This is a genomic window from Amycolatopsis sp. 505 (genome assembly GCF_031625235.1).
Classification (GTDB): Bacteria; Actinomycetota; Actinomycetes; order Mycobacteriales; family Pseudonocardiaceae; genus Amycolatopsis.
The window spans coordinates 560,097-617,649 of the sequence record NZ_JACKQP010000001.1 but is presented as its reverse complement, the minus strand read 5'-3'; the positions used below and the strand labels follow the sequence as shown (position 1 = coordinate 617,649).

General features: G+C 70.2%; 53 protein-coding genes (1 of these 53 running past the window's edge). 35 read left to right on the top strand and 18 right to left on the bottom strand.

The window, feature by feature from the left end; translation table 11 throughout:
• Positions 1-48 precede the first annotated feature (48 nt).
• Both H5965_RS03070 and H5965_RS03065 read right to left on the bottom strand, forming a co-directional pair.
• Positions 49-1,239 (bottom strand): cytochrome P450, encoded by a 1,191-nt coding sequence (locus H5965_RS03070; RefSeq protein ID WP_310967761.1) that lies wholly within the window; start codon positions 1,237-1,239, stop codon positions 49-51.
• Between the two features lie 274 nt (positions 1,240-1,513).
• Positions 1,514-2,965 carry an MDR family MFS transporter gene (locus tag H5965_RS03065; protein ID WP_310967759.1) on the bottom strand — a complete coding sequence of 484 codons (1,452 nt, stop codon included), beginning with the start codon at positions 2,963-2,965 and terminating at the stop codon, positions 1,514-1,516.
• Positions 2,966-3,055: 90 nt separating this feature from the next.
• On the opposite strand from H5965_RS03065, the gene H5965_RS03060 reads away from it, so the two are divergent.
• From H5965_RS03060 to H5965_RS03040, 5 genes are all read left to right on the top strand, one after another.
• A complete protein-coding gene (locus H5965_RS03060) occupies positions 3,056-3,634 on the top strand; it encodes a TetR/AcrR family transcriptional regulator (RefSeq protein ID WP_310967758.1) in 579 nt (192 codons plus the stop codon).
• A 116-nt stretch (positions 3,635-3,750) separates the two neighbouring features.
• Positions 3,751-4,932, top strand: a complete 1,182-nt coding sequence (locus H5965_RS03055) for a cytochrome P450 (protein ID WP_310967754.1) — start codon at positions 3,751-3,753, stop codon at positions 4,930-4,932.
• A gap of 38 nt (positions 4,933-4,970) precedes the next feature.
• Positions 4,971-5,783: a methyltransferase domain-containing protein gene (locus H5965_RS03050; RefSeq protein WP_310967752.1), complete on the top strand. Its 813-nt coding sequence runs from the start codon at positions 4,971-4,973 to the stop codon at positions 5,781-5,783.
• 118 nt (positions 5,784-5,901) lie between these two features.
• Positions 5,902-6,396, top strand: coding sequence for a nuclear transport factor 2 family protein (locus H5965_RS03045; RefSeq protein WP_310967751.1), 495 nt, complete (start codon positions 5,902-5,904; stop codon positions 6,394-6,396).
• A gap of 277 nt (positions 6,397-6,673) precedes the next feature.
• Positions 6,674-7,996 carry a cytochrome P450 gene (locus H5965_RS03040; protein WP_310967749.1) on the top strand — a complete coding sequence of 441 codons (1,323 nt, stop codon included), beginning with the start codon at positions 6,674-6,676 and terminating at the stop codon, positions 7,994-7,996.
• Between the two features lie 286 nt (positions 7,997-8,282).
• On the opposite strand, the gene H5965_RS03035 is transcribed toward H5965_RS03040, so the two are convergent.
• From H5965_RS03035 to rfbH, 3 genes are read right to left on the bottom strand one after another with little or no spacing between them, the layout of a single operon-like run.
• Positions 8,283-8,612, bottom strand: coding sequence for a non-heme iron oxygenase ferredoxin subunit (locus H5965_RS03035; protein ID WP_310967747.1), 330 nt, complete (start codon positions 8,610-8,612; stop codon positions 8,283-8,285).
• A gap of 12 nt (positions 8,613-8,624) precedes the next feature.
• Positions 8,625-9,890 carry a cytochrome P450 gene (locus H5965_RS03030; protein WP_310967746.1) on the bottom strand — a complete coding sequence of 422 codons (1,266 nt, stop codon included), beginning with the start codon at positions 9,888-9,890 and terminating at the stop codon, positions 8,625-8,627.
• 58 nt (positions 9,891-9,948) lie between these two features.
• Positions 9,949-11,256, bottom strand: a complete 1,308-nt coding sequence (gene rfbH / locus H5965_RS03025) for a lipopolysaccharide biosynthesis protein RfbH (protein WP_310967744.1) — start codon at positions 11,254-11,256, stop codon at positions 9,949-9,951.
• A 140-nt stretch (positions 11,257-11,396) separates the two neighbouring features.
• Between rfbH and H5965_RS03020 the strand changes: the two genes are divergently transcribed.
• Positions 11,397-12,608, top strand: coding sequence for a glycosyltransferase (locus H5965_RS03020; RefSeq protein ID WP_310968484.1), 1,212 nt, complete (start codon positions 11,397-11,399; stop codon positions 12,606-12,608).
• Positions 12,609-12,638: 30 nt separating this feature from the next.
• Positions 12,639-13,262 (top strand): dTDP-4-dehydrorhamnose 3,5-epimerase family protein, encoded by a 624-nt coding sequence (locus tag H5965_RS03015; protein ID WP_310967743.1) that lies wholly within the window; start codon positions 12,639-12,641, stop codon positions 13,260-13,262.
• 55 nt (positions 13,263-13,317) lie between these two features.
• Here H5965_RS03015 and H5965_RS03010 read toward each other — a convergent pair whose 3' ends face one another.
• Entirely contained in the window at positions 13,318-14,616 is a 1,299-nt protein-coding gene (locus H5965_RS03010) for an aspartate aminotransferase family protein (protein WP_310967741.1), read from the bottom strand.
• Between the two features lie 2 nt (positions 14,617-14,618).
• Positions 14,619-15,620 carry a Gfo/Idh/MocA family oxidoreductase gene (locus H5965_RS03005; protein WP_310967739.1) on the bottom strand — a complete coding sequence of 334 codons (1,002 nt, stop codon included), beginning with the start codon at positions 15,618-15,620 and terminating at the stop codon, positions 14,619-14,621.
• 169 nt (positions 15,621-15,789) lie between these two features.
• Between H5965_RS03005 and H5965_RS03000 the strand changes: the two genes are divergently transcribed.
• The gene (locus tag H5965_RS03000; protein ID WP_310967737.1) at positions 15,790-17,199 is read left to right on the top strand and encodes an NDP-hexose 2,3-dehydratase family protein; all 1,410 of its coding nucleotides are present in this window, start codon (positions 15,790-15,792) and stop codon (positions 17,197-17,199) included.
• A 12-nt stretch (positions 17,200-17,211) separates the two neighbouring features.
• Here the strand turns inward: H5965_RS03000 and H5965_RS02995 are convergent, their stop codons facing one another.
• Genes H5965_RS02995 through H5965_RS02980 form a run of 4 tightly spaced genes read right to left on the bottom strand, consistent with a single transcriptional unit; the run spans position 17,212 to position 21,997 of the window.
• The gene (locus H5965_RS02995) at positions 17,212-18,717 is read right to left on the bottom strand and encodes a bifunctional 3-(3-hydroxy-phenyl)propionate/3-hydroxycinnamic acid hydroxylase (RefSeq protein ID WP_310967735.1); all 1,506 of its coding nucleotides are present in this window, start codon (positions 18,715-18,717) and stop codon (positions 17,212-17,214) included.
• Between the two features lie 7 nt (positions 18,718-18,724).
• Positions 18,725-19,927: a phthiocerol/phthiodiolone dimycocerosyl transferase family protein gene (locus tag H5965_RS02990; RefSeq protein WP_310967733.1), complete on the bottom strand. Its 1,203-nt coding sequence runs from the start codon at positions 19,925-19,927 to the stop codon at positions 18,725-18,727.
• On the bottom strand, positions 19,924-20,676 hold the full coding sequence (locus H5965_RS02985; RefSeq protein ID WP_310968483.1) for an alpha/beta fold hydrolase: 753 nt from the start codon (positions 20,674-20,676) through the stop codon (positions 19,924-19,926). Before H5965_RS02985 ends, H5965_RS02990 begins: the two co-directional genes overlap by 4 nt.
• A gap of 46 nt (positions 20,677-20,722) precedes the next feature.
• Positions 20,723-21,997, bottom strand: a complete 1,275-nt coding sequence (locus H5965_RS02980; protein WP_310967731.1) for a cytochrome P450 — start codon at positions 21,995-21,997, stop codon at positions 20,723-20,725.
• A gap of 263 nt (positions 21,998-22,260) precedes the next feature.
• Between H5965_RS02980 and H5965_RS02975 the strand changes: the two genes are divergently transcribed.
• From H5965_RS02975 to H5965_RS02965, 3 genes are read left to right on the top strand one after another with little or no spacing between them, the layout of a single operon-like run.
• Positions 22,261-23,079, top strand: a complete 819-nt coding sequence (locus H5965_RS02975; RefSeq protein ID WP_310967729.1) for a methyltransferase domain-containing protein — start codon at positions 22,261-22,263, stop codon at positions 23,077-23,079.
• A gap of 14 nt (positions 23,080-23,093) precedes the next feature.
• Positions 23,094-23,786, top strand: a complete 693-nt coding sequence (locus tag H5965_RS02970) for a thiamine pyrophosphate-dependent enzyme (RefSeq protein WP_310967728.1) — start codon at positions 23,094-23,096, stop codon at positions 23,784-23,786.
• On the top strand, positions 23,783-24,694 hold the full coding sequence (locus tag H5965_RS02965) for a transketolase (RefSeq protein WP_310967726.1): 912 nt from the start codon (positions 23,783-23,785) through the stop codon (positions 24,692-24,694). Before H5965_RS02970 ends, H5965_RS02965 begins: the two co-directional genes overlap by 4 nt.
• 157 nt (positions 24,695-24,851) lie before the next feature.
• Here the strand turns inward: H5965_RS02965 and H5965_RS02960 are convergent, their stop codons facing one another.
• Positions 24,852-26,117 (bottom strand): cytochrome P450, encoded by a 1,266-nt coding sequence (locus H5965_RS02960; protein ID WP_310967724.1) that lies wholly within the window; start codon positions 26,115-26,117, stop codon positions 24,852-24,854.
• 231 nt (positions 26,118-26,348) lie between these two features.
• Here H5965_RS02960 and H5965_RS02955 point away from each other — a divergent pair, with 231 nt between their 5' ends.
• From H5965_RS02955 to H5965_RS02935, 5 genes are all read left to right on the top strand, one after another.
• Entirely contained in the window at positions 26,349-26,786 is a 438-nt protein-coding gene (locus tag H5965_RS02955) for a type II 3-dehydroquinate dehydratase (RefSeq protein WP_310967723.1), read from the top strand.
• 613 nt (positions 26,787-27,399) lie between these two features.
• Positions 27,400-28,653 (top strand): helix-turn-helix transcriptional regulator, encoded by a 1,254-nt coding sequence (locus H5965_RS02950; protein ID WP_310967722.1) that lies wholly within the window; start codon positions 27,400-27,402, stop codon positions 28,651-28,653.
• A gap of 1,691 nt (positions 28,654-30,344) precedes the next feature.
• The gene (locus tag H5965_RS02945) at positions 30,345-33,848 is read left to right on the top strand and encodes a DNA-directed RNA polymerase subunit beta (protein ID WP_310967721.1); all 3,504 of its coding nucleotides are present in this window, start codon (positions 30,345-30,347) and stop codon (positions 33,846-33,848) included.
• A 90-nt stretch (positions 33,849-33,938) separates the two neighbouring features.
• Complete coding sequence (locus tag H5965_RS02940) at positions 33,939-37,850, top strand: DNA-directed RNA polymerase subunit beta' (RefSeq protein WP_310967719.1); 3,912 nt, start codon at positions 33,939-33,941, stop codon at positions 37,848-37,850.
• Positions 37,851-38,013: 163 nt separating this feature from the next.
• On the top strand, positions 38,014-39,738 hold the full coding sequence (locus H5965_RS02935) for an SdrD B-like domain-containing protein (RefSeq protein ID WP_310967718.1): 1,725 nt from the start codon (positions 38,014-38,016) through the stop codon (positions 39,736-39,738).
• 51 nt (positions 39,739-39,789) lie between these two features.
• Here H5965_RS02935 and H5965_RS02930 read toward each other — a convergent pair whose 3' ends face one another.
• A complete protein-coding gene (locus tag H5965_RS02930) occupies positions 39,790-40,575 on the bottom strand; it encodes a M15 family metallopeptidase (protein WP_310967716.1) in 786 nt (261 codons plus the stop codon).
• A gap of 47 nt (positions 40,576-40,622) precedes the next feature.
• On the bottom strand, positions 40,623-41,123 hold the full coding sequence (locus H5965_RS02925) for an Lrp/AsnC family transcriptional regulator (protein ID WP_310967714.1): 501 nt from the start codon (positions 41,121-41,123) through the stop codon (positions 40,623-40,625).
• A 95-nt stretch (positions 41,124-41,218) separates the two neighbouring features.
• Here H5965_RS02925 and H5965_RS02920 point away from each other — a divergent pair, with 95 nt between their 5' ends.
• The 3 genes from H5965_RS02920 (at position 41,219) to H5965_RS02910 (ending at position 43,387) form a co-directional block, all read left to right on the top strand.
• Positions 41,219-42,403, top strand: a complete 1,185-nt coding sequence (locus tag H5965_RS02920) for an MFS transporter (protein ID WP_310967713.1) — start codon at positions 41,219-41,221, stop codon at positions 42,401-42,403.
• A 61-nt stretch (positions 42,404-42,464) separates the two neighbouring features.
• Complete coding sequence (locus H5965_RS02915; protein ID WP_310967712.1) at positions 42,465-43,106, top strand: zinc ribbon domain-containing protein; 642 nt, start codon at positions 42,465-42,467, stop codon at positions 43,104-43,106.
• A gap of 56 nt (positions 43,107-43,162) precedes the next feature.
• Complete coding sequence (locus H5965_RS02910) at positions 43,163-43,387, top strand: hypothetical protein (protein WP_086849311.1); 225 nt, start codon at positions 43,163-43,165, stop codon at positions 43,385-43,387.
• On the opposite strand, the gene H5965_RS02905 is transcribed toward H5965_RS02910, so the two are convergent.
• Genes H5965_RS02905 through H5965_RS02890 form a run of 4 tightly spaced genes read right to left on the bottom strand, consistent with a single transcriptional unit; the run spans position 43,368 to position 46,083 of the window.
• Positions 43,368-43,973, bottom strand: a complete 606-nt coding sequence (locus tag H5965_RS02905; RefSeq protein ID WP_310967710.1) for a hypothetical protein — start codon at positions 43,971-43,973, stop codon at positions 43,368-43,370. The two genes, H5965_RS02910 and H5965_RS02905, sit on opposite strands and share 20 nt — an antisense overlap.
• A 2-nt stretch (positions 43,974-43,975) precedes the next feature.
• Entirely contained in the window at positions 43,976-45,202 is a 1,227-nt protein-coding gene (locus H5965_RS02900; RefSeq protein ID WP_310967709.1) for a hypothetical protein, read from the bottom strand.
• Between the two features lie 9 nt (positions 45,203-45,211).
• Positions 45,212-45,544 carry a hypothetical protein gene (locus H5965_RS02895; RefSeq protein ID WP_310967707.1) on the bottom strand — a complete coding sequence of 111 codons (333 nt, stop codon included), beginning with the start codon at positions 45,542-45,544 and terminating at the stop codon, positions 45,212-45,214.
• Positions 45,544-46,083 carry a YbaB/EbfC family nucleoid-associated protein gene (locus H5965_RS02890; protein WP_310967705.1) on the bottom strand — a complete coding sequence of 180 codons (540 nt, stop codon included), beginning with the start codon at positions 46,081-46,083 and terminating at the stop codon, positions 45,544-45,546. Before H5965_RS02890 ends, H5965_RS02895 begins: the two co-directional genes overlap by 1 nt.
• Before the next feature lie 156 nt (positions 46,084-46,239).
• Between H5965_RS02890 and H5965_RS02885 the strand changes: the two genes are divergently transcribed.
• From H5965_RS02885 to rpsQ, 16 genes are all read left to right on the top strand, one after another.
• On the top strand, positions 46,240-46,395 hold the full coding sequence (locus H5965_RS02885) for a hypothetical protein (protein ID WP_310967704.1): 156 nt from the start codon (positions 46,240-46,242) through the stop codon (positions 46,393-46,395).
• A 1,193-nt stretch (positions 46,396-47,588) separates the two neighbouring features.
• Complete coding sequence (gene rpsL, locus H5965_RS02880) at positions 47,589-47,963, top strand: 30S ribosomal protein S12 (protein WP_003102113.1); 375 nt, start codon at positions 47,589-47,591, stop codon at positions 47,961-47,963.
• Positions 47,963-48,433, top strand: coding sequence for a 30S ribosomal protein S7 (gene rpsG / locus H5965_RS02875; RefSeq protein WP_003102106.1), 471 nt, complete (start codon positions 47,963-47,965; stop codon positions 48,431-48,433). The genes rpsL and rpsG overlap by 1 nt, the downstream gene beginning before the upstream one ends.
• 63 nt (positions 48,434-48,496) lie before the next feature.
• Positions 48,497-50,596, top strand: a complete 2,100-nt coding sequence (gene fusA, locus H5965_RS02870; protein WP_310967703.1) for an elongation factor G — start codon at positions 48,497-48,499, stop codon at positions 50,594-50,596.
• A 129-nt stretch (positions 50,597-50,725) separates the two neighbouring features.
• A complete protein-coding gene (gene tuf, locus H5965_RS02865) occupies positions 50,726-51,919 on the top strand; it encodes an elongation factor Tu (RefSeq protein WP_003102101.1) in 1,194 nt (397 codons plus the stop codon).
• Between the two features lie 395 nt (positions 51,920-52,314).
• Positions 52,315-52,620 (top strand): 30S ribosomal protein S10, encoded by a 306-nt coding sequence (gene rpsJ / locus H5965_RS02860; protein WP_003102098.1) that lies wholly within the window; start codon positions 52,315-52,317, stop codon positions 52,618-52,620.
• Positions 52,621-52,651: 31 nt separating this feature from the next.
• Entirely contained in the window at positions 52,652-53,308 is a 657-nt protein-coding gene (rplC, locus tag H5965_RS02855) for a 50S ribosomal protein L3 (RefSeq protein ID WP_003102093.1), read from the top strand.
• Positions 53,305-53,994, top strand: coding sequence for a 50S ribosomal protein L4 (gene rplD, locus H5965_RS02850; RefSeq protein WP_310967699.1), 690 nt, complete (start codon positions 53,305-53,307; stop codon positions 53,992-53,994). The genes rplC and rplD overlap by 4 nt, the downstream gene beginning before the upstream one ends.
• Positions 53,991-54,302 carry a 50S ribosomal protein L23 gene (gene rplW / locus H5965_RS02845; protein ID WP_003102087.1) on the top strand — a complete coding sequence of 104 codons (312 nt, stop codon included), beginning with the start codon at positions 53,991-53,993 and terminating at the stop codon, positions 54,300-54,302. Before rplD ends, rplW begins: the two co-directional genes overlap by 4 nt.
• Positions 54,303-54,317: 15 nt before the next feature.
• Positions 54,318-55,151, top strand: a complete 834-nt coding sequence (gene rplB / locus H5965_RS02840) for a 50S ribosomal protein L2 (RefSeq protein ID WP_310967696.1) — start codon at positions 54,318-54,320, stop codon at positions 55,149-55,151.
• Between the two features lie 18 nt (positions 55,152-55,169).
• The gene (rpsS, locus tag H5965_RS02835) at positions 55,170-55,451 is read left to right on the top strand and encodes a 30S ribosomal protein S19 (RefSeq protein WP_003102083.1); all 282 of its coding nucleotides are present in this window, start codon (positions 55,170-55,172) and stop codon (positions 55,449-55,451) included.
• A gap of 31 nt (positions 55,452-55,482) precedes the next feature.
• Positions 55,483-55,899 (top strand): 50S ribosomal protein L22, encoded by a 417-nt coding sequence (rplV, locus tag H5965_RS02830; RefSeq protein WP_003102079.1) that lies wholly within the window; start codon positions 55,483-55,485, stop codon positions 55,897-55,899.
• The gene (gene rpsC / locus H5965_RS02825) at positions 55,899-56,726 is read left to right on the top strand and encodes a 30S ribosomal protein S3 (RefSeq protein WP_086842942.1); all 828 of its coding nucleotides are present in this window, start codon (positions 55,899-55,901) and stop codon (positions 56,724-56,726) included. The genes rplV and rpsC overlap by 1 nt, the downstream gene beginning before the upstream one ends.
• A 3-nt stretch (positions 56,727-56,729) precedes the next feature.
• Positions 56,730-57,149: a 50S ribosomal protein L16 gene (gene rplP, locus H5965_RS02820; RefSeq protein WP_004558864.1), complete on the top strand. Its 420-nt coding sequence runs from the start codon at positions 56,730-56,732 to the stop codon at positions 57,147-57,149.
• A complete protein-coding gene (gene rpmC, locus H5965_RS02815; protein ID WP_013222608.1) occupies positions 57,149-57,397 on the top strand; it encodes a 50S ribosomal protein L29 in 249 nt (82 codons plus the stop codon). Before rplP ends, rpmC begins: the two co-directional genes overlap by 1 nt.
• A protein-coding gene (gene rpsQ, locus H5965_RS02810) for a 30S ribosomal protein S17 (protein WP_004558866.1) crosses the window boundary here: on the top strand, positions 57,394-57,553 show its 5' portion. It continues 119 nt past the right edge of the window; the window shows 160 of its 279 coding nt (coding positions 1-160); it begins with the start codon at positions 57,394-57,396; the stop codon falls past the right edge of the window. The genes rpmC and rpsQ overlap by 4 nt, the downstream gene beginning before the upstream one ends.

Below are 57,553 nucleotides of genomic sequence, written 5' to 3'. Positions count from 1 at the left end.
GTGGTGAGGCGGGTTCTAACCCGCCTCACCACTCACGACCGGCCGGGGTCACCAGGCGACCGGGAGCTCCACCAGGCCCGTGAAGGACTCCCCGGGGTTGACCGGGATCTCGTCCGCCGCCACCGCGAGGCGCAGGTTCGGCAGGCGCTTCAGCAGCGTGCCGAAGGCGGTTTCCATGATCGCGCGCGCCAGGTCCAGGCCCACGCACTCGTGGGGGCCCGAGCCGTAGCCGAGGTGGTCGCCGGTGTCGGGGCGGTGCCAGTCCAGGACTTCCGGCTGCCCGTAGTGTTGCTCGTCCCGGTTGATCAGGGAGAGCACGAAGAACACGCCGTCGCCCTGGGCGATGGTGGTCCCGTCGACGTCGATGTCGGCCGCGGCGACCCGCTGGATGCCGTCGGTGACCGCCGCGACCCGGCTCAGCTCGTCGACGGCCGCGGGCAGCAGCGCCGGGTCGGCGCGCAGCTCGGCGAGCCGCTCGGGGTGCTGGAGCAGCGCGCTGGCGCCGATCGCGATCGAGCTCGCCGTCGTGTGGTGGCCGCTCACCAGCATGATCAGCAGCAGCTGAAGCACCTCCGCGGCACCGCCGTCCCCGACGGCGGTGAGGTAGGCGTCGAGCAGGCTGCCAGCGGGATGCTGCCCGGCCAGCTTGGCCACGTACGCCACGAGCTCGTCGTAAGCCGTCACCGCGGCCGGGCCGAACAACTGGCCCGTCTGCTGCTTGAAGTACTCCTGGTCTTCGCGCGGAATGCCCAGCGCCTCGTACAGCGAGAACAGCGCGGCGGGCGACGCGAACGTCGAGACGAGGTCGGCGGGTGCACCATGGGCGACCATCTCGTCCACCTGCCGGTCGGCGACCTCCTGGAGTTTCGGCCGCAGGGCGTCGATCAGCCCGGGCGTGAACCCCGCCTCGGCGACTTCCCGCCGGGCGCGGTGTTCCGGATCGTCGACCCCGACGAGCGCGGTGAGCCGGCCGATGACCTTCTTCTGGTCCGCGCCGAAGTTCCGGGCCGCGGCGGCGGCCGCGTTGGCCACCGGCCACGCGGGATCGCTGTGGTCACTGGAAATCCGCGGATCGGCGAGCAGCCGGCGGGCCAGCGCGTACCCGGTGACGGCCCAGGCCTCGCGGCCGTCGTAGAGGCTGATCCGCGAGAGCGGCCGCCGGTCGGCGAGCAGCCGGTAGCCCGGCGCCGGCCGGTAGGGGCAGGTCCGGTTCTGGGGGAAGGCAACGGGTTCGGTCATCAGGCTCTCCTCGGGGAAGGAGCCGCGTCACCGAAACCGGCTCCGCCGGACAACGGTAGGAACGCCCGCCCGGCCGAGGATCCCCCATCCTGATAGGACTTTCCCGCCTGCCGAAGGTCGCGAATGACTCATCGGGGACCTCCGAGGTCGCGAATGAGTCATTCGCGGCACCACGTGCCGCGCCGCCCGGCCGGAAAGAGGAGGGCCTCTTCAGTCCGGCCGGCCGGACTGAAGAGGCCACTCGACTGAGCCGTCGACGGGGGAGATCGGCGGCTCAGGCTTCGACGGCCACGCCGGGTGCGGGCTCGGACGCCGGCGCGGGCTTGGGGCGGCCCGGCAGGAACAAGCACAGCGGCACCGCCAGCGCGGTGAAGCCGATCGACCACCAGAACGTGATGCCGTAGGCGTGGATGAGCTCGTCCGGCGTCTTCGCGCCGGCCGAGGCGTGCTGGAGGATCATCGCCAGGACCGCGATCCCCAGCGAGCCGCCGATCTGCTGGATGATGAGCACCAGGATCGTGGCGTTCGGGATCTGGGCGTGGTCGAGTCCGATGTAGGCGGAGCTGGCGAGCGGGATCGTCGCGACCCCCATGCCGAGGCCGCGCACCAGCAGCAGCGCCATCAGCAGCACGTCCGGGGTGCCGGCGGTGACGAACGCGAACGGCACGGTGGTCAGGACCACGGCGCCGAACCCGACCAGCGCCACCGTGCGGGGGCCGATCTTGTCGGTGTAGCGGCCGGCGACCCACCGGGACAGCAGCGTGCCGACGCCCTGCGGGATGAGCAGCAGGCCCGCGCCGAGCGCGTCCACGCCCCGGGCCTGCTGCCAGAACAGCGGGAGCAGCAGCATCGCGCCGTACAGCGTCGCGCCGCTCAGGAAGTACAGCACCGACGACGACGCCACCGACCGGTGGCCGAAGAGCCGGACGTTCACCAGCGCCCCGGCGCCCCGCGGGAGGGCCCAGACGACGAACCCGGCGATCAGCGCGAGCCCGATCAGGAGCGGGATCAGCACGTCGGAGCTGCCGAAGCCGGCGCCGGTCCGGGACAGGCCGAAGACGACGGCGACCGCACCCGGCGACAGCAGGAGCAGGCCGACGACGTCGAGGCGGCCGCGGTCCCCGCCGGCGGGCCGGTCGGCGGGCAGGTTCCGGTACGCGAGCCAGAGGCCGGCGACGCAGAACGGGATGTTGACCAGGAACAGCAACCGCCAGTCGCCGGTGGCCAGCAGGAGCCCGCCCAGCACCGGCCCGAGGATCGGGCCGAGCGCGATGGGCAGCGAGATGGTCGCCATCACGCGACCGGTGTTGCGGCCCTGGGCGGCCTGCATGATCAGGGTCATCATCAGCGGCATCATCAGGCCGCCGCTGATGCCCTGGACGGCCCGGAACACGATGAGGCTGGTGGCGTCCCACGCCACCGCGCACAGCACCGAACCGGTCAGGAAGAGCGCGAGCGAGCCGAGCCACAGCCGCTTCCCGCCGAGCGCCGACTGGGCCCAGCGGACGATCGGGATGGTGGCGAACATGGCCAGCAGATAGCCGGTGCTCACCCACTGGATCGTGGCGATCGGCGCGTGCAGCTCGCCGGCCAGGTCGTTGATGGCGACGCTGACGATCGTGGTGTCGAACATCGCCGCCAGCGCCCCGACGATGATCGTGAACGCCAGCCGCCACACCGCGGGATCGACGCGGTCGGCCGGCGCGGACTCGCTGGAGGAAGACACGGACACTCCTAAGATACGTCTGTGTTTCTTATTTGGTCATCGTAAGCTGGCGTGAATAAGATGCGCAAGTGTTTCTTGAGGGAGGCCGGCATGGGTGAGCGGCGACGGGGCGCGGTCCTGGAGCAGGCGCTGCTGGACGCGTCCTGGCAGGAGCTGGAAGAGGGCGGCTACGCGCGCTTCACCATGGACGCCGTCGCCGCGCGCGCCGGGACCAGCCGTCCGGTGCTGTACCGCCGCTGGAGCGACCGGTCCGAGCTGCTGCGCGCGACGATCGTCCATGCCCTGCAGCGCAACCGCGTCCGCGCGCCGGAGGACACCGGCTCCCTGCGCGGCGACCTGCTGGCCCTGATGTCGGAGATCAGCCGGACCCGGGCCGAGTTCGTCACCATGATGAGCGTCCACCTGGCCGGGTACTTCGAGGAGACCGGCACCGACCCCACGGCCCTGCGCGAGGTCATCGGGCACGACCAGCCGCACGCGCTGGACGTCGTGTACGAGCGCGCCGCGGCCCGGGGCGAACTCGACCTCTCCCGGCTCTCCGCCCGGGTCAAGGCGCTGCCGTTCACCCTGCTGCAACTGGAACTGCTCACCACGCTCAAGACCGTGCCCGTCGCGGCCCTCGAAGAAATCCTCGACACGATCGTCCTGCCGCTGCTGGGGACGGACTGACGGCCGTGCGCACCGATTCCACCAGGACTGAGGATGTCCCGGCCCCGGGCGGGCGGGCAGGCTGGGGTGCCGTCACCGGCCGGCCGCGTCCCGCGGCCACCACCGAAGGGAACGTCATGGTCGCAGTTGCCGACACCTGGGGAGCCCCGCAGTCGCTGTTCTGGCTGCACGGGCGAACGCCGGCCGAACCGGTCACCTTCGACCCGGCCACCAAGGTGTGGAACGTCTACGGCCACGCCGACGCGCTGCGGATCCTCAACGAGCCGGCGATCTTCTCCTCCGCGGTCCAGCGCAAGATCCCGATCGACGACCGGGTCAACGAGGGCAACCTGCTGCGCATGGACGGCGTGCCGCACGCCAAGCTCCGCAAGATCGTGAGCCGCGTCTTCACCCCGAAGGTGGTGGCGGGGCTCGAACCGAGGATCACCGAGCTGACGCGGGAACTGCTCGCCGAGGTCGGCGAGCGCGACCGGTTCGAGCTGGTCGAGCAGCTGGCCTACCCGCTGCCGGTGATCGTCATCGCCGAGCTGCTCGGCGTGCCCGCCGAGGACCACCCGCTGTTCAAGCAGTGGGTGGACATGATGTTCCGCGGCCGTGAAGAGATCTTCATCGAGGCGGACGGCGACGAGAAGGTCGTCATGGACGGCGCCGAGGAAGTCCTCCGCTACATCGCCGAGCACGTCGCGCAGCGTCGCTCGAACCCCGGCGCCGACCTGCTCTCCAAGCTCGTCGAAGCCGAAGTCGACGGGGAACGCCTCAGCGACGCCGAAGTCGTGAACTTCGGCTTCGTGCTGCTGCTCACCGGGCACATCACCACGACCATGCTGCTGGGCAACGCGGTGCTCTGCCTGGACACCTACCCGGAGTGGCAGGACCGGGTGCGCGCCGACCGGTCGCTGGTGCCGCCGGTGATCGAGGAGTCCCTGCGGCTGCTCCCGCCGTTCGCCGCCGTTTCCCGGCTCACCAACGAAGAAGTCGAGCTGAGCGGACAGCGGATTCCGGCCGACGAGCTGCTGATGGTGTGGCTCGCCGCGGCCAACCGGGACGAAACCGCGTTCCCCGGCCCGGACACGTTCGACCCGTCCCGGGACCCGAACAACCACCTGTCCTTCGGGCGCGGGGTCCACTTCTGCATGGGTGCGCCGCTGGCCCGGCTCGAAGGCCGCGTCGCGCTGAACACCCTGCTGGACCGGTTCCCGCGGCTGAGCACCGATCCGCAGGACCGTCCGGTGTTCAAGACCATCCCGATCATGACCGGCATCGACAAACTCCCGCTGCTGACCGGTTTCGCCGGCTGAGCGCGACCCGCCCGAAGAACTTCTGCTGAGGAGCACAGGTGACGACGAATCCGGCGCCGTTCAAGGTCGGCGAGGCCTACGACAGTTTCGCGGAGCTGCTCGACCGGCTCTGGGGTGACAACCTGCACCACGGGTACTGGGACGACGATTCCGCGACACTCGAGGACGCCACCACCCGGCTGACCGACAAGCTGGCCGGGCTGCTGACCATCGAGCCGGGCGACCGGCTGCTCGACATCGGTTGCGGCATCGGCGAACCCGCCATCCGGCTGGCCGCCGCGCACGACATCACCGGGGTCGGGATCTCGATCGCGGCGGGGCAGATCGAGCGGGCGAACGCGCGCGCGGCCGCCGCCGGGCTGGCCGGGCGGCTGTCGTTCGAGCTCGCCGACGCGATGCAGCTGCCGTTCCCCGACGAGTCGTTCGACGTCGTCTGGGCCCTGGAATCGCTGCACCACATGCCGGACCGGTGGCACGTGGTCGAGCAGGCGGCCCGGGTGCTGCGGCCGGGCGGCCGGATCGCCATCGGCGACTTCATCCTGCGCGGCGGCGGGAAGACGCCCGACGCGTCCAGTGTGGACCTGGTCGAGATGGGCGCGCTGAAGCTCGTCGGCGTCGACGAGTACCGCTCCCGCCTCGAGGCGGCCGGGCTGGTGCCCGAGCGGGTCGAGGACGTCAGCGACCGCACCCGGCCGTCGTGGGACAAGGCGGCGGAGCGGTTCGAAGCGCTGCGTGAGCCGGCCCTGCAGCACATCGGGTTGCAGCAGTTCGAAACCACGCTCTCGCGGTTCCGCCAGTTCGCGGACGAACCGGCGGTGGGGTACGTCCTGCTGACCGCCCGCAAAGCCTGAGCTTCCCGTTTTCCACCCGGAAGAAAATCGCAACAAGGCAGGAGACGCCAAGACAATGAATGCAGGAAGAGTCGGTCGGACCACACGTGGATCCCTCCGTGCGGTCGGGCTGCTGGCGGTGCTGTTCGCCGCCCTCGTCACCGCGGGTTGCGGTGCCGGCAGCGCGTCCGGCGCGGACGCCCCCAAGACCGACGATCGAGGTGAGATCACCCAGCAGATCTACCGGTTCTACGCCACGATGGAGGACCGGCAGTTCGACAAGCTGAACACGGTGCTCGCCGACGGCGTCGTCGTGAAGACCCCCTTCGGCACCACCACCGGGCGCGACAAGGTCATCGCCCAGACGGCGGAGGCGGCCAAGCAGGAGGACCGCGCCCAGCACGTCGTCACCAACGTCCTGGTGGACGTCAACGGCGACAAGGCCACCGTGCGCGCGTTCGTGGACCAGCTCATCGGCAGCAGCAAGACGCCGCAGGGCAAGATGGGCCCCCAGCCCACGACGACGGTCAGTTCCCTGATGCGCTACGAAGCCACCAAGACGCCGGACGGCTGGCGCCTGTCCCACATCGAGGGCGACGTCCTGTGGGCCGCGCAGGCTCCCGCCGGGCAGTGAACCCGCGGTTCTGAACAGCCGGTGGGGTGAACCACCGACTGGGGGCCCGAACTTCCGATCGGCCGCGGATCGTGTCTCGCGAGAGGCGCGGTCCGCGGCCGGTTCGTTTCCGAAAAGGACACTCCGGACATCTCGCGCGAAACCTCTCCGGTGATCGCGTTTTCCGTTCTCTACCAGGCCAAAGGCGTGCCGAACTACCCACGTGAGTAATGGTTCCGGGGCCCCGGCTGGGCGAATCTTGGCTGAATTCACCTGATCGCCCCTCGGGAGGGGATACATGGATACCAGCAGCGAGACCTGCCCCGTGGACACCGGCAGCACCGGGACCTGCCCCCTCGACATGAACGATCCGGAGCTGCTCCGCGACCCGTTCGGGGGCTACTCGCGGCTGCGCGAGGAAGGCCGCGTCGTGCGGGCCCTGTGGCCCGGCTCGACCACCCCGCTGTGGCTGTTCACCCGCTACGACGACGTCAAGGAAATGCTGGCGGACAAGCGGTTCGCGAACAACCCCGGCAGCGTGCCCGGTGCGGACGTCGAGAAGGTCCACCAGGAGCTGGTCGAGGCGCTCGGGCTCGAAGAGAAGTACATCAAGATCTTCACCAGCAGCCTGCTCGACGCCGACGGCGAGGACCACGTCCGGTTGCGCCGGCTGGTTTCGCGGGCCTTCACCGCGCGGCGCGTCAACGACCTGCGCCCCCGGGTGGAGGAGATCACCGCGCGCCTGCTGGACGACCTGGAGCGGCAGGCGGCCGTGGACGACGAGGACGGCATCGGCGTCGTCGACCTGCTCGAGTACTTCACCTACAAGCTGCCGATCAACGTCATCTGCCAGCTGATCGGCATCCCCGAGCGCTACTGGCCGCAGTGGCGGCAGTGGGGCAAGGACGCGTTCTCGCTCGTCCCCGGCGCGCAGAACGAGCCGATGCGCGGCATGGTCGACCAGATCACCGAACTGGTCGCGCTGCGCCGCGCCGAGCCCGCCGACGACCTGCTGACCGGGCTGATCAACGCGCACGACGACGACGGCGACGGGCTCACCGAGACCGAGCTGATCACCATGGTGCTGACGCTGGTGCTGGCCGGCACCGAGAACACCGCGCAGACGATCGGCAACGGCATGATCGCCCTGCTCACCCACCCCGACCAGCTGGCCGCCCTGCGCGCCGAACCCGAGCTCATGCCGGGGGCGGTGCACGAGCTGCTGCGCTGGTGCGGTGCGCTGCACAGCACGCAGTTCCGGCACGCGGTCGAGGACGTCGAGATCGCCGGCGCGAAGATCAAGCAGGGCGAGAAGACGATGGGCATGCTCGTGGCGGCCAACTACGACCCACGCCACTTCGAGGACCCGATGCGGCTCGACATCCGCCGCCAGACCGACGGCCAGCGCGAACTCCACGTCGGCTTCGGCGCCGGCCTGCACTACTGCCTGGGCGCGCACCTGGCCAAGCAGGAGTTCGAGGTCGCCTTCACCGGCCTGATCAACCGCTTCCCCGACATGGAGCTGACCGGCCCGCCGGAGAACCTCGACCGCGGCAACATGCCCGGCTCGTGGCGGCTCAAGCGCCTGCCCGTCCGCCTGAAGGGCACGCCCCAGGCCTGAGGCAGGGGAAAGGGCCGGCGAGCAAGCTCGCCGGCCCTTTCCCGTCGTACCCAGCCGGACGACACGCGTACCCCACCGGACGACACGCGTACCCAGCCGGACGACACGCGTGAACCGGGCCCGGACGCCGTGTCGTCCATCCAGGTACGCGTGTCGTCCGTTCAGGTACGCGTGTCGTCCGTTCAGGTACGCGTGTCGTCCATCGCGGTACGTCGCGGGCGTGTGTCGCGACGCGCGAAAAGGGGCCGTGCACGGGCGAACCCGTGCACGGCCCCTTCCGGGATGTTCAGTTGACGGCGCTGCCGGCGTCCACGAACACGTCGTCACCTTCGACGTGGACCCGGTAGACGTCCACCGGTTCGGTGCCCGGCGGGACGGACGGTTCGCCGGTCCGCAGGTCGAAGCACGCGCCGTGCATCCAGCACTCGATGCCCTTGTCGGTCACCTCGCCCTCCGACAGGCGCTGGAACGCGTGCGAGCACTCGTCCCGCAGGGCGTGCACTTCGTCGCCGTCGCGCACCAGCACGATCGGGACGTCTCCGACCTTCACGGCGAACGGTTTCCGGTCGTCGAGGTCGGACAGCGAGCACACCTTGGTCACATTCGGCGAACGCATGGCCTTCTCCGTTCAGGACTTCGGCGTGGCGAGGCGCACCGGGAGGTCCTTGGTCCGGGTGAAGCCCGGCCGCAGGATCCAGGGGATCTCCGAGCGCGGCACCGCGAGCGTCAGGTCCGGGAACCGCGTGTACAGCCCGCGCAGCGCGACCTCCGCCTCCAGGTAGGCGACGTGCTGGCCGAGGCAGCGGTGGATGCCCTTGCCGAAGCCGAGGTGGCTTTCGCTGCCGACGGCGAGCCGGTCGATCTTCAGCTTCTCCGGCTCCGGGAACTTCCGCGGGTCGCTGTTGGCGGCCATGATCAGCGGCACGACCGGCATCCCGCGCGGGATCACCGTGCCGCCCACCTCGATGTCCTCGGTGGCGAACCGCGGCTGGCCGAACTGGATCGGGCCGAGGCGCTGCAGCTCGCGCACCGCCTGCGGCCACAGCGTCGGGTCCGCCTTCAGCCGCGCGAGCTGGTCCGGGTGCTCGTGCAGGGCCAGCACCGAGTTGCCGATCAGGTACGTCGTCGTCTGGTGGCCGGCGGTGACCAGGCTGAACAGGATGCCGACCAGCTCGTCGTCGGTGGCGATGCCGGGGTTCTTGGCCTGCGCCTCGACGAGCGCGGTGACCATGTCGTCCTTCGGCTCGGCCCGCCGCCGCTCGATCATCGCGCGCGCCGCGACGAGCGTCTTGCGGACCTCCTCGGGCAGCCGCTTGCCGTCCAGGGTGGCCATCGCGTCACTCCACGCGCGCCACTGCGGGCGGTCCTCCGCGTCGACGCCGACCAGCTCGCAGATCACCGTGACCGGCAGCGGGTAGCAGTACGCCTCGACGAGGTCCACCGGCGTGCCGTCGCCGCCGGCCGCCTCCAGCTTGTCGAGCAGCTCGGCGGTGAGGGCCTCGACGCGGGGGCGGAACTTGCCGACCCGGTGCGCGGTGAGCGCGTAGGAGACCAGCTTGCGCAGCCGGGCGTGCTCCTCGCCGTCGGAGGCGTTGATCAGGTTCTTCAGCCAGGGGATCAGCTCCTCCGGCATGTCCAGGTGCCGGAAGACGCCGTTGCGGATGTCCTCGGCGGGGGAGTCGGCCAGCGGGTTGCACTGGAACCGCTGGTCCATCAGGACCTGGCGCACGTCTTCGTAGCGGGCGGCCAGGTACATCGGCGGGCCGCCCATGAAGCCGCCGATCTGCAGCGTCGGTGCCTCGCGGACCGCCGCGTGCGCTCCCCACGGGTCGGCGACCACTTCCGGGGAGAACAGGTCGACCGGTTCGGCCGAAGTCTCGGCAGTGGTGGTCATGGTTCTTCCTTTCGTGTTGGATCCGGTAGCGCACAGTCCCTTGTGGACGCCCGCGCGGTCAGTGCGTGGCGACGAACTCCTTGAGCGTGCCGATCACGTACTCGATCATCTCCGTGGTGATCCCCGGGTAGACGCCGATCCAGAACGTCCGCTCGGTGACGATGTCGCTGTTGGTCAGCGGGCCGGCGATGCGCTGCGGCTTGCCGATGTAGGCGGGGTGGCGGGTCAGGTTGCCCGCGAACAGCCGCCGGGTCCGGATGTTGCGCGCCTCGAGGTAGTCGACGACCTCCGGGACGTCGAAGCCCGCGTCCGGTTTCACCGTGATGATGAACCCGAACCAGCTCGGGTCGCTGCCCGGCGTCGCCTCCGGCAGGATCAGCCCGGGCAGGCCGTCGAGGCCTTCGCGCAGCTGGCGCCAGTTCCGCTTGCGGGCCTCGATGAAGTCCGGCAGCTTCGCCAGCTGGCTCAGCCCGAGCGCGGCGTGGATGTCGGTGCTCTTGAGGTTGTAGCCGACCTCGGAGAAGACGTACTTGTGGTCGTAGGCCTCCGGCAGCGTGCCGAGGTGCAGCTCGAACCGCTTCAGGCAGCGGTCGTCCTCGCCGGGCTCGCACCAGCAGTCGCGGCCCCAGTCGCGGAACGACTTCGCCAGCTTGGCCAGCTTGATGTCCGAGGACAGCAGCATGCCGCCCTCACCCATGGTCAGGTGGTGGGCGGGGTAGAAGGACACCGTCGAGAACCGGCCGAAGGTGCCGGTGAGCTGCCCGTTGTACGTGGAGCCGACGGCGTCGCAGTTGTCCTCGATGAGGTGGAGGCTGTGGCGCTTGGCGATCTCGGCGATTTCGGCCACGGGGAACGGGTTTCCCAGCGTGTGCGCGATCATGATGGCGCGCGTGCGCGGCGAGATCGCGGCTTCGACCCGCTCGGCCGTCGTGTTGTACGTGCCGAGCTCGATGTCGACGAACACCGGGATCATGCCGTTCTGCAGGATCGGGTTCACCGTGGTCGGGAAGCCGGCCGCGACCGTGACGACCTCGTCGCCCGGCTTGAGCTGCTCGTCGCCCAGCGTCGGCGAGGTCAGCGTGCTCAGCGCCAGCAGGTTCGCCGACGAGCCGGAGTTCGTCAGCACCGCCTTGCGCCGCTTGAGTTTCCGGGCGAAGGAGGACTCGAACTTCGTCGCGATGGTGCCGGAGGCGATGCGCAGGTCGAGCGCGGCGGCCACCAGGGCTTCGCGGTCGGCGGCGTCGAGCACGGCCCCGGACGACAGGATCGGTGTCTGCCCCGGGATGAACGGCGCCGGCCCGGCGGTCTGGGCGTCGTGGTAGTCGCGGACCTGCGCCAGCAGGTCCGATCGGGCTGAGTCGACCATGTCGTATCGATTCCCTACGGACGAGTGCGGGTTGTCGCGGACCTTGCGCTCAAGTCACGCTAGAAGCGCCGCGATCGGGCGACATCCCCCAACGTGGTAGGGCCGTGCCGGGCGGGCGGCGGAGACTACCCGCGTTGGTGATGGCCCCGGACGGCGGCGTGGGCAAGCTGGAGCCGACCACGAGCCAGCCCTGGGAGGACGATCTTGTGAAGGTTCTTAATCTCGCCGGGGTCGCCCCGTCGACCGTGTTCAGCCACGTTCCGCTCGCGAACGCGCTGCGCAACGCCGGGCACCAGGTCATGACGACCGCGTCGGTCGACGAAATGCTCGACACGATCACCGGCGTCGGGCTGTCCGCCGTGCGCACCACCGCCGAAGGCGTGTCCCCGCGGCAGATCATCGCCGAGAGCGGCCTGACGCACGTGCCCGCGGACCCCCGGGAACGCGAGATCATGGCGGGCCGCTGGTACGCGCACATGGAGTACGTGACCCTCGACGCGCTCCTGGCGTTCAGCAAGGACTGGCGCCCGGACGTCATCATCAGCGGCATCACCTCCTACGCCGGCCCCCTGCTGGCCGCCCACCTCGGCGTGCCGTACGTGCGCCACGCCTGGGACATCCACAGCCCGCAGCTGATGGACTCGGGCGCCGTGGAGCAGCTGCGCGACCAGTTGACCGAGCTCGGCCTGACCGGTCTGCCCGAGCCCGCCATGACGATCGAGATCGCACCGCCGAGCCTGCTGCCGGCGGAAGCCGCTTCGGCACAGCTGATGCGGTGGATCCCGGGCAACTCGCAGGCCGTGGTGGAACCGTGGATGTACACCAAGGGCGCCGGCACCCGGATCGGCGTCACCGTCGGCACCGGCGTCGCGAGCTACCACCAGTACGACTTCCTGCAGGGCATCGTCGAGCAGATCGCCACGCTGGACGCCGAGGTCGTCGTCGCGGTGACCGAGGACGCCCTGCCGGAACTGCGCGAGCGGCTGAAGAACGTGCGGGCGGGCTGGATCCCGCTGGACGTCGTCGCGCCGACGTGTGACGTCCTGGTGCACCAGACCGGCGGCAGCACCATGATGACGGGCCTGGCCCACGGCGTGCCCCAGGTGCTCATCCCGGACCCCAACCAGTACCGCGCCTGCGACATGGCCCGCCGGCTCGCCGAAACCGGCGCCGCAGCGGTGCTTTCGCCGGAGGAAGCCACCAGCGAGGTCATCGCGAAGACCTGCGGCGAGCTGGTCAGCGACCCGTCCTACGCGAAGGCCGCGGCCGGGCTCGCCGGGGAGATCGCCGCCCTGCCGTCGCCGAACGAGGTGGCGCTGCGCATCGAGCAGCTCGTCCGGGAAGCGTCCTGAGCGGACATGGGCAGCGTCAACACCCGGAGCATGACCGTACGGCCGCTCGCCATCGACGGCGCACACCTCGTCTCGTCCAAGTCCTTCGGTGACGGGCGCGGCGACTTCTTCGAGGTCTACCGCGAAGACGTGCTGACCGAGGCGCTCGGCTACCGGCCGCGGTTCCTGCAGACCAACGTCTCGACATCGTGCCGCAACGTCGTCCGCGGCGTGCACGGGGCGATGACCCCGCCCGGCCTGGCCAAGTTCGTGACGTGCCTGCGGGGTTCGCTCCTCGACTTCGTCGTCGACGTGCGGACGGGCTCGCCGACGTACGGCCAGTGGGACATGATCGTGCTCAACGCCCACGGCGGCACGGCGGTGTACGTGGAGGAGGGCCTCGGCCACGCGTTCGTGGCCCTCGAGGACGACACGTGCGTCCAGTACCTGCTGTCCGACCTCTACCGGCCGGCGGAGGTGCTCACCGTGCAGCCCCTCGACCCCGAGATCGGCCTGCCGCTGAACCTGCCGGGCGAGCCGATCCTGTCCGAGCGCGACGCGGCCGCGCCGACCCTGCGGGAGGCCGGCGAGCTGGGCCTGCTGCCGCGGTACGACGAGTGCCTGGCCCTGCGGGCCGCCCGCGTCCGGCTGACCGAGGCCGCGGCCGCTTCCTGAATCCCCGCAACGCGAAAAGGCCCCGGGACCGCGGTCCCGGGGCCTTTTGCCGTGCTCAGCTCAGCTGGGTCAGTGCCGCGCGCAGGGTCTCGCCGAGGAAGTCGAGGTCGGCGTCGGACGCGTTCAGCGGCGGGGCCACCAGCAGGCCTTCGCCCGTGCGGTCGGGCCGGAAGCCGACGTACGGGTACAGCAGCAGCCCCTTGCTCCGGGTGATCCGCATGACGTCGCCGATGGTCCCGGGGGCCAGCTCGATGCCGTGGAAGTACCCCAGGCCGCGGACGTCCGTCACCACCGACTGGCCGCGCACCGCGTCGGCCACCAGCCGGCCGAGGTCCGCGCCGCGGACTTCGTCGCGGTCGAGGGCGCCGAGGTCGTCCAGCACCGACAGCACCGCGAGGCCGGCGCGGCCCTGCAGCGGCGTCGCCGACATCGTGCCCATCAGCGGCAGCCACTTGCCGCTCGTCATGATGTCCTCGGCCAGGTTCGGCGAGATCATCGTGGCGGCCAGCGGGACGTACCCGGCGCCGAGGCCCTTCGACAGCGTGACGATGTCCGCCGCCGAGCCCGGCGTGTGGTGCGAGGCCAGCGGGAGACCGGTGCGGCCCAGCCCGGTGAGGACCTCGTCGTGGATCACCAGGACGCCGAACTCGTCGCAGACCTCGCGCAGCGCCTTCAGGTACCCGGCCGGTGGCACGTACCCGCCGCCGGTGGTGCCGTTGACCGGTTCCATCAGCACCGCGGCGACGGTCTCCGGCCCGGCCGCGACGATCGCGTCGCGCACCGCCCGCACGCACTCGACGCGGCAGGCGGGGAACGGGCAGTCGAGGTGCTGGCCGGGGTAGGGCGGGTTGAACGCGGGGGCGAGGCCGAAGCTGTCGTCCTCGTGCGGCCGCCGCGACCGGTGGCCCGACAGCGCCAGCACGAACGCGCTGTTGCCGTGGTAGCCCAGCGACGACGTCAGGACCTTGTGCCGGCCCTCTTCGCCGCGGGCGCGCTGCACCAGCCGGGCCAGCGCGATCGCCGACTCCGTCGCGTGCGTGCCGGTGGGGGTGAACATGACCCGGTCGTCCGGCCGGTGCACCGCCCGCGCGGTGGCCGCGGCCAGCTGTTCCATCAGGTCCGGCGCGAACGTGCCGGGGCTGGCGTAGGTGCAGATCCCGACCTGGTCCCGCAGCGCCTCGACCACCACCGGGTGGGCGTGGCCGATGTTCACGTTGACGATCCCGCTGGCGCCGTCGAGGTACCGCGTGCCGTCGGAGGCGTACACCCACGACCCGGCGGCGTGGCTGTAGGGGATCGGGGGGATCTGCAGCCGGGCCGCCAGCAGCTGGGACGGCGCTTTCTGCACGGTCATCGTCACGATCGGATTCCTCCTGGCTCGGTGGCGTGATCGACGTGGAGCCTCGCCTTGGTGCGGATGTCGTCGACGAGCACGGCCTGCCGCAGCACGTCGTCGTTGTCGGGGAGCCGTCCCGAACGGACGGCGGCCGCGAACGCGTCCAGGGTGTTGGCCACCTGGTCGTCGGGCGGCAGCGGGATCTCCTCGACGCCCGTGTTCCGTTCCAGCCGCAGCACCGGGACGTGCCCGGCGGGCGGGGTGAAGGCGTGGTCGAGGACGAGCCGCCCTTCGCTGCCCCACAGCTCGTACCCGGACCGGTAGGCGTGGTCGATCCCGAAGGTCGCGGACGCGCCGACGCCGTCACCGGTGCACAGCAGCGCCTGGCCGGCGGAGTCGACGGGGTGGCCGTGGCGCCGGGTGAGCACCGCCGATACGACCTCGATTTCGCTGCCCAGGAACGACATCGCGGCGCGCACCGGGTAGACGCCGGTGTCCAACAGGGCCCCGCCGCCGAGGTCGGCGCGGTGGCGGATGTCGCCGGGCGGCCGGGCCGGCACGGCGAACGCGGCGTGGAACGCGCGCAGCTCCCCGATGACGCCGTCGGCCAGCAGCTTGCGGACCGCCACGTGCTGGCCGTGGTGGAGGAACATGACGTTCTCCATCAGCACGAGCCCGGCCGACCAGGCGGCGGCGATCAGCTCGCGGGTCCGCGACACGCTGGTGGTCAACGGTTTCTCGGCGAGCACGTGCTTGCCGGCGGCCAGCGCCCGCTCGATCCACTCGGCGTGCGCGGCGTTCGGCAGCGGGAGGTAGACGGCTTCGACGTCGTCGAGGTCCAGCAGCGCCGAATAGCCCTCGACCGCGCGGCAGCCGTAGCCCCGGGCGGTGTCCGCGGCCTTGCCGGCGTCCCGGCTGGCGATCGCCGCGACCTCCGTGCCGGGCCGGGCCGCCATGGCGGGGAGCAGCTTCCGGACGGCGATGCTCGCGCAGCCCATGATCCCGATGCGCAGTGGGGCCACCGGATCTCCTTCGCGCGGTTCGGGCGTTGTCCGTTCTTCACGCTAGGACCGCGCGCGGGCTCCGGGCATCCCTCGTCCTGATAGCGCGTCGACCGTCCTATCAGGTCGGGGGATGCCCGCCGCGGCGCGGCCGTCCTACGCTCGCCGGACGCCGAGGAAGGGGAGTGACGTGGTCCACAGCACGATTCACGAGGACACGGCCCGGGACGGACGCTCCGAAGACGCGGTCATGTCCATGGCGGACTTCCACTCCTGGTTCAACGCGCGGGCGCGCGCGAACAGCTTCCGGGTGGACCGGATCCCGTTCGCGGACCTGTCCGGCTGGGACTTCGAGCCCGACACCGGCAACCTGGTGCACAGCAGCGGCCGGTTCTTCTCGGTCGAGGGCCTGCGCGTGCGGACCGACCGGCCCTGGGTGAGCGAGTGGGCCCAGCCGATCATCGTGCAGCCGGAGATCGGCGTGCTCGGCATCCTCGTCAAGCGGTTCGACGGCGTCCCGCACTGCCTGATGCAGGCTAAGATGGAACCGGGCAACATCAACGGCCTGCAGATCTCGCCGACCGTGCAGGCCACCCGCAGCAACTACATGAAGGTCCACGGCGGCGCGGCCACCAAGTACATGGAGTACTTCCGGCCCGGCTCCCGCGGCCGCGTGCTGTTCGACGGCCTGCAGTCCGAGCAGGGGTCGTGGTTCCTGCACAAGCGCAACCGCAACATCGTCGTCGAGACCGACGACGACGTCCCGCTCGACGAGGACTTCTGCTGGCTGACGCTCGACCAGATCCGCCGCCTGCTGCGGCTGGACCACATGGTGAACATGGACTCCCGGACCGTCCTCGCGTGCGTCCCGCCCGCGCTGTCGCGGCCGGACGACCGGACCGACGGCGACGGCTCGTTCGCCGAAGCGGTCCACCGTTCGCTGTCCGGCCGCGGCCGGCCCCTGCACGAGCCGGGCCACGTCCTCAGCTGGCTCACCGAGGTGCGCGCCCGCCAGGAGCTGGTGCAGCGCCGGGTGCCGCTGAAGGAGATCGTCGAAGACGGCTGGCAGCTCGGCCACGAGGTCATCGACCACCGCGACGGCAAGTACTTCGACGTCGTCGCGGTCTCGGTGCAGGCCAGCAACCGCGAGGTCACGTCGTGGACCCAGCCTCTGGTGGCGCCCCGGCAGTCGGGCCTGCTCGCGTTGCTGGTCAAGCGGATCGGCGGCACGCTGCACGCGCTGGTGCAGGCCCGCAGCGACGCCGGCACGCTCAACATCGCCGAGCTGACCGCGACAGTCCACTGCCAGCCCGGCAACTACGCCGACGCGCCGTCGGAGTACCGCCCGGCCTACCTCGACTACGCGCTGGCCGCCCCGGCCGGCCGCGTGCGGCTGGACGTCGTGCACTCCGAGGAAGGCGGCCGGTTCTACCACGCGCAGAACCGCTACCTGGTGATCGAGGTCGAGGACGGCTTCGCCCCCGAGCCCGACGACCGGTTCCTCTGGACGACGCTGAGCCAGCTGATGTCCCTGCTGTCGCACAGCAACTACCTGACGGTGGAGCTGCGCAGCCTGATGGCCGGCGTGCGCAGCTTCTGACGCCCGCCTCGGTCAGGCGGCCGGGACCGCAGCGCGCAGGCGGTCCCGCAGGGCGTCCACCAGGGCGTCGAGCCCGCCCGGGCCGGCCGTGCCGAAGACGTGGTAGTCCGGCCGCACCAGCATCGACGTCGCCCCGAACCGGGCCAGGAACGGCCGGTAGACGTCGTCGACGTCCACTCCCTCGTCGAGCCGGACGACGTGCGTCCCCAGCTCGGCGAGGAAGTCCGAGCCGGCCGCCTCGGTGGTCAGCAGCACGAAACCCCGGCCGGCGACGTCGTCGAACAGCCCGGTCGCCGCGCCCACCCGCACCCGGCCCTGCGGCACCACCACACCCGCGCCCGGGCTGTCGTGGAGCAGCCCGCCGGTCAGCGGTTTCGCCGGTTCCGGCCGGCCCGCCGGCTTGCCGCGGCGGTTGGCCAGCACGGTCGCGTCCCGCTCGGCGGCCGCCGCCGGGTCCGTCACGCAGATGACCCGGCCCAGCTGCACCGACGCCAGGATGGCCTCCCGGGCCTGCTCCCGGCGCTCGTCGCCATAACTGTCCAAAAGGGACTCCGAGGCCAGGCCGCGGAGCGTGAGGTCGAGCTTCCACGCCAGGTTGGTGACGTCGCGAATGCCGGAGCACATGCCCTGCCCGGCGAACGGCGGCATCAGGTGCGCCGCGTCGCCGGCGAGCAGGACGTGCCCCACCCGCCACCGGTCGGCCCACCGGGCCTGGAAGATGTAGGTGGTGCTGCGCAGCAGGGTGGCGGTCTCGGGCGTGACGCCGTAGGGGGCCATCAGCCGCCACGCCGTCTCGTCCTTGTTCAGCTCGGCCGCGCTTTCGCCCGGCAGGCGCATGAACTCCCAGCGACGGCGGCCGGGCCCGCTGCCCACCAGCGTCGTGGGCCGCGCCGGGTCGCAGATCTGCACGTTCGTCGGGACGAACTCCCGCGGCTCGGTCAGCTGGACGTCGCAGAGCAGCCACTCGTACGAGAAGCCGAGGTCGGTCACCGGCACGTCGAGGTGCTCGCGCACGAAGCTGTTCGCACCGTCGCAGCCCACGACCCACCGCGCCGAGATGGTCCGCGGCACCTCGTCGGCGTCGGTCGCGGTCACCTGGACCAGCGCGTCACCGTCGGCGATGGCCACGACTTCGTGCCCGCGCAGCACGGTGATCCCGGGCAGGTCCCGGACCCGCGCCGCGATGAGCTCCTCCAGCGCCGGCTGGTGCATGGTGTTCGCGTCCGGCCAGCCGTAGCGGCCGTCGGTGGTGAAGGCGATGTCCAGCAGCGTCTGCCCGTCCGCGGTCTGCCACTGGTAGCCGTTGGCCGGTGCGGTGATCCGCCCGAGGTCCGGGCCGATGCCGGTGGCGGCCAGCAGCCGGGCGGTCTCGCCGTCGAAGCTGGTCGCCCGCGGCAGCCGGTACGGCCGGGGCCGGCGCTCGAGCACCGTCACCCGCCAGCCGCGCTGGGCCAGCAGCACCGACAGGGTGGCGCCGATCGGGCCGTTGCCGACGATGACGACGTCCGTGTCCGTCACGAGCACCTCACAGGTCGCGGGTCAGGCGGGCCAGCCGTTCGCGCAGGCAGCCGACGCGCTGCGGCAGCGACGGATCGCCCTCGGGCCAGCCCAGGTCGATGCCCACCCGGCCGCCGAACGTGCTCAGCACGTAGCCGCCGAGCGCGATGGTCTCCCGCATCCGGGACGCCGAGTGCAGGTTGGTCAGCCGCAGGCCGTCCGGGGTGCGCATCGGCGGGGCGACGCCCCAGTTCATGATGCTGACCACGGCGAGCGCGAGCTTCGGGTCCCACGGCTTCGCGGCGGCGGGCTTGCTGAACATGTCGAGGATGCTGCGCTGCACGGACCCGTCGGCCAGGCCGGCCCGCAGCTGCTCGCCGATGGCCCGGCCGATCGGGACGGCGTCGTGCGGGATCCCGTCCGGCACCTTGAAGGCGACCCCGCCGAGCACGTTCGTGCCCTCGGTCGCGCCGACCGGCGGTGTCAGCCTGCCGCGCAGGTTCACCGAGTACCGGTAGACGAGGTCGGTCAGCGGCATGTCGCGGAGCTCGGCCTCGGCGAGCAGGACCGCGCCCGAAACCAGGCCGTTGATCGTCACCTTCTCGCGGTGGCCGAGGTTCGCCAGCGCCGTCGATTCGGCTTCGGTCAGCCGGTGCTGGACGACGTGGCGGACGACCGGGTCCGGCCGGTTCGCCGCCGGAGGCGGGGCGAGCGGGGTCGCCGGGCCGCTCGCGTGGATGCCGCGGTCGGCCAGCAGGTCTTCCAGCGACCGCGGGTACGGCTGCCGGCCCAGGTCGAGCGGCACGCCTTCGACGACGTCGGTGTAGCTGGACCACAGGGCCGCGAGGATCGCGGTGGCGTGGTGGGCGTCGGCGACGCTGTGCTGGATCGCCAGGCAGACACTGGCTTCCTCGCCGTCGCGGACGACGTTGAGGGCGCTCAGCGAGCGGCTCTGGTCGAGGTCCAAGCCCGCCAGCGGCCGGGACGGGTCGCCGTCGGCGAACCGGATTTCCGGCTGCGCGTCCGACTCCGTCAGCACCGCGCCCTCGCCGGTGAACTCCACGCGGGCCGAGAGCTGGGGGTAGGCGCGGCAGACCGCTTCGAACGCCGTGGTCAGCGCCTCGGGGTCGAGCCGCCCTTCGGCGCGCACGGTGTAGCCGATGTAGGCCTCCCGGACGGCGTGGACGCTCTCGCTGGGCGCCAGCGCCCGCCGGACCGCGGCTCGGGTCACGAAGTCCTCCCGGTGGATCCGGTCAGCGCGGGGCCGGCCAGCTTCTCCGTCACCGTCGCGATGATCGGCGCGGCCTGGTCGACCAGGAAGAAGTGCCCGCCCGGCAGCACCCGCAGGTCCGCCGGCCCGGTGGTGTGCTCTTCCCAGGCACGGGCCTCCTCGACCGACACCCGCGGATCGCGGTCGCCGGTGAACACCGTGACCGGGCAGTCCAGCCGGCGACCGGGTTCGTGCCGGTAGGTCTCGACCGCGCGGTAGTCGCTGCGGATCGCGGGCAGGACCATGGCGAGCAGTTCGGGGTCGGCCAGCATGGCCGCGTCGGACCCGCCGAGCTTGCGCAGCTCGGCGACGAGCCGGTCGTCGGACACCCCGCGGAAGTCGTCGTCGCGGTAGCGCGAGGGCGCCCGCCGCCCGGACGCGAACAGGTGCACCGGCGCGGGCAGCCCGGCGTCGGTCATCCGCAACGCCACCTCGTAGCCGATGATCGCGCCCATACTGTGCCCGAACAGGGCCAGCGGCCGGTCGTCGACCGAGCGCAGCACCTCCAGCAGCCGGTTCGTCAGCCCGGCGATGCTGTCGACGGGCGGCTCGTGGCGCCGGTCCTGACGGCCCGGGTACTGGACCGCCAGGACCTCCACCGCGGGAGCGAGGGCCTTGGCGAGCGGGAAGAAGAAGCTGGCCGAACCACCGGCGTGCGGCAGGCACACGAGCCGCGCCCGCGCGTCCGGGGCCCGCTCGAAACGGCGCAACCACTTCTCGGTGTCTGGTCGGTGCACGGCGGGGCTGCCTTTCGGGCTAAACGAGCTTCAGGGGGAGCGTCTTGGTCCGGGTGAACGCCGGCCGCAGGATCCACGGGATCTCTTCTCGCGGCACCGCGAGGGCCAGGTCCGGGAACCGGGTGAACAGCCCGTGCAGCGCCACCTCGGCCTCCTGGTAGGCCAGGTGCTGGCCCAGGCAGCGGTGGATGCCCTTGCCGAAGGACAGGTGCATCTCGTTGGTGACGCTCAGCCGGTCGACGATCAGCTTGTCCGGCTCGTCGAACTTGCGCGGGTCGGTGTTGGCGGCCAGCAGTAGCGGCGCGACCGGCGTCCCCCGCGGGATCGTGACCCCGCCGAGCTCGACGTCCTCCGACGGGAAGCGCGCTTGCGTGAACTGCAGCGGGCCCAGCCGCTGCAGCTCGCGCACCGCCTGCGCCCACAGCTCCGGCTCGGCCTTCAGCCGCGCGAGCTGGTCGGGGTGCTCGAGCAGGAAGAGCACCGAGTTCCCGATCAGGTAGGTCGTCGTCTGGTGCCCGGCCGTGACCAGGCTGAACAGGATGCCGACGATCTCGTCGTCGGACACCCGGCCCGGGTCCTCGGCCTGGGCCTGCACGAGCGCGGTGACCAGGTCGTCCTGCGGTTCGACGCGCCGGCGGGCCATCAGCTCCCGCGAGAGGGCGATGCAGTGGCGCAGCGCGGGCGGGATGTTCGGCGCGTCCATGGTCGCCATGGCGTTGCCCCAGGCGTGCCAGGCGGCGCGGTCGGGCTCGTCGATGCCGACCAGCTCGCAGATGACCGTGACCGGCAGCGGGAAGCAGAACTCCTCGACGATGTCGACCGGCGAGCCGTCCTTGCCCTGCTCCGCCATCTTGTCGAGCAGGTCCTCGGTGATCTTCTCGACGCGCGGGCGCAGCGCGTTGACGCGGCGCGCGGTCAGCGCGTACGAGACCAGCTTGCGCAGCCGCGTGTGGTCCTCGCCGTCGGCGGTGTTGAGCTTGTTCGCCATCCACGGGATGAGGTCTTCGGGGAAGTTCATCGCCTTGAAGACGCCGTCGCGGATGTCGGCCAGCGGCGAGTCTTCCGGCGGGTTGGTGAGGAAGCGCGGGTCGGTGAGGACCGTGAGGACGTCCTCGTAGCGGGTGGCCAGCCACATGTCCGGCCCGCCCATCATGGTGCCGAGGTTCAGCGTCCCGGTGTGGGGCAACGGCTCCTCGCGCAACCGCGCGTACCAGCCGAACGGGTCGGCGACCACTTCCGGTGAGAAGAGGTCGACCGGCTTGGCCGAAGGCTTGGCGGTGGCGGTCATGGCCATCCCTTCCTGGTGCCGACGCGGGCGGTCCCGCTCGCGTGCGCGGCGGGCCCGGATTCGGACGGTAGGGAAGGGCGGCCCCGTTGAGCATCCCCCAACCTGACAGTGCTGCGGTCTGGCGTCCTTTGTGGACGATCGAGGTGCGCCGCGGTGCTATCAGAACGAGGGATGCCCGGCCGGGCCGGCCTCACCTACTCTCGCCCAAGACCTTGCAGGCCAGGCGTTGATCGACACGCGGTCACGCGAAACGATGCTTAGGGGTACTGGTGACGAAGCCGACTCCGAACGAGATTGGCCAGGGCTACGACGCTTTCGCGGACCTGCTCGACCAGCTCTGGGGCGAAAATCTGCACCACGGGTACTGGGACGACGAGTCCGCGACGCTCGAAGAGGCCACCACCCGGCTGACCGACCGGCTGTCCGCGATGCTGCCGCTGCGGGCGGGCGACCGGCTGCTCGACATCGGCTGCGGCAACGGCGAGCCGGCGATCCGGATGGCCGTCGCGAACGACGTCATGGTCACCGGCATCTCGATCAGCGAGAAGCAGGTGGAACGCGCGAACGACCGCGCGTACAAGGCCGACGTGGACGACCGGGTCGTCTTCGAGTACGCCGACGCGATGGAGCTGCCCTACGAGGACGGCTCGTTCGACCTCGTCTGGGCGCTGGAGTCGCTGCACCACATGCCGGACCGCTGGCACGTGATCCGCCAGGCGGCCCGCGTGCTGCGGCCGGGCGGGCGCCTGGCGCTCGGCGACTTCCTGCTCGTGCCGGGCCCCGCCGGACTGGAGGCCGACCGCGCGCGCGTCGCCGAGGTCGGCAAGGGCGTGGTGTCGGTCGTCTCGCTCGAGGAGTACCAGGCCCACCTGCGCGAAGCCGGCCTCGAGCCCGAATCGGCCGAGGACGTCAGCGAGTTCACCCGGCCGTCGTGGGCCAAGGCGGCGGAGCGGTTCGAGGCGCTGCGGGAGCAGGCGCTGCAGCACATCGAGGCCGCGCAGTTCGAGGTGACGCTCGGCCGGTTCCGCGCCTTCAGCGACGAGCCGTCGCTCGGCTACGTCCTCCTGACCGCGCGCAAGCCGGAGTGAGGAAGCCCGAAACCATGCAGATGACCGAAGAGAACCTCCGCGGCCTGTTCGGCCGGATGACGGGGGACGAGAAGCACGGGTGGGCCGCGGCGTCGACGTTGCACGCGATCTGGGTGCTCTACGAACGCGTGCTGAACGTGTCGCCGTCGAACATCGAGGACCCCGACCGCGACCGGTTCTACCTCTCCAAGGGCCACGGCCCGATGGCCTACTACGCGGTGCTCGCCGCGAAGGGCTTCCTCGAGCCGGAAACGCTGGACACCTGGCGGCAGTGGGATTCGCCGCTGGGCATGCACCCGGACCGCAACCTGGCGCCCGGGGTGGAGATCAGCAGCGGCTCCCTCGGCCACGGCCTCCCGCTCGGCGTCGGCACCGCGCTCGGGTTGCGCGCCCAGGGCCGCGACGCCCGCGTGTTCGTGCTGATGGGCGACGGCGAGTTCGACGAGGGCAGCAACCACGAGACGATGTCGATCGCCGGCCGGCTCGGGCTCGACCGCCTCACCGCGATCGTCATCGACAACAAGACGGCCAGCCTCGGCTGGCCGGGCGGCATCGCCGCGCGCTTCGAGCTGGAGGGCTGGGCCGCGACCACGGTCGACGGCCGCGACCACGACGCGCTGGAGAAGGCGCTGACCGGGGAGACCGACGGGCGGCCGCGCGCCGTCGTCGCGGAGATCCTCCCGATCGAGGAAGGGGCCGGCGCATGACCGCCCAGGTGACCAGGAAGCAGATGCGGACGGTCTTCGCCGAGACGGTGATCGAGTCCCTCGCCACGGACCCGCGGGTGGTCATGCTGACCGCGGACATCTCGTCGTGGTTCTTCTGGGACGTGAAGAAGGAGTACCCGGACCGCGTCCTCAACTTCGGCATCCGCGAGCAGGCGATGATCGACATCGCCGGCGGCTTCGCGCTGGCCGGCCAGCGGCCGGTGGTGCACACGTACGCGCCGTTCCTGGTCGAGCGGCCGTTCGAGCAGATCAAGATCGGCCTCGGCCACCAGGACGTCGGCGCGGTCCTGGTCAGCGTGGGCGCGTCCTACGACGACCCGTCGTGGGGCCGCACCCACCAGGCACCGGGCGACGTGGCCCTGCTGGACACGCTGCCCGGCTGGACGGTGCACGTCCCGGGCCACGAGGACGAGGTCGCCCCGCTGCTGGCCAAGGCCATCGCCGGCGACAACCGGGTCTACGTCCGGCTGTCCGAGCGCGCGAACACCGAATCGGTACCGGTGTCGGACGAGTTCACGGTGCTCCGCCAGGGCAGCAAGGGCGTCGTCATCGCGGTCGGCCCGGTGCTGGACCAGGTCCTGGCCGCCACGGCCACGGCGGACGTCACGGTGCTGTACGCCTCGACGATCCGCCCGTTCGACCACGCGGGCCTCCGCGCGGCGGTGAACGCGGCGGCCCCGAACGTGGTCCTGGTCGAGCCGTACCTGCGCGGGACGTCGGCGTTCGAGGTGACCGAAGCACTGGCCGACGTGCCCCACCGCCTCAGGTCGTTCGGAACCTGGCGCGACCGAGAGGCCCGCGTCTACGGAACGGCCGAGGAACACGACCGCCTGTTCGGAGTGGACGCCGAATCCCTGGCGGCTTCGATCGCCCGTTTCGTCGGCTGACGCCGACGACGAGCGGAACCGGCCGGCTCCCCGCTGCACCGCACCCCCAGGCGGTCCGGCGTGGAGCCGGCTTTCGTCGTGCCCGCAACTCCTACCTACCCCTATACGCGAAAGGCCCGGACCGTCCGCGACGGTCCGGGCCCCCGAGGTTCCCGGCTTAACCCGCGTCCCAGGTGATCGGCAGCGAGTGCACGCCGTAGGTGAGCATGTCGTTGCGCAGGGGGACGTCCTCCGGCGGCACCGCGAGCCGCACGTTCGGCAGCCGGCGCAGCAGCTCGGCGTAGCCCACCTGCATCTCCACCCGGGCCAGCTGCTGCCCGAGGCACTGGTGGACGCCGTGGCCGAAGGCCAGGTGCGGGCCGCGGGGACGCGTCACGTCCAGGGTCTCCGGGGCCGTCCACTGGCGCTCGTCCCGGTTGGTGGCCACCACCGAGACCACCACGGTCGAGCCGGCCGGGATGTGCTCGCCGCCGAGCTCCAGGTCGTGCTTGGCGAACCGGAAGAGCCCCGGGTTGATGACGGACAGGTAGCGCAGCAGCTCCTCGACGGCGTCCCCGATGCGGGCCGGGTCGTCGCGGACCGCGGCGAGCTGGTCGGGGCGCTGCAGCAGCACGAACATGCCCAGCCCGAACATGCTCGCGGTGGTGTCGTAGCCGGCGATGAGCAGCAGGTTGGCGATGTTGATGAGCTCGTCGTCGGTGAGCGCCGGGTCGGCCCCGGCGTGGTGGATCAGGCCGGAGATGAGGTCGTCGGCCGGGTGTTCGCGCTTGTCCGTGATCAGCCGCTGCATGAACACGCGCAGCGCGTCGGCGTTCGCCACCGCCTGCTCGACCGGGGCGTCCAGCTGCAGCAGGGCCGCCGCGCGCTCCTGGAACCCCGCCCGGTCGTCGTAGCGCACGCCGAGCAGCTCGCAGATCATCTGCGACGGGGCCGGGAACGCGAACTCGGTCATCAGGTCGGCGCTGGTGCCCTTGGCCAGCATGTCGTCCAGCAGCCCGCCGATGATCTTCTCGATCTGCGTGCCGAGGTCGCGGATCCGGCGGACGGTGAACTGCCCGGTGAGCAGCTTGCGGTACCGCGTGTGCTCCGGCGGGTCCATGTTGATGAACGAGCCGGCGCGCGCCTTGTCGTCGCGCAGCCGCTCCCGGAACTCGGCGGGCAGCTCCTTGAACCTCGGGTGGTACTGGAACCGGTCGGAGGAGAACCGCGGGTCCGTCAGCACCGCGCGGGCCTCTTCGTACCCGGACACCAGCCAGAACGGCTCGCCCGAAGCCAGCGCCGCCTTGGCGATCGGGCCGCGTGCGGCCACCGCCAGCAGGGCCGGCGGCACGGTGAACGGGTCGTCGCGCTGGACGAATTCTTGGGGGAGGGGTGACCGCAGCGCTGCGTTGCTGGGCTTGTTTTCGGTCGCGTTGGTCGTCACTGCGGCGCCAGCTCCATTCGAATCGCGCGGGCCGGACGGCGATCGATCGGGGACGGGTGCCGATCCCGCGACTTGCCTGGTCGCTTCGGAGCGTAGGAGCGCCGCGGCGGACCGGGCATCCCTCGGTCTGATAGGACTCCGCCCGACTATCAAGGTAGGGGTGGTGCCCGCCGGGCGAGGTGCACACGATGGGGGGCCGAAGTGGTCGCCGGGTGAGCGAGGTGTGTCCCGTTGAGCGTTGTCCTGCTGTTGAACGGTCCCAACCTGGGTGTGCTGGGCCGGCGCGAGCCGGAGATCTACGGCACCGACACGCTCGCCGACATCGAGAAGGCCGTCGCCGAGGAAGTGGCCGTCCGGGGCTGGGAGGTCGTGTCGATCCAGCGTGACGGCGAAGGCGAGCTGGTCGGCGCGATCCACGAGCACGGCGGCACCACGGTCGGCGCCATCGTCAACCCCGGTGCCCTGATGATCGCCGGCTGGAGCCTGCGCGACGCGCTGGCGAGCTACGCGCCGCCGTGGATCGAAGTGCACCTCAGCAATGTGTGGGCGCGCGAGCAGTTCCGGCACGAGTCGGTCATCGCGCCCCTGGCGAGCGGTGTGGTGGTCGGCTTGGGCGCTTTCGGGTATCGCCTCGCGGCGCAGGCGCTGCTGCATTTGACTTCGGCGTGAATTAGATCCTTATTGTCCGGATTGTTCGCGTCACTGGTGCGTTCGGACGAGGTGCGCCCGATCGGGGCGCGCCCAACCGGGTGACGGTCCCAGGAGGCAGGCGCCCCGCTGCGACGCGCCGTCATTCTTCCCGGGGACTTCGAGGGCTACCCGGTAGTTAGTTGAGCGCTAACAGAATGCCCGTTAGGCTAGCTGGCTGATTTGCGCGTCAGAACCGTGTGAAATCGCTGCCCCACCAGGGCAAAAGCTAAACGTCCTCACATTTTCTAGGGGTGTGACCTGGCTCACAGGGGCGATGACGGAGCTCTCGGCCGAAGCTATCGTGAGTGACGCAAGCTGTTAATCTTTCACAAGCCTGCCTGGGGAGGTTCTTGTGACGTGCGCTTTTCCGCGCGGTCGGTGCGGTGCCATGTTCTGACCGGGTCGCCGGGTCCCGTCGGACACCTCTAACCCTGGGGTGTTGTGCTCGACAATGGTCGCGCGTTCGCGCGCGGCCGGACGGCGGGGCCGGTTTCGCGTGAATTCGCCGCAATGTGGCGGCTCGTTCAGTCTTATTTCGTTTCGTCTATACCTGGGGGATAGCCGAAAAATGATCGACGTACCTACTTTGCGCTTGCCCGAAAATCCGTTCACCGGATTCGGCGACGATTTCATGCAGGAGGCTTGTGACACGGCCGGGTTCCTCCGGCGCTCCGCGTACTCGTGGTTCAACGGGCGGCTCGACACCGGCCTGCAGTGCGCGAAGGCGGCCGCGGCGGGCGACCGCCGTGAATCCCGCGAACTCTACGAAATGGCCCAATTCTGGTACGTCGGCCTGCTCATCAAGGCCCGCGAACTGGAATCGGGCCGCCGGGTGCTGGCCGCGGTCGAGGAAAGCCGGGAGGGCTCCGCTTCCGAGCGCATGACCGCCGTGTCGCACAACGTCCGCGGGAACCTGCTGTTCGCGATGGGCAATGTCGACGAGGCCATGGCCGAGGTGAGCACGGGGCTGCGGATCGCCGAAGGGTGCGGCGACCGTTCCCTGCGCCCGCCGAGTTACGTCGTGCTGGCCCTCGGCGCGCTGCGCCGGGCGGACATGCGGGCGTGCCGCGTTTTCGTGGACAAGCTGGCCGACGAAGCGCTGCTCGGTTATTTCGGGCAGGCGCCGGGGGCGTGGGTGGCCGCGCAGGCCGTCGAGGCCCGCAGCGGGGTGGAGAGCGCGGCGAGCCTCATCGCCGGCATCGTGACGAACCCCCTGGTGCTCCGGCAGCTGCTGGTGTCGGAGCCGGCGGCGGCACCGTGGCTGGTCCGGGTGTGCGGCAAGCTGGGCGCGCACGACCTTGCGGAGATAGTGGTGGAGGCGGCCTCGGTGGCGGGCGCGGAGCAGCCGGAGTTCAGCGTGATCCGCGGCTCCGCCCTGCACGCGGCGGGCCTGCTGGCCCAGGACTCGGCCAAGCTCCACGAGTCGGCCGACATCCACCCGGACCGCTGGTGCCGCGCATCGGCCCTGGAGGACCTCAGCGACCTGCTGGCGAAGAGGTATTCCGAGCGCGAGCGCACGGTCCGCTTCCTCGAGACGGCCCTGGACACGTACACGGCGGTGGGCGCGACACGTGATTCGGCCCGGGTGGTGAACAAGCTCCGCGAGCACGGAGTCCGCCGAGGGACGACGCGAGTGGTGGAGTACGAAGGAGCGGCCCCGCACGGGCTGACGAACACGGAGTTCGCGGTCGCCGAGCTGGTGAGCCAGGGACACACCAACAACGAGGTGGGCAGGCAGCTGTTCATCTCCAGACACACGGTGGCGTTCCATTTGAAGAAGGTGTTCCAGAAGATGCACATCACCTCCAGGGTCGAACTCGCGGCGGCTTGGAAGGTGTTTTCGTAGGGGTTCCAGGTGTTGCGGGTTCACGCCGCAGTGGAGGGCGGCGCGGGTCCGGAAGGCCGGCCGCCCCGGCGGCGAGAGGCCGGCCGCCGCCAGCGCCGTGGGCGGCCGGCTCCGGTTGGATGACCGGCGCGCGGCTGGGCGACGGCGCGCGCGGCTGGATGACCGGCTGGTGCGGTGGGCGGTGGGCGTGCGGCTGGAATGACCGACCGGCTCCGGCTGGATGAGCGGCGCGCGCCGCTGGGTGACCGGCGCGCGGCTGGATGGCCGGTGCGACTGGGCGACGGCGCGCGGCTGGATGAGCGGTGCGCGGCCGGTCGGCCGGCTGGCCGGTGTGGGCGACGGCGCGCGGCCGGCTGGTCGGCGTGGGCTGGGTGGTGGCGCGCGGCTGGGATGACCGGCCGGCGAACTCGGGCCGCCGGGGGAGGAGTGCCGTCCACCCCCGGCGGCTTCGTGCTGCCCGAGCCGCGCCCGCCCTCTTCCCGCAACGTCCGACCGCACCCCGAGCCCCCTCCCGGCCCCGTTCTCCGCGGCGGCAGGTGCGCCGAACGCCCGAGCCGCGTTGGCGAGCGCCGTGGCCGCCGCGGGGCCCGGCCGAGCCCCGACTTCGCTCCCGGCGCGCCCGGCCCCGCTCTCGCCCGGCGATAGGTGCCGTGCCGGCGCCCGAACCACGGCACCCGGCCCGGCGGCCTCGGCGCACCCCGCCGAGTCCGCTACCGCGCTCCGCCGGGCCGGGTGCCGTTGCCGCGCGCTCCGGTCGCCGTGGTGGGCGCGCGGCTGGCCCGAGGCCACACCCCGCCCCGGAGTCCCTCCGCGCCCCTCTGCGCCGGGTGCCGTGGCGGCGCCCTCCGGTCGCCGTGGTGGGCGCGCGGCTGGCCCGAGGCCACACCCCGCCCCGGAGTCCCTCCGCGCCCCTCTGCGCCGGGTGCCGTTGCCGCGCGCTCCGGTCGCCGTGGTGGGCGCGCGGCTGGCCCGAGGCCACGCCCGCCCCGGAGTCCCTCCGCGCCCCTCTGCGCCGGGTGCCGTGGCCGCGGGCTCCTGGTAACCGTGGCGGGCGCGCGCCGGGCCCGAAGCCACCGCCCCAGCCCCGAAGCCCACCAGGCCGGGTGCCATGACCGCGCGCCCCAGCCACCCACCCGGCCTCAAGCCGCCGCAGCCCCGGAGCTCCACCCCCAAGACCATCCGTAAGCGCTCTCCGACCCGAACCCACCCGCGACACGCCCGACCCGATCCCCGCCCAGTGGCCTACGCCATACCCCCGCCAACCCCCGCAAAACCCCAGGTAGAACCCCCAGAGTGGCGCTACCAGCCGGTAGCTGGAATGATATTTGGCCGCTCACGCTCCGCTGAACCTCTTCCACGCTGCGCCAACCGGCGGGACCCCCGTGTGGCATCTTGACTGGAAGCTCCGGTGGGGTCACGCTTACTCCCGACGGCGAAACCGGGGCCCTTGCGGGAGGGACCACCGGGTCGCCCGGAGGCATACCTGAAGACGTTGCGAAGCAGGCTGGGCCCCATCGGGAGCGCCCCCTGGACAAGCCGCGACGTTCGGGCTAGACTGTCTCTTTGCGCTGCCCTCTTTCAGGCTGCCCGGAGCCGGTAGTTAGGATAGTGGGCACACGGCACCCTTGACAGTCGCTGATAGCTGTTGCTATGGCGGCCGTCACCGCTCATTGTCCCCGGAAGGACGCATCTTGGCAGTCTCTCCCGCGAACCAGGCCACTGCTGCGACCACCTCGGCTGAATCTCGCTCGGAGGCCACGGGTATCCCCGGCGCGCCCAAGCGGGTTTCCTTCGCAAAGATTCGCGAACCCCTGAACACCCCCAACCTGCTCGACGTCCAGATCCAGTCGTTCCAGTGGTTCACCGGGGACGAAGCGTGGTTCCAGCGCCGTGTCGAGGAAGGTGAAGAGAACCCGGTCGGCGGCCTCGAAGAGGTCCTCAACGAGATCTCCCCGATCGAAGACTTCTCCGGTTCGATGTCCCTGTCCTTCTCCGCCCCGCGCTTCGACGAGGTCAAGGCCTCGATCGAGGAGTGCAAGGACAAGGACATGACGTACGCCGCGCCGCTGTTCGTCACGGCGGAGTTCGTCAACAACAACACGGGTGAGATCAAGAGCCAGACGGTCTTCCTCGGCGACTTCCCGGTGATGACCGACAAGGGCACCTTCGTCATCAACGGCACCGAGCGTGTCGTGGTGTCCCAGCTGGTCCGCTCCCCGGGCGTCTACTACTCCAAGGACATCGACAAGACCTCCGACAAGGACGTCTTCAGCGTCCGGGTCATCCCGAGCCGGGGTGCCTGGCTGGAGTTCGACGTCGACAAGCGCGACACCGTCGGCGTCCGCATCGACCGCAAGCGCCGCCAGCCGGTCACCGTGCTGCTGAAGGCCCTGGGCTGGACCACCGAGGCGATCCGCGAGCGCTTCTCCTTCTCGGAGACGCTGCTGGCCACCCTCGAGAAGGACCACACCGCCGGCACCGACGAGGCGCTGCTCGACATCTACCGCAAACTGCGCCCGGGCGAGCCGCCCACGAAGGAGAGCGCGCAGACCCTGCTGGAGAACCTGTTCTTCAAGGCGAAGCGCTACGACCTGGCCAAGGTCGGCCGGTACAAGGTCAACAAGAAGCTGGGCCTGTCGACGCCGATCGACAACGGGACGCTGACCGAAGAGGACATCGTCACGATCATCGAGTACCTGGTCCGGCTGCACGCCGGCGAGGACAAGATGACCGCCGCGAACGGCACCGAGATCCCGGTCGAGACCGACGACATCGACCACTTCGGCAACCGCCGCATCCGCACCGTCGGCGAGCTGATCCAGAACCAGATCCGGGTCGGCCTGTCGCGCACCGAGCGCGTCGTCCGCGAGCGCATGACCACGCAGGACGTCGAGGCGATCACCCCGCAGACCCTGATCAACATCCGCCCGATCGGCGCGGCGATCAAGGAGTTCTTCGGCACCTCGCAGCTGTCGCAGTTCATGCAGCAGACGAACCCGATCGACGGCCTGACCCACAAGCGCCGCCTCAACGCGCTGGGCCCGGGTGGTCTGTCGCGTGAGCGCGCCGGCATGGAGGTCCGCGACGTCCACCCGTCGCACTACGGCCGGATGTGCCCGATCGAGACGCCGGAAGGCCCGAACATCGGCCTGATCGGCTCGCTCTGCTCCTACGCGCGGGTCAACCCGTTCGGCTTCATCGAGACGCCGTACCGCAAGGTCGTCGAGGGCCGGGTCACCGACCAGATCGACTACCTGACGGCGGACGAGGAAGACCGCTACGTCAAGGCCCAGGCGAACGCGCCGATCTCGGACGACGGCACCTTCGTCGAAGACCGGGTCATGGCCCGCCGCAAGGGCGGCGAGGTCGAACTGATCGACCCGCTCGACATCGACTACATGGACGTGTCGCCGCGGCAGATGGTCTCGATCGCGACGGCGATGATCCCGTTCCTCGAGCACGACGACGCGAACCGCGCGCTGATGGGCGCGAACATGCAGCGTCAGGCCGTGCCGCTGCTCCGCAGCCAGGCGCCGTACGTCGGCACCGGCGTGGAGCTGCGCGCCGCGATCGACTCCGGCGACATGCTGGTCGCCGAGCAGTCGGGCGTGGTGGAGGAGCTCTCCGCCGACCTGATCACGGTCATGCACGACGACGGGACGCGGAAGGCCTACAGCCTCTACAAGTTCCGCCGCTCGAACCACGGCACCTGCTTCAACCACCGCCCGATCGTCAACGAGGGCGACCGGGTGGAAGCCGGCCAGGTCATCGCCGACGGCCCGTCCACCGAAAACGGTGAGGTGGCGCTCGGCAAGAACCTGCTGGTCGCGGTCATGCCGTGGGAGGGCCACAACTACGAGGACGCGATCATCCTCTCCGAGCGCCTGGTGCAGGACGACGTGCTGACGTCGATCCACATCGAGGAGCACGAGATCGACGCCCGCGACACGAAGCTGGGCGCCGAGGAGATCACCCGGGACATCCCGAACGTCTCCGAGGAGGTCCTGGCCGACCTCGACGAGCGCGGCATCATCCGGATCGGTGCCGAGGTCCGCGACGGCGACATCCTGGTCGGCAAGGTCACGCCGAAGGGTGAGACCGAGCTGACCCCGGAGGAGCGCCTGCTCCGCGCGATCTTCGGCGAGAAGGCCCGCGAAGTCCGCGACACCTCGCTGAAGGTGCCGCACGGCGAGACCGGCAAGGTCATCGGCATCCGGGTGTTCTCCCGCGAGGACGACGACGAGCTGCCCCCGGGCGTCAACGAGCTGGTCCGCGTCTACGTGGCCCAGAAGCGCAAGATCCAGCCGGGCGACAAGCTCGCCGGCCGGCACGGCAACAAGGGTGTCATCGGCAAGATCCTGCCGGTCGAGGACATGCCGTTCATGGAGGACGGCACCCCGGTCGACATCATCCTGAACACCCACGGTGTGCCGCGCCGGATGAACATCGGCCAGATCCTCGAGCTGCACCTCGGCTGGCTGGCCTCGCAGGGCTGGACGATCGAGGGCGACCCGGACTGGGCGAAGAACCTTTCGCCCGAGCTGCGCGACGTCGCGCCCGGCACGAACACCGCCACCCCGGTGTTCGACGGCGCGAAGGAGGAGGAGCTCACCGGGCTGCTCAGCAGCACGAAGCCGAACCGCGACGGCGAGCGGATGGTCAAGGAGAACGGGAAGGCCAACCTGTTCGACGGCCGCTCCGGCGAGCCGTACCCGTACCCGGTGTCCGTCGGCTACATGTACATCCTGAAGCTGCACCACCTGGTCGACGACAAGATCCACGCCCGCTCCACCGGTCCGTACTCGATGATCACGCAGCAGCCGCTGGGTGGTAAGGCGCAGTTCGGTGGCCAGCGCTTCGGTGAGATGGAGTGCTGGGCGATGCAGGCGTACGGCGCCGCCTACACGCTGCAGGAGCTGCTGACGATCAAGTCGGACGACGTGGTCGGCCGCGTCAAGGTGTACGAGGCCATCGTCAAGGGCGAGAACATCCCCGAGCCGGGCATCCCGGAGTCGTTCAAGGTGCTCCTCAAGGAGCTCCAGTCGCTGTGCCTCAACGTCGAGGTGCTCTCCAGCGACGGTGCGGCGATCGAGATGCGCGACTCCGACGACGAGGACCTCGAGCGCGCCGCGGCCAACCTCGGCATCAACCTGTCCCGCAACGAGTCGCCCTCGGTGGACGACGTCGTGCACTGATCCGGTGTCGAGCGGGGACCTGCCTCCCGTGGGTCCCCGCTCCACCGCCGACCCCTCTTCTAGCCGAAACAACCCCAAGGGGACTTAGACGTGCTGGACGTCAACTTCTTCGATGAGCTCCGCATTGGTCTCGCCACGGCCGACGACATCCGTCAGTGGTCGTACGGCGAGGTCAAGAAGCCGGAGACCATCAACTACCGGACGCTCAAGCCCGAGAAGGACGGCCTCTTCTGCGAGAAGATCTTCGGCCCGACCCGGGACTGGGAGTGCTACTGCGGCAAGTACAAGCGCGTCCGCTTCAAGGGCATCATCTGTGAGCGCTGCGGCGTCGAGGTGACCCGCGCCAAGGTGCGCCGCGAGCGGATGGGCCACATCGAGCTGGCCGCCCCGGTCACCCACATCTGGTACTTCAAGGGTGTTCCCTCCCGCCTGGGCTACCTGCTGGACCTGGCGCCGAAGGACCTCGAGAAGATCATCTACTTCGCGGCTTACGTCATCACCGGCGTGAACACGGAGCTGCGCCACAACGACCTGCCGACCCTCGAGAACGAGATCGGCGTCGAGCGCAAGAACCTCGAGACCAAGCGGGACGCGGACATCGAAGCCCGCGCGCAGAAGCTCGAAGCCGACCTGGCCGCGCTGGAGGCGGAGGGCGCCAAGTCCGACGTCCGCCGCAAGGTCAAGGAGGGCGGCGAGCGCGAGATGCGCCAGCTGCGCGACCGCGCCGGCCGCGAGCTGGACCGCCTCGAGGAGGTCTGGACGACCTTCACGAAGCTCGACACCCGCCAGCTGATCGCCGACGAGCTGCTCTACCGCGAGCTCGTCGACCGCTACGGCGAGTACTTCACCGGCGGCATGGGCGCGGAGGCCATCCAGAAGCTGGCCACCGAGTTCGACGTCAACGCCGAGGCGGACAGCCTGCGCGACACCATCCGCAACGGCAAGGGGCAGAAGAAGCTCCGCGCGCTGAAGCGGCTCAAGGTCGTCGCGGCCTTCCAGGCCACCGGCAACGACCCGCGCGGCATGGTGCTCGACGCCGTCCCGGTGATCCCGCCGGACCTGCGCCCGATGGTGCAGCTGGACGGTGGCCGCTTCGCGACCTCCGACCTGAACGACCTGTACCGCCGGGTGATCAACCGGAACAACCGCCTCAAGCGGCTGATCGACCTCGGCGCGCCCGAGATCATCGTCAACAACGAGAAGCGGATGCTGCAGGAGGCCGTCGACGCGCTGTTCGACAACGGCCGCCGCGGGCGTCCGGTCACCGGCCCGGGCAATCGGCCGCTGAAGTCGCTGTCCGACCTGCTCAAGGGCAAGCAGGGCCGGTTCCGCCAGAACCTGCTCGGCAAGCGCGTCGACTACTCGGGCCGTTCGGTCATCATCGTCGGCCCGCAGCTGAAGCTGCACCAGTGCGGCCTGCCGAAGGACATGGCGCTCGAGCTGTTCAAGCCGTTCGTCATGAAGCGGCTGGTCGACCTGAACCACGCGCAGAACATCAAGTCCGCCAAGCGGATGGTGGAGCGCTCGCGGCCGCAGGTGTGGGACGTGCTGGAAGAGGTCATCACCGGCCACCCGGTGATGCTGAACCGCGCGCCGACCCTGCACCGCCTCGGCATCCAGGCCTTCGAGCCGCAGCTGGTCGAGGGCAAAGCCATCCAGCTGCACCCGCTGGTCTGCGAGGCGTTCAACGCGGACTTCGACGGTGACCAGATGGCGGTGCACCTGCCGCTGTCGGCCGAGGCGCAGGCCGAGGCCCGGATCCTGATGCTGTCGGCGAACAACATCCTGTCGCCGGCGTCGGGCCGCCCGCTCGCCATGCCGCGGCTGGACATGGTGACGGGTCTGTTCCACCTGACCCGCCTCAACGAGAACGCCGAGGGCGCGGGCAACGCGTACTCGTCGCCGGCCGAGGCCATCATGGCCTTCGACCGCAAGGCCCTGAGCCTGCACGCCCCGGTCAAGATCCGCATCACCGACCGGCAGCCGGCCAAGGCCGACGAGCCGCGGCTCGCGGAGAAGGGCTGGGAGCCGGGCAAGGCGTGGCTGGCCGAGACGACCCTGGGCCGCGTGCTGTTCAACGAGCTGCTGCCGGCGGACTACCCGTTCATCAACGAGCCGATGCCGAAGAAGCGGCAGGCCGCGATCGTGAACGACCTCGCCGAGCGGTACTCGATGACCCAGGTCGCGCAGACCCTGGACCGCCTGAAGGACGCCGGCTTCTACTGGGCGACCCGCTCGGGCGTCACCGTCGCCATCTCGGACGTGCTCACCCCGGTGGGCAAGAAGGCCATCCTCGACGAGTACGAGGGCAAGGCCTCCCAGGTGGAGAAGCGCTACCAGCGCGGTCAGCTGTCGCACGCCGAGCGCAACAACGAGCTCGTCAAGGTGTGGACGCAGGCCACCGAAGAGGTCCACAAGATCATGGAGACGGCGCTGCCGGACGACAACCCGATCGCCATGATCGTGAAGTCGGGCGCCGCCGGCAACATGACGCAGGTCCGGTCGCTGGCCGGTATGCGTGGCCTGGTGTCGAACCCGAAGGGTGAGTACATCCCGCGTCCGATCAAGGCCAACTTCCGTGAAGGCCTGTCGGTGGCGGAGTACTTCATCGCGACGCACGGTGCCCGGAAGGGCCTGGCGGACACGGCGCTCCGGACCGCCGACTCGGGTTACCTGACCCGGCGTCTGGTGGACGTCTCGCAGGACGTCATCGTCCGCGAGATCGACTGCGGCACCACCCGCGGCATCATGATGCCGATCGGCGAGGACATCGGCGACGGCAAGGTCCTGCGCGACCAGCACGTCGAGACCTCCGTGTACGCGCGGAACCTCGCGACGGACGCGGTGGACGCCAAGGGCAACGTCGTGCTGAACGCCGGCGACGACCTGGGCGACCCGGCCATCGAGAAGCTGCTCGGCAGCGGGATCTCGAAGGTCAAGGTCCGCTCGGTGCTGACCTGCGAGTCGGCCGTCGGTATCTGCGCGACCTGCTACGGCCGCTCGATGGCGACCGGTCAGCTCGTCGACGTCGGCGAGGCGGTGGGTATCGTCGCCGCCCAGTCGATCGGTGAGCCGGGTACGCAGCTGACGATGCGTACGTTCCACCAGGGTGGTGTCGCCGGTGACGACATCACGACCGGTCTGCCGCGTGTCCAGGAGCTGTTCGAGGCCCGCGTCCCGAAGGGCAAGGCGCCCATCGCCGACGTCGACGGCCGCGTGCGGATCGAGGAGAGCGAGCGGTTCTGGAAGATCACCCTCATCCCGGACGACGGGGGCGAGGAGATCGTCTTCGACAAGCTGTCCAAGCGGCAGCGGCTCGCGAACACCCCGAACGGCCCGCTGGGCGACGGCGACCACGTGCACGTCGGCCAGCAGCTGCTCGAAGGCACGCCGGACCCGCACGAGGTCCTGCGGGTCATGGGGCCGCGCGAGGCGCAGATCCACCTGGTGGACGAGGTTCAGAAGGTGTACCGCGCCCAGGGTGTGTCGATCCACGACAAGCACATCGAGGTCATCGTCCGGCAGATGCTGCGCCGGGTGACGATCATCGACTCCGGGGCCACGGACTTCCTGCCGGGCGAGCTGCCCGAGCGGACCAAGTTCGAGGCGACGAACCGGGCCGCGGTCGCCGAGGGCGGCGAGCCGGCTTCGGGTCGTCCGGTGCTGATGGGCATCACGAAGGCGTCGCTCACCACGGACTCGTGGCTGTCGGCGGCGTCGTTCCAGGAGACCACGCGAGTCCTGACCGACGCGGCCATCAACGGCCGTTCGGACAAGCTCGTGGGCCTCAAGGAGAACGTGATCATCGGTAAGCTGATCCCGGCCGGTACGGGCATCAACAAGTACCGCAACATCCAGGTGCAGCCGACCGAGGAGGCCCGGGTCGCGGCGTACGCGATCCCGTCCTACGACGACGGCTACTACACCCCGGACGTGTTCGGTACGGGCACCGGTGCCGCGGTTCCGCTGGACGACTACGACTTCGGCCGCGACTTCCGCTGACGAGGTTTTCGAAGGAAAGGCCCCCGCCGGGTTTCCGGCGGGGGCCTTTCCCCTTTTGTCACCTGATCAGGTATTCACCCGCCCCGAATCCGGCTAGAGTGAGCCGGTTCACGCGGCTCGGGGGCTTTGCGCGTTTCCAACGGGTAATCAGGGGTGACTGTTCGTGAACATATCCAGAAGCGCGAGATCCCTCGCGCGCGGTTTCGCCGCGGTGACGGCCGCAGCCGTGCTGACCAGCGTGTTCGCCGGTCCGGCCGCGGCGGAGGACCCCGCACCGGAGGCCGGCGTGCCGACCTCGACCGCGCCGTCCACATCGGAAGCGCCGGCGAGCTCGGAGGCACCGCCGAGTTCCACGCAGCCGGAAGCCAAGCCGGAAAGCAAGCCCGCGGCGGCGCAGCCGCAGGCCGAGCGGGCCCAGGTCGCGGTCTCGGTCGCCTTCGACAAGGCCTCCTACCGGACCGACGAGGACATCCACTTCACCGTCAAGCTGACGAACACCGGTGCGACGACGGCGGCCGGCCTGACGATGTACCAGATGGTGGTCGACCCGACCGACGTCCAGGTCCTCTACGGCGGCGGCTGGGGTCAGCTCGAGAACAAGCCTGGGGTGACCCTCGAACCGGGACAGACGTTCGAGGTGGCGGTTTCCGCGCAGGTCCGCGACCTCGACGCGACCACCGCAACCGTGCGCGGCATCTTGTTCGACGAGAGCGGGAACAGCGCCGGGCCGCAGTTCCAGTTCAGCGTTCCGGTGACCAAGGCCGCCGGGCACGCGACCGGCACGGTCTACGGCGACAAGAACGGCAACGGGGTCCTCGACGCCGGCGAGCAGCTGGCCGGCATCAAGGTCACGCTGCGGTACGTCCACGGTACGAGCACCTACTCCGCGACGACCGGCGCCGACGGCAAGTTCGCTCTCGACCTCCCGGCCGCGGAGTACTACGTCGGCGGCGACGTGATCGACGGCTGGCTGTTCCCGTGGCGGACCGTCCGGATCGGAGCGGACACCGACCTGCTCTTCCGCGGGACGCCGCCGTTGAACGGCGCGCTGAAGGCGACGATGGCCTTCACCCAGGACAGCTACCAGGTCGGCGACCTCGCGCACGTGACCGTGACGCTGGCCAACTCCGGCCCGATCCCGCTCACCGGCATCGTCGCCGAATGCAACCGCGCGGGCAGCGGCTACGTCTTGAGCGGCCGCGGCCCGGGGTGGGGCGATCTCGCCGGGGACGGCGTGCGGATCGAGCCGGGGCAGACGCGCACGTTCGACGTGTCCGAAACGGTGCCGAAGGCCGCCTTCAACCGCGGCTACGTCGTCGCCGCGTGTGACTTCGGCTATCCCGAGGTCGACACCGAGAACCACGCACAGGCCGAGGACCGGGCGGCGGTGCCGGGGGCCAAGGGCACCGTCGTGGGCGATGTGAAGCAGGGGGAGCAGGGCGTCGCCGGGGTCAAGGTCGTCCTGGTGTCCGACCAGCACTGCCCGGTCACCGGCGAGCAGACGACCGACGCGAAAGGCCACTTCGAGTTCCACGACGTGGTGGCCGGACCGGAGTACCGGCTGTACCTCTTGCCGCCGAAGGGCCTGAAGGTCAAGTACGACAACCCCACCAACATCGACGTGTGGGGTTCGTCGGAGTCCCGCGTCGGGATCGACGTCGAGGAAGGTGACGCGCCGCTCCCGGTCGTCCCGGTCAACCCGGCCGACTGCACCGCCGGTGCCCCGGCCTCCACCACCGGCGCGGCCGGCGGCGCCGGGGGTGGCCAGAGCGGCTCCGGCCTCGCCAGCACCGGCGTCGACGCGATCGGCCTCGGCGCCCTCGCGCTGCTCGCCCTCGCTCTCGGCGGTGGCCTGGTGGCCGGCGCCCGCCGCCGTCGCTCGGCCTGATCGCCACCGGAGCGCCCCGCGGTCCACAATGGATCGCGGGGCGCTTTCGCGTCAGTGCAGGCTTCCCCGGGCCACCGGGAAGTCGAAGTAGGTGTCCGGGAACGGTTCGCCGTTCAGCGTGAAGTGCCACCACTCCTCGGGCAGGTTGCGGAAGCCCGCGGCGGCCATCGTCGAACGCAGCAGGTCGCGGTTCTGCCGGGCGACGCCGGTGATCGCCGGGTTGTCGGTGTGGGCGAGCGGGTCGAAGCAGTCGTAGCCGGTGCCCATGTCGACCGTGTTGTCCGGGAAGCGCTGGTCCCGCGGCGCGAAGCACGCCTTGAGCGGCTCGCCCGGGACGTACGGCCGCTGGAACCGGGGCGGGATCCGGACGAGCGTCAGGTCCATCGTGCTGCCGCGGCTGTGGCCGGACTTCTCGGCGATGTACCCGTCGGCGAACAGCCGGTCCTTGGCGACGTTCGGGTAGAACTCCGCCTTCATCGTCTCGTCGGCGAGGTCCTTGGCCCACCGCACGAAGTGGTCGACGGCCCGCTGCGGCCGGTAGCAGTCGTACACCTTGAGCGTGTACCCCTGCCGGACCAGCTGCGCCTGCGCCTTCCGGAGCCCCTCGGCGGCCTGCCGCGTCAGGATGCACATCGGCCGGCGGTACCCGTCGATGCGGCGGCCGACGAAGTTGTGCCGCGTGTCGTAGCGGATGTCCTGCAGGATCGACGGCGCGACGTCGGAGAGCGCGACGAACGCCCCCGGCGTGGCGGCCTGCGCGGGCGTGGGCACGGCGAGGCCGCCGAGTGCGGCGAGGGTGACGGCGAAGGCGCGCACCCGGCGAGTGAAGATCGGCATGCCTTTCGTCTATCAGCTCGGCCCCGGACGCACAGCCGCCGACCGAGTCAGGACCAGCCCTCGGACGTCGTCGCGCGCAGGAAGTCGTCCGAGGGCGGCTGCACCGGACGCCCTTCGAACTGCGTCGACAGCACCACCGAGGACCGCAGCTCGCCGTGCTTGCCCAGCCGCTCCAGCAGGCCCTCGAAGTGCTCGAGCGAGGCCGTCCGGACCTTCAGCATCGTGCAGTGGTCGCCGCTCAGCCGGTGGATCTCCACGACCTCCGGGTAGTCCTCGGACTTCGACGTCTTCAGCAGGCAGCCGGCCAACGCGCAGCGCATCTCGACGAACGCCTGCAGCGGCTGGCCCGCCCGCCGCGCGTCGACCTGGGCGCGGTAGCCGGTGATCACGCCGGCCTCCTCCAGCCGTCGCCCCCGCTCGGCCACCGCCGGGGCCGACAGGCTGATCCGCCGCCCGAGCTCCTTGAACGACAGCCGCCCGTCGGCCTGCAGCAGCTCCAGCAGCCGCCAGTCGACGTCGTCCAGCGGCTTTTCCGAACGGAAGGTCATGGGCCGCATTTTCCTTCCGATGCGCGGCCCGGGCGACCGAAATTCCGTTCGCCGCCCCTTCGAACCAGGGCGGGATTTCCCTAACGTTGCTGCTCATGGGGACTTTCACGGTGGCCGGCCGGACCCGGTCCACGGTGGCGCTGTTCGCGGGCGTCGCCTTGCTCAACACAGCCACGGTCGGTCTCGGCACGGCGGCCACGCTGATCGTCGCCGCCGGCAGCGGCGCGGTCTGGAGCGGGCTGCCGAGCGTGGCGAACGTGCTCGGCACGGTGGCGGGCGCGCTCGGCGCCGGGACGCTGGTGCCGGTCCACGGCAGCCGCCGCGTGCTGGCCGTCGGCTACGGCGTCGCCGCGGCCGGCGCGCTGGTGGCGTTCGCGGGCGCGCTGGCGACGTCGGTCGTGCCGCTGCTGCTCGGCATCCTGCTGGTCGGCCTGGGCAACGGCGGCGCGCAGCTTTCGCGGTACCTGGCCGCCGACCTGTACCCGCCGGACCGCCGGGGCCGCGCGCTCTCGACCGTCGTCTGGGGCGGGACGATCGGCGCGCTCGCCGGGCCGGCGCTGATGGCCCCGGCGGCCGGTGCCGCGGCCGGCTTCGGCTGGCCGTCGCTGTCCGGCCCGGCCGCGGTGGCCGCCCTGGCCACGGCGGGTGCGGCACTGGCACCGGCGTTCCTCCCGCGGCACGTGCCCGCGAGCCCGGTTCCGATCGTGGCCGCCGCGCAAAACCGCCTGGTGCGGCCGGCCGGTTTCGCGCGGCCGCTGATCGCGATGGTCGCCGCGCAGCTCACGATGGGCGCGGTGATGACGATGACGCCGTTGCAGCTCCAGGCGCACGGGCACGGCCTCGACGTCGTCGGCTGGGTGCTGGGCGCGCACCTGTTCGGCATGTTCGCGCTGGCGCCGCTGTCGGGCCGGATCGCCGACCGCTGGGGTCCGCACGTCGCCGTCAACGCCGGCCTCGGCCTCCTCGCCCTGGCGGCGGCGACCGCGCTCGCCGCGCCGACGGCCCACACCTCCGGCCTGCCGATCGCGCTGTTCCTGCTGGGCTACGGCTGGAACCTGGTGTTCGTCGGCGGCAGCGCGCAACTCAGCCGGGACCTCCCGCCGGAGACGCGCAGCCGGGTGCAGGGGACGGTCGACGCGGTCGTCTGGTCGGCGTCCGCGCTGGCCGGGCTGGGGTCCGGGGCGCTGTTCGCCGGCGGCGGGTACGCGCTGGTCGCGGTGGTCGGCGGCGTGCTGGCCGTGCTCCCGCTGGTGCTGTTGGTGCCTCGTGACGGCCGGTAGCCGGTCCGTTGTCGGCAAATCTCTCGTCCCGGCGGCCGCGGCCGCGTCGCCAAGATGGGCCGTGGCTGACTCTGTGCCTTTCACGGACAACTTCTCGGACCTGTCGAACACGCAGGGGTACCAGTTCGAGTTCCGTTGCGAACGCTGCGGCAACGGCTTCCGCTCCGCCTTCCAGCGCGACAACATCGAGACCGGCCGGAGCGTGCTGCGCGCGGTCGGCTCCTTCTTCGGCGGGACGCTGCGGGACCTGAGCAATTCGGCCGACCAGTGGCGCTACGACCGCGCGACGAACTCGCCGGCCAAGGACAAGGCCCTGGCGGCGGCGGTCGAAGAGATCACCCCCAGCTTCCGCCAGTGCCGCGGCTGCGGCGACTGGATGTGCCACGACCAGTGCTGGAACGAGGAGATCGGCCAGTGCCTGCGCTGCTCGCCCAGCGTCGCCGAGGAGATCTCGCGCGCCCAGGCGTCGGCCCAGCGCGACCAGATCTGGGAGAAGGCCCGCGAGAAGGACTGGACGTCGAACCTGGACATCGACACCCGCGCGAAGGTCACCTGCCCGGGCTGCGGCTTGAAGGCCGACGGCGGCAAGTTCTGTTCGTCCTGCGGGACGTCGCTGGCCCTCAAGGTCGCCTGCGGCGGCTGCGGCAACGAGAGCACCAAGCCGGGCGCGATGTTCTGCTCGGACTGCGGCAGCAAACTCTGACCCGTCCGGGGCCCGCTGATCCGGCGGATCCGCGGCGCCCCGGGCACCATGAAGGCATGACGCCCGTCACGAAGCGCCTCACGGTGATCGCCGTCGTGCTGATCACCGCGGGCGCGATCCTGCTGTCGGTAGGCGCGATCGGCTTCCGGGCGACGTCGGATCAGCCCGACGCCAACATCGGCGCGGGGTTCGCCCTGCTGGCCGGGCCCTACGTCGTCGGCCTCGGGCTGGTGTTCGCGCTGTCGGCGGGCCTGACCCACCTCACGACGCGTCGCCGCTGAGGTTGCCCAGCGCCGCGGGCAGGTGATCGGCCAGCTCGGCGAGGTACCGGGCCTCGGCCAGCACGTTCTGCCGCGTCGCGCAGCCCGGGCCCCACGTGCGTGCGGCGCCGTTCTCGACGACGACCTCCCGCTGCGCGAACCGCGGGTTCGCCGCCAGCCACCGCGCCACCTCGGCGTCGAGGCCCGAGTCCGGCGGGAGCGTCGGCATCGACACCGGACGCCCCGGGACGATCCGCAGCTCCGGGCCCGGCGGCACGCGCACCTGCGTCACGTGGAGGTCACGGAAGTACACGTGGTCGTCGAAGTTCCGGTACGACTCCCGCGTGTCGATCGCCAGCACCGGCCGGCCGCCGAGCCGGAACTCGACCCACGGGTCGTCCGGCGCTGCCGTCAGTGGTCGCCCGGTCGGGTGAAACACGCCGAACGACGGCGCCCCGCCGCCGAACGTGCCACCCTGTTCGGCCGCGAACGCCTTGAACCAGTGGTTGTCGCGGCCCGCGGCGGCCTTCCGCTGCGACCGCCACCAGATCGCGGCGGCCACCGCGGCCACGACCACCAGCACGCCGATCGTGAAGAGCGTCTGCATCGTCAGAAGTCCAGGTCCTCGCGGGTTTCCTCGACGGACTGGTCGCGGCCGGTCCCGTCGTAGTCGCTCGCCTTCTTCGCGTTCTTCACGTGGCTGTTGAGCTTCCCGAGGTGGTCGTTGACCGTCTTGGCCGGGTTGTCGCCGGGGTTGGCCGGGTTGTAGCCGAGCACGCCCTTGACCGCCGCCTCGCCGCCCTTCTTCAGCGCTTCGGTGGCGCCGGCCTTGAGCATCGTCTTCTTGTAGTCGACCTTGCCGGCGGCGTCGAGCACCGGGTTTTCGAAGGCCTTCGCCCAGCGCTTGCCGATCAGGCCCTTGTCGCCGACGGCCTTCTGGAGGAGGTCCTTGCCCTCGTTCTCCTCGGCGATCTTCGTGAGCGACTTGCCCAGCGTCGTCGAGGCGAACTTCTGCTGCAGCTTCCGGAGCCAGTCGAGCACCTTCTGCAGGAGCTCGCGCAGCTTGTTCACCTTCTGCGTGGTCTTCGCGGTCGTCTGGGCGGCCTTGACCTCGGTCACCGGGGCCGCGGCGGACAGCGAAGCCCCGCAGGTCGGCACCGCGGCGGCCAGGGCGGGCACCCACAGCAGGATCAGCCAGGTCACGAACTCGGTGAGGATGGCCTTGATCAGGTCCTCGACGAAACTCATCAGCATGCTGTTGAGCTGCAGCATCCGCGCCAGGTCGCCGGACTTCCCGGCGACGCCCTCGATGCCGTGCGCGAACTCGCCCAGCGCCGTCTTCGCCGCGTTGCTCGCGTTGCCCTCCCAGTCCTTGAGGGACTCGTCGGCGACCTCGGCGAAGTTCTTGGCCAGCTTGTCCAGCCCGGTGGCGATCGCCCCGAAGTTCTCCGCCGCGACGCCCAGCGCCGGGCCGTCGCCGCTGACGAAGTGGATCGCGTCCTGAATCGGCTGGACGGCGTTGACCAGGAAATTCAATCCCTGCCCGACCAGCCAGCCGAGCGGGTCGGTCGCGATGTCGGTGATGGTGCTCGCGCTCGACTGGATGAAGCTCGCGGTGTCGGTGGCGATGGTGCCGAGCGCGAGGGTGATGTCGGCACCGTCGGGCTGCGGCGCGAAGACCGCCTTCGTCACCGAGACGGCGTCTTTGCCGACGGTGACCGCGCCGCCGGCGAACGGCGTCGCCTTGATCGCGTTGTCGACGTTGACCCCGAGCACGGTCTTCGGGTCGTCGGGCTTGACGGTGATGCCGCTCGCGACGTCTTCGACCTCGGCCATGTGGTCCCCTCAGTGCTTTCCCGGGCCGTCGAGCAGGGTCTCGACCTGGCCGAAGAAGATCTTGTGGTCGTCCTCGACGCCCTGGTAGACGTTCGCCGCGTCGGTCAGCTTGGCCTGCGCCGACGCCAGGCCGTCCGCGATGGACGCGAGCAGCGACTGCAGCTCGCGGAGGGTGTCGTCGTAGCCGCTCTTGGTGAAAAGGCCGACCACGCCCCACGACTTGTCGCCGACGTCGGCCTGCGCGACCTTCTCGGTGATCTTCGCGCCTTGGCCGCGGTACTCGTCCAGGTCGGCGACGTACTTGTGCAGGGCGTCCACCCGGACCCGGTAGCCGTCGGGCATCAGTCCTCCTCGTCGAACAGGTTCCGCAGGAAGCGGTCGCCGGCACTCGGGCCGGCGGTGGGCGGGGGCGGCGGCGGATCGGCCGGGCGGAGCACCCGCTGCTCGGAGAAGTCCGGCGCCGGCTCCGCTGTTTCTTCGGTGAGCTTCGACCGCAGTGCTTCGACGGTGGTTCCGAACGCGACGGCCTGCGTCTCCAGGACCTGGTCGACCAGGCCCAGGTCGTCGCCCATGTTCTCCTCGACGATGACGGCCTGCCGCCGCGCCGCCTCGCCGACGGCCTCCCGCAGCGTGGCCAGCAGCGCGGCGGAGAGGGCCTGCGGCCCCTTGGCCAGGGCGGCCTCGGTGAACCGCACGTCGAGGACGGCCCCGCCGGGCCCGGTGACGACGGTGACACCCCCGTCCGCCGACGCGGCGCTCGCCCGCAGCTCGGTCAGCTGCTGCCGCATGGCGCCGAGCCCGGCGAACCGGTCGTCGGCGTCGCGGATGCCCGCCTGGAACCGCTCGAACTCGGCCACCAGGTGCTCGAACTCGCCCGACATGCCGCCCCTTCCCGTTTCGTGGTGCACCCATCGTGACCCTCCGGCCGCACTGTGACGCACGGAACGGCCGATCCGATCCCACTGCATCACCCGACCGGGTAATGGGTAGGTTTCGGCCCGAGAGGGAAGCAGGGGACAACGCGCGAGGAGTGTGTGATGACCAGCACCGAAGGGCCTCCCGGCCCGGCCGAGGAACCCAAGTCGACGGGCAGCCACGCGGCCCCCGAGGGGGCGGGCGTGCACCCGCTGATCGACCTGTCCCGAGACCCCAACCCGGGCAAGCCGGACCACGCCAAGCCGGACGAGGACTGAGGTAGGGGACGGCGGTGCCGGCCCGGCGCCCAGCTCACAATTGAGGAGCTGGGTGGTCATCCCGTCGCCTGAGGCCGTGAAAATCGCTTTGAGCCGGGCCCGCAACCCACCGCGCGGGGCTGGATGACGACGCGGGCTTGCGGGCCCGGCTCAAAGTGATAGGCCTCGTTCAGGCGACGGGATGACCACCCGGCGGCCCACCTCCCCAACGCTGGCTGACAGCGGTAGTCGTGGTCATCCCGGAGCCTGCCTGTCCGGCGAGGACGCTTTTGTTTTTTATGCCGCGGCAGGGCGGGTCCGACCTCCCCCGCCCCTCCGGTGGGAGTGTCAGTCGTCGCCCAGGTGTGTCAAGGCGGGAAAGCGTGCCTTGACACACCCGGTCGCCGACTGAAGGGATGGCTGGGATGAGGGGCGGGGGAGGTCTGGTGACGTCGTTGGTCTTCTCGCGCTCCCGGCCGCCGGTCCGCGTGTGGTGATGTTGTTGGTCGGCTCGCGCTGTCGGCTGTCGGATCGTCGGGTGCGCCAGAGGCGCTGCTTGCCTGCGCCGCTCCGGTTGCGTGCCTGCCCGGCGAGCAAGCCGCCCGCGCGGCTTCGGCGGAGTGAGCCGCCTCGCCGGCCGAGGGTCGCAAGCCACCCACCCGCGCCGCCCCGAGCAGCTCCACCGCCGCGAACCGGATCGGCCCCGCGCAGCCGGCAGCGCCACACTCACCGGCGCCCCGCACCAAGGCAGCGACCACCCGGCCCGCCCGCCGAAGCCGACCCGGGGAATCTCTCGCTGCCCAGCGGCGTTACCCACCAAGCCGCGGCTGCGGTGATCCCGCCGCAGGAATGCCTCCGCCCCAACGCCCGCGGGAATGATCGCTCCCGCGACCCGAGGCGTGGGAATGTCCCGCAGCCCGGGGGCGTTGAGAGGTACGCTGGAGGTTCGTCGACCTACAGACCCCCCGCCGCGCTCCTCCCGGACCCGGGCGGGTATCTTTGGAGACCGTGCCCGGCATGCGTCGGGCCGCTCCGCGTGCCGTGCGCATGGGCGGGGTGCTCAGGCACCCGGTCACCGGCTTCGGCAGGTCGGGGTTCCGACGGAAATCCCTCCGGGAAGTTACCGGTCGCGAGACCGTGACGCGGGCCGACACGCCCGACCGCGGGGGCCGGTGAAGACACGAAGAAGCAGATCACGACAGGAAGCTGGTCCATTGCCCACGATCCAGCAGCTGGTCCGCAAGGGCCGCCAGGACAAGGCTGCCAAGCAGAAGACGGCGGCCCTCAAGGGGAGCCCGCAGCGGCGTGGCGTGTGCACCCGCGTGTACACCACGACCCCCAAGAAGCCGAACTCGGCGCTGCGCAAGGTCGCGCGTGTGAAGCTGACCAGCGGCATCGAGGTCACCGCCTACATCCCCGGTGAGGGCCACAACCTGCAGGAGCACTCGATGGTGCTCGTGCGCGGTGGTCGTGTGAAGGACCTTCCGGGTGTCCGTTACAAGATCATCCGCGGTTCGCTCGACACCCAGGGTGTCAAGAACCGCAAGCAGGCGCGCAGCCGGTACGGCGCGAAGAAGGAGAAGAGCTAATGCCCCGCAAGGGTCCGGCCCCGAAGCGGCCGCTGATCTCCGACCCCGTCTACGCCTCCCCGCTGGTCACCCAGCTGGTGAACAAGGTGCTGAAGGACGGGAAGCGGTCCCTGGCCGAGCGCATCGTGTACGGCGCGCTCGAAGGCGCTCGCGAGAAGACGGGCACCGACCCGGTCGTCACGCTGAAGCGCGCCCTCGACAACGTGAAGCCCACCATCGAGGTGAAGAGCCGCCGCGTCGGTGGTGCCACCTACCAGGTGCCGATCGAGGTCAAGCCGGGCCGCTCCACCACGCTGGCCCTGCGCTGGCTGGTCTCCTTCTCGCAGGCCCGCCGCGAGAAGACGATGATCGAGCGCCTGCAGAACGAACTGCTGGACGCTTCCAACGGCCTCGGTGCCTCCGTGAAGCGTCGCGAAGACACGCACAAGATGGCCGAGTCCAACCGGGCCTTCGCGCACTACCGCTGGTGATGACCGCCCGGCTGTCGACCAAGCCATGCCGGGCCCCAAGCTTGAGAACAGGGGAACACTCTCGTGGCACGTGAAGTGCTGACCGACCTGAACAAGGTCCGCAACATCGGCATCATGGCCCACATCGACGCCGGCAAGACGACGACCACCGAGCGGATCCTGTTCTACACCGGGGTCAACTACAAGATCGGTGAAGTCCACGACGGCGCCGCCACCATGGACTGGATGGAGGAGGAGCAGAAGCGGGGTATCACCATCACCTCGGCTGCCACCACCACCTTCTGGGACGACCACCAGATCAACCTGATCGACACCCCCGGGCACGTCGACTTCACCGTCGAGGTGGAGCGCAACCTGCGGGTGCTCGACGGCGCGGTCGCCGTCTTCGACGGCAAGGAAGGTGTCGAGCCGCAGTCCGAGCAGGTCTGGCGGCAGGCGGACAAGTACGACGTCCCGCGCATCTGCTTCGTCAACAAGATGGACAAGCTGGGTGCGGACTACTACTACACCCTGCGCACCATCGAGGAGCGCCTCGGCGTCCAGCCGCTGGCGATCCAGCTGCCCATCGGCGCCGAGAACGACTTCGAAGGCGTCGTCGACCTGGTCCGCATGAAGGCCCTGGTCTGGCGCGGCGAGGTGCAGAAGGGCGAGGACTACACCGTCGAGGAGATCCCGGCCGACCTGGCCGACCGGGCCGCGGAGTACCGCGAGAAGCTGGTCGAGACCGTCGCCGAGACCGACGACGCCCTGATGGAGAAGTTCCTCGAGGGCGAGGAGCTGACCGAGGCGGAGATCAAGGCGGGCATCCGCAAGATCGTCATCACCCGCTCGGCGTTCCCGGTCCTGGCCGGCTCCGCGTTCAAGAACAAGGGCGTGCAGCCCATGCTCGACGCGGTGATCGACTACCTGCCGTCCCCGCTGGACGTCCCGGCCGTCGAGGGCCTGCTCCCCGACGGTGAGACCCCGGCGACCCGCAAGGCGTCGGTCGACGAGCCGTTCGCCGCGCTCGCGTTCAAGATCGCCGCGCACCCGTTCTTCGGCAAGCTGACCTACATCCGGGTGTACTCGGGCAAGGTCGCTTCCGGCGCGCAGGTCATCAACGCGACCAAGGAGCGCAAGGAGCGCATCGGGAAGATCTTCCAGATGCACTCCAACAAGGAGAACCCGGTCGACGACGCCCAGGTCGGCCACATCTACGCGGTCATCGGGCTGAAGGACACCACCACGGGTGACACCCTGGCGGACCCGCAGAACCCGATCGTGCTGGAGTCGATGACGTTCCCCGAGCCGGTCATCCGGGTCGCGATCGAACCGAAGACGAAGGCCGACCAGGAGAAGCTGTCCCTGGCGATCCAGAAGCTGGCCGAAGAGGACCCGACGTTCCAGGTCAAGCTGGACGAGGACACCGGCCAGACGATCATCGCCGGCATGGGCGAGCTGCACCTCGAGGTGCTGGTGAACCGGATGAAGTCCGACTACAAGGTCGAGGCGAACATCGGCAAGCCGCAGGTCGCCTACCGCGAGACGATCAAGAAGACGGTCGACAAGCTCGACTACGTCCACAAGAAGCAGACCGGTGGTTCCGGCCAGTTCGCGAAGGTCATCGTGAAGCTGGAGCCGCTCGAGCGCACCGACGGCGCGCTCTACGAGTTCGACAACAAGGTGACCGGTGGTCGCGTGCCGCGGGAGTACATCCCGTCGGTGGACGCGGGCGCGCAGGACGCGATGCAGTACGGCGTCCTGGCCGGCTACCCGCTCGTCGGGTTGAAGTTCACCTTGTTGGATGGTGCGTACCACGAGGTCGACTCTTCGGAGATGGCGTTCAAGATCGCCGGTTCCATGGCGATGAAGGAAGCCGCGAAGAAGGCCGGCCCGGTGATCCTGGAGCCGATGATGGCGGTCGAGGTGACCACGCCCGAGGACTACATGGGCGACGTCATCGGTGACCTCAACTCCCGCCGTGGTCAGATCCAGGCCATGGAGGAGCGGTCCGGTACCCGTGTCGTGAAGGCACTGGTCCCGCTGTCGGAGATGTTCGGCTACGTCGGCGACCTGCGGTCCCGCACCCAGGGCCGGGCGAACTACTCCATGGTGTTCGACTCCTACGCCGAGGTTCCCGCGAACGTCGCGAAGGAAATCATCGCGAAGGCGACGGGGGAGTAGTTCCCCCAGCGCTCGCGGGCATTAAGGGACTCTCCTGAACGTCCGCAGCACCGACGAAGGAACAATCACGGGGCGGCAGCCACGCCGTCCCGTGAGCACAAAGCGAAATCAGTCCAGGAGGACATTCCAGTGGCGAAGGCGAAATTCGAGCGGACCAAGCCGCACGTCAACATCGGCACCATCGGTCACGTTGACCACGGCAAGACGACTCTGACCGCGGCCATCACCAAGGTGCTGCACGACAAGTACCCGGAGCTGAACGAGTCGCGGGCGTTCGACCAGATCGACAACGCGCCGGAAGAGAAGCAGCGCGGCATCACGATCAACATCTCGCACGTCGAGTACCAGACCGAGAAGCGTCACTACGCGCACGTGGACGCCCCCGGTCACGCGGACTACATCAAGAACATGATCACCGGTGCCGCCCAGATGGACGGCGCGATCCTGGTCGTGGCCGCCACCGACGGCCCGATGCCGCAGACCCGTGAGCACGTGCTGCTCGCCCGCCAGGTCGGCGTGCCCTACATCGTGGTCGCGCTGAACAAGGCCGACATGGTCGACGACGAGGAGATCCTCGAGCTCGTCGAGCTGGAGGTCCGCGAGCTGCTGTCCTCGCAGGAGTTCCCGGGCGACGACGCGCCGGTCGTGCGCGTTTCCGGCCTGAAGGCCCTCGAGGGCGACGAGAAGTGGTCCGAGGCCGTTCTCGAGCTGATGACCGCCGTCGACGACAACGTGCCGGACCCGGTGCGTGAGCTCGACAAGCCGTTCCTGATGCCGATCGAGGACGTCTTCACCATCACCGGTCGTGGCACCGTGGTGACCGGTCGCGTCGAGCGCGGCCAGATCAACGTCAACGAAGAGGTCGAGATCGTGGGTATCCGCGAGAAGTCGACCAAGACCACCGTCACCGGTGTCGAGATGTTCCGCAAGCTGCTCGACTCGGGCCAGGCGGGCGACAACGTCGGCCTGCTGGTCCGCGGTATCAAGCGCGAGGACGTCGAGCGCGGCCAGGTCGTCGTGAAGCCGGGCACCACCACCCCGCACACCGACTTCGAGGGCCGGGTCTACATCCTGTCGAAGGACGAGGGTGGCCGTCACACCCCGTTCTTCAACAACTACCGCCCGCAGTTCTACTTCCGCACCACCGACGTGACCGGCGTCGTGACCCTCCCCGAGGGCACCGAGATGGTCATGCCGGGCGACAACACCGACATCTCGGTCCAGCTGATCCAGCCGGTCGCGATGGACGAGGGTCTGCGCTTCGCCATCCGCGAGGGTGGCCGGACCGTCGGCGCGGGCCAGGTTACCAAGATCAACAAGTGACGTAGGCGCCCTGCGCCCGGGTAATACACCCCCGGGTGCAGGGCGTCAACTCACGTGTGCGACACTATTTTGGTTGCTCGTCCTGGGGCGGCCGATCCTCATCGAGGGTCCGGCCGCCTCGGTGCGAGTGGCCACGGTCCGCGGAGCTCTTTCCTTCGGGTGAGGCGAGCGGGCAAGGGCAGTGAGACGGTCCAGCCGGCTCATAGCCTCCTCACGTTGAGGAAGACCAGGCAAGACGACGATCCCGCGGGATCCGTCTGTGCGTCGGGCGCGACACGCCCGACCGCGTGGACCGGGGACAGGGCCGTTGAACTGCGGAAACCCAGCAAGGGTGGGGACACCCGGCGGGGTTTTGTGAGATAGCGGCACGAGACGACAAGGAACGAGCAGCCACCATGGCGGGACAGAAGATCCGCATCCGGCTCAAGGCCTACGACCACGAGGCGATCGACACCTCGGCGCGCAAGATCGTGGAGACGGTCACGCGCACCGGCGCCCGGGTTGTCGGGCCGGTGCCGCTGCCCACCGAGAAGAACGTTTACTGCGTCATCCGCTCGCCGCACAAGTACAAGGACTCGCGCGAGCACTTCGAGATGCGCACGCACAAGCGTCTGATCGACATCCTCGACCCGACGCCGAAGACGGTCGACGCGCTCATGCGCATCGACCTGCCGGCGAGCGTCGACGTCAACATCCAGTAAGCGTTGGGCGAGCGGCGGAGATAAGAGACTCATGTCTGACAGGCAGATGAAGGGCATCCTGGGCACCAAGCTCGGCATGACCCAGGTCTTCGACGAGCAGAACCGGGTTGTCCCGGTCACCGTCGTCAAGGCCGGTCCGAACGTGGTCACCCAGGTTCGGACCCAGGACAAGGACGGCTACGCGGCCGTGCAGCTGGCGTTCGGCGCGGTCGACCCGCGCAAGGTGAACAAGCCGCGCACCGGCCACTTCGACAAGGCGGGCGTGACCCCGCGCCGGTTCCTCGCCGAGCTGCGCACCACCGACGCCGAGACCTACGAGGTCGGCCAGGAGATCACCGCCGAGGTGTTCGCCGCCGGCGTCGAGGTCGACGTGACCGGGACCAGCAAGGGCAAGGGCTACGCGGGTGTCATGAAGCGCCACGGTTTCAAGGGCCAGGGCGCGAGCCACGGTGCCCAGGCCGTGCACCGCAAGCCGGGTTCGATCGGTGGCTGCGCCACCCCCGGCCGCGTCTTCAAGGGCCTGCGCATGGCGGGCCGGATGGGCAACGACCGGGTCACCACGCAGAACCTGACCGTGCACGCCGTGCGTGCCGAGGACGGCCTGCTGCTGATCAAGGGCGCCGTGCCCGGTCCCAAGGGCGGCCTGCTGTTCGTGCGCAGCGCCGCGAAGGGTGGTAACTCCGAATGACAAGCGTCGAGCTGAAGACCCCGGCCGGTAAAGCCGACGGCACGGTCGATCTCCCCGCGGAGATCTTCGACGTGCAGGCCAATGTCGCGCTGATGCACCAGGTCGTGGTGGCCCAGCAGGCCGCCGCGCGCCAGGGCACGCACGACACGAAGACCCGTGGTGAGGTTCGCGGTGGCGGCAAGAAGCCGTACCGCCAGAAGGGCACCGGCCGTGCCCGCCAGGGTTCGACCCGCGCGCCGCAGTTCGCCGGCGGTGGCGTCGTGCACGGCCCCACGCCGCGCGACTACACCCAGCGCACCCCGAAGAAGATGAAGGCCGCCGCCCTGCGTGGCGCCCTCTCCGACCGGGCCCGCGCCGGCCAGCTGCACGTCGTCACCGAGCTGGTGACCGGCGAGAAGCCGTCGACCAAGGCCGCCAAGACCGTCCTCGCCGCCGTCACGGCCGCGAAGCGCGTGCTCGTGGTGCTGGACCGGGCCGACGAGCTGAGCTGGGTTTCCCTGCGGAACCTGCCCGAGGTGCACCTCCTCTGGGCCGACCAGCTCAACACCTACGACGTGCTGGTCAACGACGACGTCGTGTTCACCAAGGCCGCGTACGACGCGTTCGTCGCCGGCCCCGTCCGCGGTAAGACCGTCAAGGCTTCCGCGCGGTCGGGCGAGGTCACGGAAGGGAGTGACGAGAAGTGAGTTCGGTCGCCATTCCGGACCCCCGCGACATCCTGCTCGCGCCGGTCATCTCCGAGAAGTCCTACGGGCTGCTCGAGGACCACAAGTACACGTTCATCGTCCGCCCGGACGCCAACAAGACCCAGATCAAGATCGCGGTCGAGAAGGTGTTCGGCGTCAAGGTGGTCAGCGTCAACACGGCCAACCGCCAGGGCAAGCGGAAGCGGACTCGCGCCGGCTTCGGCAAGCGCAAGGACACCAAGCGCGCCATCGTGACTCTTTCGCCCGAGAGCAAGGCGATCGAGATCTTCGGCGGACCCACCGCGTAAAGGACTGAGCTGACAATGGGCATCCGCAAGTACAAGCCGACGACCCCGGGTCGTCGCGGTTCGAGCGTCTCGGACTTCGCCGAGATCACCCGCTCCACCCCGGAGAAGTCGCTGCTTCGTCCGCTGAGCGGTTCGGGCGGTCGCAACTCGTCCGGCAAGATCACCACCCGGCACAAGGGTGGCGGCCACAAGCGCGCCTACCGCGTCATCGACTTCCGTCGCAATGACAAGGACGGCATCCCCGCCAAGGTCGCGCACATCGAGTACGACCCCAACCGGTCCGCTCGCATCGCGCTGCTGCACTACGCCGACGGCGAGAAGCGCTACATCATCGCGCCGGAGAAGCTGAAGCAGGGCGACACCGTCGAGAACGGCCCCCGGGCCGACATCAAGCCGGGCAACAACCTGCCGCTGCGCAACATCCCGGTCGGCACCGTGATCCACGCGATCGAGCTCCGCCCCGGCGGCGGCGCGAAGATGGCGCGGTCCGCGGGCGCGAAGGTGCAGCTCGTCGCCAAGGACGGTCCGTACGCCCAGTTGCGTCTCCCCTCGGGCGAGATCCGCAACGTGGACGTGCGCAACCGCGCCACGGTCGGCGAGGTCGGCAACTCCGAGCACGCCAACATCAACTGGGGCAAGGCCGGCCGCAACCGCTGGCGCGGCAAGCGCCCCACCGTCCGCGGTGTCGTCATGAACCCGGTCGACCACCCGCACGGTGGTGGTGAGGGCAAGACCTCCGGTGGTCGCCACCCGGTCAACCCGAACGGTAAGCCCGAGGGCCGCACGCGTCGCCGCAAGGCGTCCGACGCCCTCATCGTCCGCCGCCGGCGTACCGGCAAGAAGCGCTGAGCAGGGAGGTAGAAGCACATGCCACGCAGCCTTAAGAAGGGCCCGTTCGTGGACGACCACCTGCTCAAGAAGGTGGACGCGCTGAACGAATCGGGCAAGAAGACGGTCATCAAGACCTGGTCGCGCCGCTCGACGATCATCCCGGACTTCCTGGGACACACGATCGCGGTGCACGACGGCCGCAAGCACGTCCCGGTGTTCGTCACCGAGGCGATGGTGGGTCACAAGCTGGGGGAATTCGCCCCGACGCGGACCTTCAAGGGCCACATCAAGGACGACCGCAAGTCGCGCCGCCGCTGAGCGGGCACGAGAACAGACAAGGGAAGTAGCGATGAACGCCCAGAACGACGCGACGACCGAGGCTCTGCCTACGGCGTACGCGCGGGCTCGCTTCGTCCGGGACTCGCCGACCAAGGTGCGCCGGGTGATCGAGCTCATCAAGGGACGTAGCGCCGCCGACGCCTTGGCCGTGCTCCGGTTCGCCCCGCAGGCGGCCAGCGAGCCGGTCGCGAAGGTGCTCGCCAGCGCCGTGGCCAACGCCGAGAACAACCTTCAGCTGGACCCGGAGACGCTCTGGGTCAAGAACGCGTACGCCGACGAGGGCCCCACCCTCAAGCGCATCCGCCCGCGGGCCCAGGGCCGCGCGTATCGGATCCGCAAGCGGACCAGCCACATCACCGTCGAGGTGGAGTCGCGTCCGGCCGTCGCGCAGAAGGCTCAGAGCAAGAAGAAGGCAGGTGGCCGGTAGTGGGCCAGAAGATCAACCCGCACGGTTTCCGCCTGGGTATCACCACGGACTGGAAGTCGCGCTGGTACGCCGACAAGCAGTACGCCGAGTACGTGGCCGAGGACGTCAAGATCCGCAAGCTCCTCGCCACCGGCATGGAGCGCGCGGGCATCTCCAAGGTCGAGATCGAGCGCACCCGTGACCGCGTCCGCGTGGACATCCACACCGCCCGGCCGGGCATCGTCATCGGCCGCCGCGGCGCGGAGGCCGACCGGATCCGCGGCGCGCTGGAGAAGCTGACCAAGAAGCAGGTCCAGCTGAACATCCTCGAGGTCAAGAACCCCGAGGCCGACGCCCAGCTGGTCGCCCAGGCGGTCGCGGAGCAGCTCTCCAACCGCGTGGCGTTCCGCCGCGCGATGCGGAAGGCGATCCAGACCTCCATGCGCTCGCCGCAGGTCAAGGGCATCCGCGTGCAGTGCGGCGGTCGTCTCGGCGGTGCCGAGATGTCCCGCTCCGAGCACTACCGCGACGGCCGTGTCCCGCTGCACACGCTGCGCGCCGACATCGACTACGGCTTCTTCGAGGCCAAGACGACGTTCGGTCGCATCGGCGTCAAGGTGTGGATCTACAAGGGTGAGCTCGTCGGTGGCCTGAAGGCCCGCGAAGCCCGCGACGCCGCCGAGCGCGCGCCGCGTCGCGACCGCGACCGCAGCGACCGGCCGTCCCGCCCGCGTCGTTCCGGCGCGTCGGGCACGACCGCCACCTCGACCGAAGCCGGTCGCGCCGCCGCTGCCGCCACCACTGAGGCGGCCCCGGCCACCGAGACCGCAGAAAAGACGGAGGGCTGAGACGTGCTCATCCCGCGCAGGGTCAAGCACCGGAAGCAGCACTCCCCGAAGCGCCACGGCGCCGCCAAGGGTGGCACGAAGGTCAGCTTCGGCGAGTACGGCATCCAGGCGCTTGAGCACAGCTACGTGACGAACCGGCAGATCGAGTCCGCTCGTATCGCCATGACCCGTCACATCAAGCGTGGTGGCAAGGTGTGGACGACCATCTACCCGGACCGCCCGCTGACCAAGAAGCCGGCCGAGACCCGGATGGGTTCCGGTAAGGGTTCGCCCGAGTGGTGGATCGCCAACGTGAAGCCGGGTCGCGTGATGTTCGAGATCTCGTTCCCGAACGAGGAGACGGCTCGCGAGGCGCTGCGCCGCGCGATCCACAAGCTGCCCATGAAGTGCCGCATCGTGACCCGTGAAGGTGGTGAGTTCTGATGGCTAACGCAGGTGCCGCTCAGGCATCGGAGCTGCGTGAGCTCACCGCGGAAGAGCTCGTCCTGCGTCTGAAGGAGTACAAGGAGGAGCTCTTCAACCTCCGCTTCCAGATGGCGACCGGGCAGCTCGACAACAACCGCCGTCTGCGCACCGTCCGCACGGACATCGCGCGGATCTACACGGTCATGCGCGAGCGCGAACTCGGCCTGTCCGTTGCCCCCGACGCCGAGAGTGAAGGTGCCGCATGAGCGAGCCCACCACCGAGACGCCGGCCCGGAACGACCGCAAGGTCCGCGAGGGCTACGTCGTCTCGGACAAGATGAACAAGACGATCGTGGTCGAGCTCGAGGACCGCAAGAAGCACCCCCGTTACTCGAAGGTCGTCCGCACCACCTCCAAGGTGA

Bases quoted from the DNA above. Each gene is read 5' to 3' on its own strand.
- H5965_RS02980 (WP_310967731.1), bottom strand. From the start codon at position 21,997: ATGGCCATGACCGCCACCGCCAAGCCTTCGGCCAAGCCGGTCGACCTC.
- rplV (WP_003102079.1), top strand. From the start codon at position 55,483: ATGAACGCCCAGAACGACGCGACGACCGAGGCTCTGCCTACGGCGTAC.
- rpsJ (WP_003102098.1), top strand. From the start codon at position 52,315: ATGGCGGGACAGAAGATCCGCATCCGGCTCAAGGCCTACGACCACGAG.
- rpsG (WP_003102106.1), top strand. From the start codon at position 47,963: ATGCCCCGCAAGGGTCCGGCCCCGAAGCGGCCGCTGATCTCCGACCCC.
- rpsS (WP_003102083.1), top strand. From the start codon at position 55,170: ATGCCACGCAGCCTTAAGAAGGGCCCGTTCGTGGACGACCACCTGCTC.
- H5965_RS02910 (WP_086849311.1), top strand. From the start codon at position 43,163: ATGACGCCCGTCACGAAGCGCCTCACGGTGATCGCCGTCGTGCTGATC.
- H5965_RS02970 (WP_310967728.1), top strand. From the start codon at position 23,094: ATGCAGATGACCGAAGAGAACCTCCGCGGCCTGTTCGGCCGGATGACG.
- H5965_RS02890 (WP_310967705.1), bottom strand. From the start codon at position 46,083: ATGTCGGGCGAGTTCGAGCACCTGGTGGCCGAGTTCGAGCGGTTCCAG.
- H5965_RS03035 (WP_310967747.1), bottom strand. From the start codon at position 8,612: ATGCGTTCGCCGAATGTGACCAAGGTGTGCTCGCTGTCCGACCTCGAC.
- H5965_RS02930 (WP_310967716.1), bottom strand. From the start codon at position 40,575: ATGCCGATCTTCACTCGCCGGGTGCGCGCCTTCGCCGTCACCCTCGCC.
- H5965_RS03015 (WP_310967743.1), top strand. From the start codon at position 12,639: ATGACCGTACGGCCGCTCGCCATCGACGGCGCACACCTCGTCTCGTCC.
- H5965_RS03010 (WP_310967741.1), bottom strand. From the start codon at position 14,616: ATGACCGTGCAGAAAGCGCCGTCCCAGCTGCTGGCGGCCCGGCTGCAG.
- rpmC (WP_013222608.1), top strand. From the start codon at position 57,149: ATGGCTAACGCAGGTGCCGCTCAGGCATCGGAGCTGCGTGAGCTCACC.
- H5965_RS03060 (WP_310967758.1), top strand. From the start codon at position 3,056: ATGGGTGAGCGGCGACGGGGCGCGGTCCTGGAGCAGGCGCTGCTGGAC.
- rplD (WP_310967699.1), top strand. From the start codon at position 53,305: ATGACAAGCGTCGAGCTGAAGACCCCGGCCGGTAAAGCCGACGGCACG.
- rfbH (WP_310967744.1), bottom strand. From the start codon at position 11,256: ATGGTCGACTCAGCCCGATCGGACCTGCTGGCGCAGGTCCGCGACTAC.
- rplC (WP_003102093.1), top strand. From the start codon at position 52,652: ATGTCTGACAGGCAGATGAAGGGCATCCTGGGCACCAAGCTCGGCATG.
- H5965_RS03070 (WP_310967761.1), bottom strand. From the start codon at position 1,239: ATGACCGAACCCGTTGCCTTCCCCCAGAACCGGACCTGCCCCTACCGG.
- H5965_RS03020 (WP_310968484.1), top strand. From the start codon at position 11,397: ATGGCCCCGGACGGCGGCGTGGGCAAGCTGGAGCCGACCACGAGCCAG.
- H5965_RS02965 (WP_310967726.1), top strand. From the start codon at position 23,783: ATGACCGCCCAGGTGACCAGGAAGCAGATGCGGACGGTCTTCGCCGAG.
- rplB (WP_310967696.1), top strand. From the start codon at position 54,318: ATGGGCATCCGCAAGTACAAGCCGACGACCCCGGGTCGTCGCGGTTCG.
- H5965_RS02920 (WP_310967713.1), top strand. From the start codon at position 41,219: ATGGGGACTTTCACGGTGGCCGGCCGGACCCGGTCCACGGTGGCGCTG.
- H5965_RS03055 (WP_310967754.1), top strand. From the start codon at position 3,751: ATGGTCGCAGTTGCCGACACCTGGGGAGCCCCGCAGTCGCTGTTCTGG.
- H5965_RS02925 (WP_310967714.1), bottom strand. From the start codon at position 41,123: ATGACCTTCCGTTCGGAAAAGCCGCTGGACGACGTCGACTGGCGGCTG.
- H5965_RS02885 (WP_310967704.1), top strand. From the start codon at position 46,240: ATGACCAGCACCGAAGGGCCTCCCGGCCCGGCCGAGGAACCCAAGTCG.
- H5965_RS02900 (WP_310967709.1), bottom strand. From the start codon at position 45,202: ATGGCCGAGGTCGAAGACGTCGCGAGCGGCATCACCGTCAAGCCCGAC.
- H5965_RS02895 (WP_310967707.1), bottom strand. From the start codon at position 45,544: ATGCCCGACGGCTACCGGGTCCGGGTGGACGCCCTGCACAAGTACGTC.
- H5965_RS03030 (WP_310967746.1), bottom strand. From the start codon at position 9,890: ATGACCACCACTGCCGAGACTTCGGCCGAACCGGTCGACCTGTTCTCC.
- H5965_RS02905 (WP_310967710.1), bottom strand. From the start codon at position 43,973: ATGCAGACGCTCTTCACGATCGGCGTGCTGGTGGTCGTGGCCGCGGTG.
- H5965_RS03040 (WP_310967749.1), top strand. From the start codon at position 6,674: ATGGATACCAGCAGCGAGACCTGCCCCGTGGACACCGGCAGCACCGGG.